General features: G+C 71.4%; 48 protein-coding genes (2 of these 48 cut by a window edge). 32 read left to right on the top strand and 16 right to left on the bottom strand.

The genetic code is table 11. From position 1 onward, the window contains the following. Positions 1–254 carry the end of a dimethylargininase gene (gene ddaH, locus MTE01_RS14225; protein WP_141378126.1) on the top strand. Its footprint begins 631 nt before the window's first position, so 254 of the gene's 885 nt are visible here — the last part of the coding sequence; its start codon lies beyond the left edge, outside the window; its stop codon occupies positions 252–254. Then, a complete protein-coding gene (rocD, locus tag MTE01_RS14220; RefSeq protein WP_141378125.1) occupies positions 251–1468 on the top strand; it encodes an ornithine--oxo-acid transaminase in 1218 nt (405 codons plus the stop codon). The genes ddaH and rocD overlap by 4 nt, the downstream gene beginning before the upstream one ends. A 134-nt stretch (positions 1469–1602) precedes the next feature. Here the strand turns inward: rocD and MTE01_RS14215 are convergent, their stop codons facing one another. Then, the gene (locus tag MTE01_RS14215; protein ID WP_141378124.1) at positions 1603–3141 is read right to left on the bottom strand and encodes a molybdopterin-dependent oxidoreductase; all 1539 of its coding nucleotides are present in this window, start codon (positions 3139–3141) and stop codon (positions 1603–1605) included. Between the two features lie 163 nt (positions 3142–3304). On the opposite strand from MTE01_RS14215, the gene MTE01_RS14210 reads away from it, so the two are divergent. From MTE01_RS14210 to MTE01_RS14175, 8 genes are all read left to right on the top strand, one after another. Further along, the gene (locus tag MTE01_RS14210; RefSeq protein WP_141378123.1) at positions 3305–4333 is read left to right on the top strand and encodes an acyl-CoA dehydrogenase family protein; all 1029 of its coding nucleotides are present in this window, start codon (positions 3305–3307) and stop codon (positions 4331–4333) included. Further along, on the top strand, positions 4327–5694 hold the full coding sequence (locus tag MTE01_RS14205; RefSeq protein ID WP_141378122.1) for a bifunctional PIG-L family deacetylase/class I SAM-dependent methyltransferase: 1368 nt from the start codon (positions 4327–4329) through the stop codon (positions 5692–5694). The genes MTE01_RS14210 and MTE01_RS14205 overlap by 7 nt, the downstream gene beginning before the upstream one ends. After that, positions 5691–6410, top strand: a complete 720-nt coding sequence (locus MTE01_RS14200; RefSeq protein ID WP_141378121.1) for a glycosyltransferase family 2 protein — start codon at positions 5691–5693, stop codon at positions 6408–6410. Before MTE01_RS14205 ends, MTE01_RS14200 begins: the two co-directional genes overlap by 4 nt. Positions 6411–6501: 91 nt before the next feature. Then, positions 6502–7683 (top strand): zinc-dependent alcohol dehydrogenase, encoded by a 1182-nt coding sequence (locus MTE01_RS14195; protein ID WP_103208285.1) that lies wholly within the window; start codon positions 6502–6504, stop codon positions 7681–7683. Between the two features lie 111 nt (positions 7684–7794). Beyond that, on the top strand, positions 7795–9525 hold the full coding sequence (locus MTE01_RS14190) for a circularly permuted type 2 ATP-grasp protein (RefSeq protein ID WP_103208287.1): 1731 nt from the start codon (positions 7795–7797) through the stop codon (positions 9523–9525). Beyond that, a complete protein-coding gene (locus MTE01_RS14185) occupies positions 9519–10451 on the top strand; it encodes an alpha-E domain-containing protein (RefSeq protein ID WP_103208289.1) in 933 nt (310 codons plus the stop codon). The genes MTE01_RS14190 and MTE01_RS14185 overlap by 7 nt, the downstream gene beginning before the upstream one ends. Continuing rightward, positions 10448–11293, top strand: coding sequence for a transglutaminase family protein (locus tag MTE01_RS14180; protein WP_103208291.1), 846 nt, complete (start codon positions 10448–10450; stop codon positions 11291–11293). Before MTE01_RS14185 ends, MTE01_RS14180 begins: the two co-directional genes overlap by 4 nt. Before the next feature lie 357 nt (positions 11294–11650). After that, a complete protein-coding gene (locus MTE01_RS14175; protein WP_141378120.1) occupies positions 11651–12907 on the top strand; it encodes an alpha-hydroxy acid oxidase in 1257 nt (418 codons plus the stop codon). Here the strand turns inward: MTE01_RS14175 and MTE01_RS14170 are convergent, their stop codons facing one another. From MTE01_RS14170 to MTE01_RS14155, 4 genes are all read right to left on the bottom strand, one after another. Beyond that, positions 12908–13915, bottom strand: a complete 1008-nt coding sequence (locus MTE01_RS14170; RefSeq protein WP_141378119.1) for a S24/S26 family peptidase — start codon at positions 13913–13915, stop codon at positions 12908–12910. It abuts the gene before it with no gap. 4 nt (positions 13916–13919) lie between these two features. Further along, the gene (locus MTE01_RS14165; protein ID WP_141378118.1) at positions 13920–14510 is read right to left on the bottom strand and encodes a SipW-dependent-type signal peptide-containing protein; all 591 of its coding nucleotides are present in this window, start codon (positions 14508–14510) and stop codon (positions 13920–13922) included. A gap of 188 nt (positions 14511–14698) precedes the next feature. Next, entirely contained in the window at positions 14699–16072 is a 1374-nt protein-coding gene (locus MTE01_RS14160) for an MFS transporter (protein WP_103208300.1), read from the bottom strand. Continuing rightward, positions 16069–16530 carry a MarR family winged helix-turn-helix transcriptional regulator gene (locus MTE01_RS14155; protein WP_246078316.1) on the bottom strand — a complete coding sequence of 154 codons (462 nt, stop codon included), beginning with the start codon at positions 16528–16530 and terminating at the stop codon, positions 16069–16071. Before MTE01_RS14155 ends, MTE01_RS14160 begins: the two co-directional genes overlap by 4 nt. A gap of 278 nt (positions 16531–16808) precedes the next feature. On the opposite strand from MTE01_RS14155, the gene MTE01_RS14150 reads away from it, so the two are divergent. The 10 genes from MTE01_RS14150 (at position 16809) to MTE01_RS14105 (ending at position 30256) form a co-directional block, all read left to right on the top strand. Continuing rightward, the gene (locus tag MTE01_RS14150) at positions 16809–18593 is read left to right on the top strand and encodes a sigma-70 family RNA polymerase sigma factor (protein ID WP_141378117.1); all 1785 of its coding nucleotides are present in this window, start codon (positions 16809–16811) and stop codon (positions 18591–18593) included. Positions 18594–18804: 211 nt separating this feature from the next. After that, positions 18805–20127 (top strand): hypothetical protein, encoded by a 1323-nt coding sequence (locus tag MTE01_RS14145; protein ID WP_141378116.1) that lies wholly within the window; start codon positions 18805–18807, stop codon positions 20125–20127. Further along, positions 20124–20765, top strand: coding sequence for a class F sortase (locus tag MTE01_RS14140; protein ID WP_141378115.1), 642 nt, complete (start codon positions 20124–20126; stop codon positions 20763–20765). Before MTE01_RS14145 ends, MTE01_RS14140 begins: the two co-directional genes overlap by 4 nt. 34 nt (positions 20766–20799) lie before the next feature. Then, positions 20800–21648: an alpha/beta fold hydrolase gene (locus MTE01_RS14135; protein ID WP_116239427.1), complete on the top strand. Its 849-nt coding sequence runs from the start codon at positions 20800–20802 to the stop codon at positions 21646–21648. A 346-nt stretch (positions 21649–21994) separates the two neighbouring features. Beyond that, positions 21995–22843 (top strand): carbohydrate ABC transporter permease, encoded by an 849-nt coding sequence (locus MTE01_RS14130; RefSeq protein WP_103208315.1) that lies wholly within the window; start codon positions 21995–21997, stop codon positions 22841–22843. Beyond that, a complete protein-coding gene (locus MTE01_RS14125) occupies positions 22840–23769 on the top strand; it encodes a carbohydrate ABC transporter permease (RefSeq protein WP_103208317.1) in 930 nt (309 codons plus the stop codon). Before MTE01_RS14130 ends, MTE01_RS14125 begins: the two co-directional genes overlap by 4 nt. Before the next feature lie 45 nt (positions 23770–23814). Further along, the gene (locus MTE01_RS14120; RefSeq protein ID WP_103208319.1) at positions 23815–25134 is read left to right on the top strand and encodes an extracellular solute-binding protein; all 1320 of its coding nucleotides are present in this window, start codon (positions 23815–23817) and stop codon (positions 25132–25134) included. Between the two features lies 1 nt (position 25135). Beyond that, on the top strand, positions 25136–26956 hold the full coding sequence (locus MTE01_RS14115) for a BNR-4 repeat-containing protein (protein WP_141378114.1): 1821 nt from the start codon (positions 25136–25138) through the stop codon (positions 26954–26956). Between the two features lie 65 nt (positions 26957–27021). Further along, positions 27022–29277, top strand: coding sequence for an FAD-dependent oxidoreductase (locus MTE01_RS14110; RefSeq protein ID WP_141378113.1), 2256 nt, complete (start codon positions 27022–27024; stop codon positions 29275–29277). An 85-nt stretch (positions 29278–29362) separates the two neighbouring features. After that, positions 29363–30256, top strand: a complete 894-nt coding sequence (locus MTE01_RS14105; RefSeq protein ID WP_103208326.1) for a LacI family DNA-binding transcriptional regulator — start codon at positions 29363–29365, stop codon at positions 30254–30256. Between the two features lie 44 nt (positions 30257–30300). Here MTE01_RS14105 and MTE01_RS14100 read toward each other — a convergent pair whose 3' ends face one another. After that, a complete protein-coding gene (locus MTE01_RS14100) occupies positions 30301–31095 on the bottom strand; it encodes a DeoR/GlpR family DNA-binding transcription regulator (RefSeq protein WP_115917053.1) in 795 nt (264 codons plus the stop codon). A gap of 47 nt (positions 31096–31142) precedes the next feature. Between MTE01_RS14100 and MTE01_RS14095 the strand changes: the two genes are divergently transcribed. Together MTE01_RS14095 and MTE01_RS14090 are read left to right on the top strand one after the other, a co-directional pair. Then, positions 31143–32141, top strand: coding sequence for an acetylxylan esterase (locus MTE01_RS14095; protein WP_103208331.1), 999 nt, complete (start codon positions 31143–31145; stop codon positions 32139–32141). Then, positions 32138–33109: an acetylxylan esterase gene (locus tag MTE01_RS14090; protein ID WP_141378112.1), complete on the top strand. Its 972-nt coding sequence runs from the start codon at positions 32138–32140 to the stop codon at positions 33107–33109. Before MTE01_RS14095 ends, MTE01_RS14090 begins: the two co-directional genes overlap by 4 nt. A 94-nt stretch (positions 33110–33203) precedes the next feature. Here MTE01_RS14090 and MTE01_RS14085 read toward each other — a convergent pair whose 3' ends face one another. Next, the gene (locus MTE01_RS14085) at positions 33204–33614 is read right to left on the bottom strand and encodes a hypothetical protein (RefSeq protein WP_141378111.1); all 411 of its coding nucleotides are present in this window, start codon (positions 33612–33614) and stop codon (positions 33204–33206) included. Then, positions 33611–33940 carry a hypothetical protein gene (locus MTE01_RS14080; RefSeq protein ID WP_141378110.1) on the bottom strand — a complete coding sequence of 110 codons (330 nt, stop codon included), beginning with the start codon at positions 33938–33940 and terminating at the stop codon, positions 33611–33613. The genes MTE01_RS14085 and MTE01_RS14080 overlap by 4 nt, the downstream gene beginning before the upstream one ends. A gap of 297 nt (positions 33941–34237) precedes the next feature. Here MTE01_RS14080 and MTE01_RS14075 point away from each other — a divergent pair, with 297 nt between their 5' ends. Genes MTE01_RS14075 through MTE01_RS14050 form a run of 6 tightly spaced genes read left to right on the top strand, consistent with a single transcriptional unit; the run spans position 34238 to position 41347 of the window. Further along, on the top strand, positions 34238–35437 hold the full coding sequence (locus MTE01_RS14075; protein ID WP_116239422.1) for an inositol-3-phosphate synthase: 1200 nt from the start codon (positions 34238–34240) through the stop codon (positions 35435–35437). After that, entirely contained in the window at positions 35434–36300 is an 867-nt protein-coding gene (locus MTE01_RS14070; RefSeq protein ID WP_141378109.1) for an SCO3242 family prenyltransferase, read from the top strand. Before MTE01_RS14075 ends, MTE01_RS14070 begins: the two co-directional genes overlap by 4 nt. Next, complete coding sequence (locus tag MTE01_RS17380; RefSeq protein ID WP_141378108.1) at positions 36297–37916, top strand: EboA domain-containing protein; 1620 nt, start codon at positions 36297–36299, stop codon at positions 37914–37916. Before MTE01_RS14070 ends, MTE01_RS17380 begins: the two co-directional genes overlap by 4 nt. A gap of 1 nt (position 37917) precedes the next feature. Further along, on the top strand, positions 37918–38802 hold the full coding sequence (locus MTE01_RS14060; RefSeq protein WP_141378107.1) for a TatD family hydrolase: 885 nt from the start codon (positions 37918–37920) through the stop codon (positions 38800–38802). Positions 38803–38804: 2 nt separating this feature from the next. Further along, on the top strand, positions 38805–39968 hold the full coding sequence (gene eboE / locus MTE01_RS14055; protein ID WP_141378106.1) for a metabolite traffic protein EboE: 1164 nt from the start codon (positions 38805–38807) through the stop codon (positions 39966–39968). Further along, positions 39965–41347 carry an alkaline phosphatase family protein gene (locus MTE01_RS14050; protein WP_116239419.1) on the top strand — a complete coding sequence of 461 codons (1383 nt, stop codon included), beginning with the start codon at positions 39965–39967 and terminating at the stop codon, positions 41345–41347. The genes eboE and MTE01_RS14050 overlap by 4 nt, the downstream gene beginning before the upstream one ends. 243 nt (positions 41348–41590) lie before the next feature. Here MTE01_RS14050 and MTE01_RS14045 read toward each other — a convergent pair whose 3' ends face one another. From MTE01_RS14045 to MTE01_RS14035, 3 genes are all read right to left on the bottom strand, one after another. Beyond that, entirely contained in the window at positions 41591–42595 is a 1005-nt protein-coding gene (locus MTE01_RS14045; protein WP_103208346.1) for a sugar phosphate isomerase/epimerase family protein, read from the bottom strand. Between the two features lie 38 nt (positions 42596–42633). Continuing rightward, entirely contained in the window at positions 42634–43824 is a 1191-nt protein-coding gene (locus MTE01_RS14040) for a Gfo/Idh/MocA family protein (RefSeq protein ID WP_141378132.1), read from the bottom strand. Positions 43825–43914: 90 nt separating this feature from the next. Further along, on the bottom strand, positions 43915–44964 hold the full coding sequence (locus tag MTE01_RS14035; protein WP_103208348.1) for a substrate-binding domain-containing protein: 1050 nt from the start codon (positions 44962–44964) through the stop codon (positions 43915–43917). Between the two features lie 299 nt (positions 44965–45263). Between MTE01_RS14035 and MTE01_RS14030 the strand changes: the two genes are divergently transcribed. The 3 genes from MTE01_RS14030 (at position 45264) to MTE01_RS14020 (ending at position 49066) form a co-directional block, all read left to right on the top strand. Then, a complete protein-coding gene (locus MTE01_RS14030) occupies positions 45264–46739 on the top strand; it encodes a sugar ABC transporter ATP-binding protein (protein WP_103208351.1) in 1476 nt (491 codons plus the stop codon). Further along, positions 46736–47785: an ABC transporter permease gene (locus MTE01_RS14025; protein ID WP_141378105.1), complete on the top strand. Its 1050-nt coding sequence runs from the start codon at positions 46736–46738 to the stop codon at positions 47783–47785. Before MTE01_RS14030 ends, MTE01_RS14025 begins: the two co-directional genes overlap by 4 nt. 99 nt (positions 47786–47884) lie before the next feature. Beyond that, positions 47885–49066 (top strand): ROK family transcriptional regulator, encoded by a 1182-nt coding sequence (locus MTE01_RS14020; protein ID WP_141378104.1) that lies wholly within the window; start codon positions 47885–47887, stop codon positions 49064–49066. Between the two features lie 286 nt (positions 49067–49352). On the opposite strand, the gene MTE01_RS14015 is transcribed toward MTE01_RS14020, so the two are convergent. The 4 genes from MTE01_RS14015 to MTE01_RS14000 form a co-directional block, all read right to left on the bottom strand. Beyond that, positions 49353–50549, bottom strand: coding sequence for a COG1470 family protein (locus tag MTE01_RS14015; protein ID WP_170210714.1), 1197 nt, complete (start codon positions 50547–50549; stop codon positions 49353–49355). A 75-nt stretch (positions 50550–50624) separates the two neighbouring features. After that, positions 50625–51896: a hypothetical protein gene (locus MTE01_RS14010; RefSeq protein ID WP_141378102.1), complete on the bottom strand. Its 1272-nt coding sequence runs from the start codon at positions 51894–51896 to the stop codon at positions 50625–50627. Positions 51897–51913: 17 nt separating this feature from the next. Further along, positions 51914–52894 carry a sugar phosphate isomerase/epimerase family protein gene (locus MTE01_RS14005; protein ID WP_116239702.1) on the bottom strand — a complete coding sequence of 327 codons (981 nt, stop codon included), beginning with the start codon at positions 52892–52894 and terminating at the stop codon, positions 51914–51916. A gap of 134 nt (positions 52895–53028) precedes the next feature. Continuing rightward, positions 53029–56562, bottom strand: coding sequence for a PQQ-dependent sugar dehydrogenase (locus tag MTE01_RS14000; protein WP_141378101.1), 3534 nt, complete (start codon positions 56560–56562; stop codon positions 53029–53031). Between the two features lie 417 nt (positions 56563–56979). Here MTE01_RS14000 and MTE01_RS13995 point away from each other — a divergent pair, with 417 nt between their 5' ends. Continuing rightward, complete coding sequence (locus MTE01_RS13995) at positions 56980–57219, top strand: Sec-independent protein translocase subunit TatA (protein ID WP_141378100.1); 240 nt, start codon at positions 56980–56982, stop codon at positions 57217–57219. A gap of 73 nt (positions 57220–57292) precedes the next feature. Here MTE01_RS13995 and MTE01_RS13990 read toward each other — a convergent pair whose 3' ends face one another. Beyond that, on the bottom strand, positions 57293–57671 hold the final stretch of the coding sequence (locus tag MTE01_RS13990; RefSeq protein WP_141378099.1) for a LysR family transcriptional regulator. It continues 545 nt past the right edge of the window; the window shows 379 of its 924 coding nt (coding positions 546–924); the start codon falls outside the window, past its right edge; it ends in the stop codon at positions 57293–57295.

Here is a 57671-nt window from a genome sequence, read left to right as displayed (position 1 = left end):
ACGAGCGCAGCCAGGCGATCCTGCGCGAGCGGTACCCGGATGCCATCCGCGTGTCCGACAGCGACGGCGCGGTGTTCGGCCTGAACTCGGCGAGCGACGGCAAGAACGTCATCATCTCGCCGCGCGCGGTGGGCTTCGAGGCGCAGCTGCGCGAGCGCGGGTACACCCCCGTGAAGGTCGACCTGTCCGAGCTGCTGCTCGGCGGCGGCGGGATCAAGTGCTGCACGCTGGAGCTGCGCGGCGGTTCGCGATGAGCACCACCGTCGACGACCTCGGCGCCCGCCTGATCGCCGAAGAGGGCGCACACCTCGCCCACAACTACCACCCGCTGCCCGTCGTCGTCTCGCGTGCCGAGGGCGTGTGGGTCACCGACGTCGAGGGCAAGCGTTACCTCGACCTGCTGTCGGCCTACTCCGCGCTCAACTTTGGGCACGGTCACCCCGCGATCCTCGCGGCCGCCCGGGAGCAGCTCGATCGCCTGACCCTCACCAGTCGCGCGTACCACAACGACCGCCTCGGTCCCTTTGCGACAGCGCTCGCGCAGCTCTGCGGCAAAGACCTCGTGCTGCCGATGAACACCGGCGCCGAGGCCGTCGAGACCGGCATCAAGGTCGCGCGCGCCTGGGGGTACCGCACCAAGGGCATCGCCCCCGACGCCGCGACGATCATCGTCGCGAACGGCAACTTCCACGGCCGCACCACCACGATCGTCGGCTTCAGCGACGACCCCACGGCGCACGACGACTTCGGTCCGTACGCGCCGGGCTTCGTGCACGTGCCCTACGGCGACGCGGATGCCATCGCTGCGGCGATCGACGAGAACACCGCCGCCGTCCTGCTCGAGCCCATCCAGGGCGAGGCCGGGGTCGTCCTCCCGCCCGAGGGGTTCCTGCAGCGGGTCCGCGAGATCTGCACCGCGAACGACGTGCTCTTCATCGCCGATGAGATCCAGTCGGGTCTGGGACGCGTGGGCGAGACGTTCGCGTGCGATCGCGAGGGCGTCGTGCCCGACGTCTATCTGCTCGGCAAGGCGCTCGGCGGCGGCATCCTGCCCCTGTCGGCCGTCGTCGCGAACGAGGACGTGCTCGGCGTCATCCGCGCGGGGGAGCACGGCTCGACCTTCGGCGGCAACCCGCTGGCCGCGGCCGTGGGTCTGCGGGTCGTCGAGATGCTGGCATCTGGAGAGTTCCAGGCGCGCGCGAAGGCGCTGGGGGCGCACCTCGAGGCGTCGCTGCAGTCGCTGATCGGCCACGGCGTCACGACCGTGCGTATCGCGGGTCTGTGGGCCGGCGTCGACATCGACCCCGCCTACGGCACCGGTCGCGAGATCGCCGAGAAGCTGCTCGCCCGCGGCGTGCTCGTGAAGGACACGCACGGCCAGACGATCCGCATCGCGCCGCCGCTGACGATCCGCGCGACCGAGCTGGACTGGGCCGTCGAGCAGGTACGGCACGTGCTGTCGGCCTGAGTGCCGAATGGCCCCGCGCCGCGCCCGCGCCAAGGCGTGCGTGTCCCCCTTCGTGCGGATCCCGTGCGGATTTTCTGCACGAGGGGGGACACGGGCCGTCGCGCCGCGGACAGGCGTCGCGCCTCCGAGCGGGCTCAGGCCACCGACACCGTACGCTGATCCCAGCCGGTCGCGCCGTCGGGTGCCGGGGCGGCCGTGTCGGCGGTCTGCGTCTCGCCCGTGGCCGAGACGGCCCGGCAGCGCAGGGTGTGCGATCCGCTCGTGGCGTTCCACGGCAGGCTCCACTGCACCCAGGTGTCGGCCGAGATCGCGCTGGCGAGCGTCGCTGCCTGCCACGGACCGTCGTCGATCTGCACCTCGACCCCCGAGACGCCCACGTGCGTCTGCCAGGCGACTCCGGCGATGACGGTGTCGCCCGCGCCGACCCGCGCGCCCGACCGGGGCACGTCGATGCGCGACTGCAGCTTCACGGGTCCGCGCTCCGACCAGCCGCGCGAGGTCCAGTACCCCTCGGCGCGGTCGTAGCGGGTGACCTCGAGCTCGCTGACCCACTTCGTCGCCGACACGTAGCCGTAGAGCCCCGGCACGACCATCCGCACGGGGAAGCCGTGCTCGATCGGCAGGGGTTCGCCGTTCATGCCGATGGCCAGCAGGGCGTTGCGGTCGTCGGTGAGGGCTTCGAGGGGGGTGGATGCCGTGAATCCGTCGACCGAGTGCGAGAGCACCATGTCGGCCTCGGTCGTCGGCTTCGCGCGCTCGAGGATGTCGCGAAGGGGCACCCCCAGCCAGCGGGCGGTGCCGATGAGCGATCCGCCCACCTCGTTCGACACGCACACGAGGGTTGCGACGGTCTCCTTCTGGGGGAGGGCGACCAGATCGTCCCACCGCAGCACCACCTCTTGCTCGACCATGCCGTGCACCCGCAGTGTCCAGGTCGCGGGGTCCACCTGCGGCACGACGAGAGCGGTGTCGATGCGGTAGAAGTCCGACGCGGGGGTGATGATCGGCCCGAGCCCGTCGATCCCGAGGTCGGCTCCGGCCGGAACGGGCGTGGTCGTCGCGGGGGACGGCAGTCGCAGGGCGGAGCGCACCGCGCTGACGGCGCGCGCGCCCCCGCTCACCGCGACGGATCCGACGGCGGCGAGGGCGCCGGCCATGACGGCCACCCCCGAGAGGGCGAGGACGCTGCGGCGCGAGACGCCGTCGTCGGTCGGGGCCTTCGTCGACCGTCGCCGGAGCCGGGCGACCAGCAGCCCGGCCACCAGGGCGGCGGCGGCTCCCGCGACCAGCGACGGGAGGGGCGACAGTGTCCCGGCATCCGCCCGCGTCATCGAGACGATCGCGCCGATCACCCCGAGCGCGATGAGCACGACCCGCCCCCACGGGGCCTTGCGCCGTTCGAGAACTCCGGCGACGCCGGCGACGATCAGCAGCAGCACCGCGATCCCCACGAGCAGGGCCGCCTTGTCGCCCGTGCCGAACAGGTCGATCGCCAGGTCTTTCGCCCAGGCCGGGGCGAGGTCGATCATGCCACCGCCGATGACGGCGAACGGGCTCGCGGTGGGCGAGACGATCGCCGCGGCGAGCTCGCCGAGGCCGGCGCCGAACACGGTGGCGGCGATCGACGCGACGATCGCCGCGAGATCTCGGCGGCGGGAAGATGCGGGGGTCACGAAGGGAGCCTAGGGAGCCCCGGGCACCCCGGCGCCGGACGCGCGGTATTCACAGCCAACCGGCATCCGCCGCTCTGCTCTGCCCGAGACGGGCGACGGTGTCAAGGTCCTCGCCGAAACCCGCCGCGGTCCCCACGCTGTCGCGGTGAGACACCGCGGAGCTTTGCCATCCCCCCTCCTCCTCTCCGACGACGCCCCCGACCTCGACGACGTCCGTGAGGCCCTTCGCAGGGCGGATGCCGTCGAGGGGCTCGGCAGCGACGTCGCCGCCACGCTCGCGTGGGCGACGAGCGTGACCCCTCCGCGCTCCCTCGCCGCGACCTGGGAACTCCTCGCGTCCGTGGCCAGGCGAGACGTCGCCGCCGCTCGCGTGCTCGAGCCGCACCTCGACGCGCTCGCGATCCTCGGCGAAGCCGCCCGCGAGGGGATCGACGTCGCTCTCGAGCCCGGCGGGTCGTGGGGCGTCTTCGCGGCGGAGGGCCCCGGCATGCGACTCGAGGCTCGACAGGATGCCGGAACCTGGACGCTGCGCGGAACCAAGCCCTGGTGCTCGCTCGCGGCCCACCTCGACCGTGCCCTCGTGACCGCGTGGGTCGACGACGAACGGCGACAGCTCTTCGCGCTCGACCTGCGCGCCCCGGGCGTCACCTCGCGGACCGGCCCCTGGTACGCCCGCGGACTCGACCGGGTCGTCAGCGCCCCGATCGACGTCGACGGGGCGGTCGCCGTCCCCGTGGGCGAGCCCGGCTGGTACCTGCGTCGATCGGGCTTCGCGCACGGCGGGGTCGGAGTCGCGGCCTGCTGGTGGGGTGGGGCCCTGCCGCTGCGCGATGCGTTGAGCGAGGCCGCCGCGTCCGACCGCGCCGATCAGCTCTCGCGCGTGCATCTCGGGCGTGCCGACACCGCCCTCTGGGCCGCGCGCGCCGTGCTGCGCGAGACGGCGACGGTCTTCGGTGCCGGGGGCTCGGCATCCGCGGGCCTGCGTGCCGCCCGCGCGCGCACCGTGGTCGCCGACGCCGTCGAGACGACCCTCGCCGAGGCCGCGCGCGCGCTCGGACCGCTGCCGCTCGTCGCCGACGAGGCGTACGCGCGTCGCGTCGCCGACCTGCAGGTCTACCTGCGCCAGCATCACGGCGAGCGCGACGTCGCGAGAATCGGCGTCGACGTCGCGACGGGGGCGGGCGCGTGGTGAGCTTCGACCACCGCGATCCCGGGACCGACGAGAGCGTCTGGACGGACGCACTCCGCCGTGACCTGCCCCCGCTCGATCTCGACGTCGACCATCTGATCGTGGTCGCCGCGCACCCCGACGACGAGAGCCTCGGAGCCGCGGGTCTGCTCGCGACCGCGGCCGCGCGCGGCATCCCGATCGATCTTCTCGTCGTGACCGACGGCGAGGGCTCTCACCCCGGTTCGCCCACCCACGGGCCCGCGACCCTCGCGCTCCTGCGCCGCCGCGAGCTTCACGATGCGGCGCGCATCGTGGGCCTGGTCGGCAATCCGATCTTCCTCGGCCTGCCGGATGGCGGGACGGGGGAGTACCGGGATGCCATCACCGCGGCGCTGCGCGAAACGCTCGACGCCGCGACCGGTCGGCGCGTGCTGGTGCTGTCGCCGTGGCGGGGAGACGGGCACCGCGACCACCGGGTCGTCGGCGAGATCGTGGAACAGGTCTGCGCCGCCCGCGGGGTGCGCTCGCGCGCCTTCCCGATCTGGCTCTGGCACTGGGGCGGCCCCGACGACGTGCCGTGGGACCGCGTCGAGCGTCTCGCCCTCGAGCCCCGCTCGCGAGAGGTCAAGACCCGCGCCCTCGACGCGCACCGCAGTCAGCTCGAGCCGCTGTCGGGCGCCCCGGGGGATGAGGCGACGATCCACGCCGGCATGCGCGCGCACGCCGAGCGCGACGCCGAGCTCTTCATCGCCCCGGAGTCGCCCGCGACCCCGGCGGGCAGCGTCGGAAGGCAGTACTTCGACGACATGTACGCCCGCCACGACGATCCCTGGGGCTTCGACTCGCGCTGGTACGAAGAGCGCAAACGTTCCGTGCTCCTGGCCGCCCTCCCGTGGCGCCACTACCGCTCGACCCTCGAGGCGGGGTGCTCGACGGGGGCGCTGACGGTGTATCTGGCCGACCGGAGCGACCGGGTGCTCGCCGTCGACCTCGCCCCCGCGGCCCTCGAGCGCGCGCGGACACGCCTCGCGGGTCGCGAGAACGTCGAGCTCCGCCTCGCGACGCTCCCCGACGCATGGCCCGAGGGGGAGTTCGACCTCGTCGTGCTGTCGGAGGTGGCCTACTACTGGGCCGGCGTCGATCTCGACCGCGGGCTCACCGCGGCCACCGCCTCGCTCAGCGCCGACGGTCGCCTCGTCGCCTGTCACTGGCGGCACCCGGTGGCCGAATACCCCCGCAGCGGCGACGAGGTGCACGCCGCGCTCGCCGCACGTCCCGATCTCGTGCGTCTCGTGCGGCACGAGGAGGAGGACTTCGTGCTCGAGGTGTACGCGCACCCGGGCGCGCGTTCGGTGGCGGCCGAGTCCGGACTCGTCCCGTGAGGGCGGTGGCCGTGGTGATCCCGGCGCACGACGAGGAAGCGCTGATCGGGCGCTGCCTGGCATCGGTCGACCGGGCCGTCTCTCGCGCGAAGAAGCGCACGCCCGAGCTGGCCGTCGCGGTCGTCGTCGTGCTCGATGCGTGCACCGACACCACCGCCGCGCAGGTGCGGCGCTGGCCGGTCGAGACGGTCGAGATCGGCGCTCGCCGCGTGGGCACCGCGCGGCGGGTCGGTGTCGCGCACGCGCTCGGGACGCTCTCGGCGAGCCCGGTCGACACGTGGATCGCGATGACGGATGCCGACACCGTCGTGCCCCCGAACTGGGTGACCCACCAGCTCGATCTCGCCGACACCGGGGTCGACCTCGTGCTCGGAACCGTGCGCCCCGACTTCGCCGACCTCAGCGCCCGCCACGCCGCGTACTGGCGCGCCACGCACCATCGGGGCGCACCGCCCGGGAACGTCCACGGCGCCAACCTCGGCGTGCGCGCGAGCACGTACGGCCGGGCGGGCGGCATCCCGGATCTCGTCGAACACGAGGACGTGGCCCTCGTCCGGGCGGCCCGGGCCCTCGGCGCCCGGGAGCGGGCGAGCGATGCGCACGAGGTCGAGACCTCCGGCCGATTCACGGGGCGCACGCCCGCCGGCTACGCCGCGTTCCTCGCGCGGGTGCACTCCTGGGTCGATGCTCCACCCCTGGCGGCCCCCGGCGCGTGACGCATCGCGCGGGGGCTCGTCAACCACCTCGCCGGTTGCGCGCTCGCGGCGCAGACTGATCGTCCCCCCCCCCGGAACGAGAGGCACCACCATGAAGGCACTGACCTGGCAGGGCACGCGCAACGTGAGCGTCGAGGAGGTCCCCGACCCCGAGATCCTTGAGCCGACCGACGCGATCGTGAAGATCACCTCGACCGCGATCTGCGGCTCCGACCTGCACCTGTACGAACTGTTCGGCCCCTTCATCGACAAGGGCGACGTGCTCGGACACGAGCCGATGGGCGTCGTCGTCGAGGTGGGCTCGGCCGTGACGAATCTCGCCGTCGGCGACCGCATCGTCGTGCCCTTCAACATCTCGTGCGGTCACTGCTTCCTGTGCCGCCGCGGCCTGCAGTCGCAGTGCGAGACGACGCAGGTGCGCGAGTACGGCAGCGGCGCGGCGCTCTTCGGCTACACGAAGCTCTACGGTCAGGTGCCGGGCGGTCAGGCCGAGTACCTGCGCGTCCCGCTGGCCGATTACAACCACATCCGCGTCGGAGACGACCTGCCCGACGATCGCTACCTCTTCCTCAGCGACATCGTGCCCACGGCGTGGCAGGGCGTGCAGTACGCGAACGTCCCCGAGGGCGGCACGCTCGCGGTGATGGGCCTCGGTCCGGTGGGGCAGTTCGCCGCCCGTATCGGCGTGCACCTGGGCTACCGCGTGCTCGCGGTCGAGCCCGAGCCCGAGCGGCGCGCCATGGCCGAGCGGCACGGCATCCTCACCTACGACCTGACCGACACGGTGGTCGACGAACTGGTCGATCTCACCGAGGGGCGCGGGGCCGACGGTGTGGTGGATGCCGTCGGCATGGAGGCCCACGGCAACGGGGGCGTCGAGCTGGCACAGAAGGCCGTGGGCCTTCTCCCCGACGCGCTCGCGCAGAAGCTCATGGACAAGGCCGGGCTCGACCGCTTGGCCGCGGTGTACGCCTCGATCGACCTCGTCCGCCGCGGCGGCACGGTGTCGTTGAGCGGGGTGTACGCCGGAGAGGCCGACGTGCTGCCGATGAAGACGATGTTCGACAAGCAGATCGCCCTCCGGATGGGCCAGTGCAACGTCAAGCGCTGGGTCGACGACCTGCTGCCGCTGGTCGAGGACCCCGCCGACCCGCTCGGTGTGATGGACCTCGTCACGCACCACGCCCCGCTCGATGACGCCCCGGGCCTGTACGAGACGTTCCAGAAGAAGCAGGACGGCTGCATCAAGGTGGTGCTGCGCCCCGGCACCTGAGCCGTTCGGCTGAGCCGTTCGGCGGAGCTGCTCGTGCGCACGCCGTGCTCGGCGGCGCAAGAGCGCGGGTGGGAAACGTGTCCGCAACACGGCGCTGAGTAGAGTCGTCGCATGGGTGACCTGTTCGACGGTTACGGCTCCACGCTGGCGCCGCGCAAGACCGCTTCCGGCATCCCGGCGTTCGACGAGATGTTCGGCGTTCCGGCGAGTCCCGGAGAAGCCGCCCCGTCTCGTGAGGCGTACCGGGAGCTGTACCAGACGCTCGCGCAGATGACGCAGGATGAGCTGCGCGGACGCACCGAGTCGCTCGCCAGTTCGTATCTCGCGCAGGGTGTCACGTTCGACTTCGCGGGCGAGGAGCGGCCTTTCCCCCTGGATGCCGTGCCCCGGGTCATCGCCTACGACGAGTGGTCGCGCATCGAGGCCGGCGTGAAGCAGCGCGTCAAGGCCCTCGAGGCGTTCCTCGACGACGCGTACGGCAATCAGCACTGCGTCCGCGACGGCATCCTGCCCGCGGGTCTCATCTCGTCGTCGCAGTATTTCTACCGTCAGGCGGCCGGCATCCGCAGCGCCAACGGCGTGCGGATCCAGGTGTCGGGCATCGACCTCATCCGCGACGAGCACGGCGAGATGCGCGTGCTCGAAGACAACGTGCGCGTGCCCTCCGGCGTCTCGTACGTGATCTCGAACCGCCGCGTCATGGCGCAGACGCTTCCCGAGCTGTTCGTGTCGATGCGGGTGCGCCCCGTCGGCGACTATCCGAACAAGCTGCTCGCCGCCCTCCGGGCGTCGGCCCCGCCCGGGATCGACGACCCGAACATCGTCGTGCTCACGCCGGGCGTCTACAACTCGGCGTACTTCGAGCACACGCTGCTCGCGCGCCTCATGGGCGTCGAGCTCGTCGAGGGCCGCGACCTGCTGTGCATCGGCGGCAAGGTGTTCATGCGCACCACTCGCGGCCCGCAGCGCGTCGATGTCATCTATCGCCGCGTCGACGACGATTTCCTCGACCCGCTGCAGTTCCGCGCCGACTCGATGCTGGGCGCGCCCGGCCTCATGCTCGCCGCGCGCCTGGGCAACGTCACGATCGCCAACGCCGTGGGCAACGGCGTCGCCGACGACAAGCTGCTCTACACGTATGTGCCGGATCTCATCCGGTACTACCTCGCCGAAGAGCCCATTCTCAAGAACGTCGACACCTGGCGCCTCGAAGACCCGGGCGCCCTCGAAGAGGTGCTCGACCGTCTGCCCGAACTCGTGGTCAAGCCGGTCGACGGCTCGGGGGGCAAGGGGCTGGTCGTGGGGCCCGACGCCTCGCCCGCCGAGCTCGACGCCCTGCGCAAGCGCTTGCTCGCCGACCCGCGCGGATGGATCGCGCAGCCCGTCGTGATGCTCTCGACCATCCCGACCCTCGTCGAAGACGGGATGCGTCCGCGTCACGCCGACCTGCGCCCCTTCGCGGTCAACGACGGAGACGACATCTGGGTGCTCCCCGGTGGCCTGACCCGCGTCGCGCTGCCCGAGGGGCAGCTCGTGGTGAACTCCAGTCAGGGCGGCGGTTCGAAGGACACCTGGATCGTCGGCGGCTCGGCGCCCTCCCACGTCGAGTACGGTCAGGGCAACGGCGTCTCGGGTCTCGTCGCCGACCAGGCCGCGGTGACCGAGGCGATCCCGATCATCTACGACGGCCAACCCGCTCCCGCGACCTCGCCCCGCGACCCCCGTCCGGGTAACGGCCCCTCCGGCAAAGAGCAGCAGGAGCAGCAGCAGCAGGATGCCGCGGTGCAGCACGGTCCGCAGGCCGAGCAGCAGCAGCAGTCGCAGGAGGTGCCGGGGTGCTGAGTCGTATCGCCGAATCGCTGTTCTGGATCGGGCGCTACATCGAGCGCAGCGACGGAACCGCTCGCATCCTCGACGTGCACCTGCAGCTGCTGCTCGAAGATCCATGGATCGACGAAGACACCGCGTGCCGATCGCTCCTGAGCGTCATGGGTTCGGCGTGGCCCGAGAACGTCGACTCCGTGCGACGAGACGATGTCCTCGCCCGTCTCGCGGTCGATCGCATGAACCCCTCGAGCATCGCCTACTCGCTCACCGCGGCGCGCGAGAACGCCCGGCGTGCGCGCGAGATCGTCTCGACCGAGCTGTGGGAGATCCTCAACACCACGAACGCCCGGATGCCGCGACGGCTGCAGACCGAGAAGGTGCACGAGTTCTTCCAGTGGGTGCGCGAGCGCGCGGCCCTGGCGATCGGCATCGTCGACTCCTCGACGAACCGCGACGAAGCCTGGCAGTTCTTCACCCTCGGGCGCAGCATCGAGCGCACCGATATGACCGCGCGCCTGCTGGCGACGCGCTCGCTCACCGAGGTGTCGGGCCCGTCGTGGACGACGATCCTCCGCTCGTGCGGCGCGTACGAGGCGTACCTGCGCACGTACCGGGGGATGCCGAGCGCGCGCAATGCCGCCGAGTTCCTCCTGCTCGACCGTCTCTTCCCGCGCTCGATCATCTACTCGATCCAGCGCGCCGAGGACTGCATGAGCGCGATCGATCCGCGCGCCGACCGCGTCGGCCACTCCAACACGGTTCTCCGGGCCCTCGGACAGATCCGCAACGATCTCGAGTACCGCCCGGTCAGCGACATCCTGGCGGAGCTGCCCGAGCACATGCAGCGCGTGCAGACGGTGACCCGCGAAGCGTCGGAGGCGATCCGGTCGCGCTTCTTCCCGACGCAGGCCGAGCCGAGCTGGATCGGGGAGATCTCATGAAACGCCTTCGCATCGAACACCAGACCGGGTTCGTCTACCCGGGCGACGTCGTCGCGTCGTACAACGAGGCCCGCATGCTCCCGCACTCGACCGACAGCCAGTTCGTGTTGAGCTCGTCGCTCGACATCGAGCCGTCGACCTCGGTCAACCAGTACGTCGACTACTTCGGCACGCGGGTGGCGGCGTTCGATGTGCTGTCGCCGCACGGGGCGCTCACGATCACCGCGCGCTCCCTCGTCGAGGTGCGTCCGCGTCCCATCGAACACGCCGACATCACGTGGGAGCAGCTGGCCGCCGAGGCCTCCCGCTCGATCACGACCGTCGAGCAGTTGACGCAGACCCGTCGCACGACCCCGCACCCCGAGGTGGCGGAGCTCGCCCGCTCGATCGCGGCGCAGCACGACCGGCCGGGCCCCGCGGCGCACGCGATCGCCGAGGCGATCGGCGACGCCATCGACTACATGCAGGGCGTCACCGGCGTGCACTCCACGGCGGTCGACGCGTGGGAGGCGCGAAAAGGCGTCTGCCAGGACATCGCGCACATCGCGATCGGGGCCTTGCGCGAGGTCGGCATCCCGGCCCGCTACGTGTCGGGCTACCTGCACCCGAAGCCCTCCGCCGAGGTCGGCGAAGCGGTGACGGGGGAGTCGCACGCGTGGGTCGAGTGGTTCGCCGGCGACTGGCAGGGTTTCGACCCCACCAACAACATCGAGATCGGCGACCGGCACGTGCTGGTGGGCCGCGGACGCGACTACAACGACGTGCCCCCGCTGCGCGGTGTGTACGCCGGCCCCGGCAAGAGCAACCTGAAGGTCAAGGTCACGATCACGCGCGAGACCTGAGCGCCGAGGCGACGCCGCGGGCTCGGACGCGGGCCGTCATGCGGAGTCCGTGCTCGACACTCCGCCCGGGCGCCGGCATCCTGAACCGGTGTGTCGAACACGACGTCCGCGTGACGGCACGGCACGACGGAACGGATTGCCGCAGGTGATCGCGAATGCCGGCGCGTCTCGCAACGGCTGGGCGTCACAGCACAGGGTGAGCAGGCCGGCGGTCTCGCCGCGGTCGGCGTAGCGCGCCCACTCCTCGCGGGGCGGTGTGCGGTCGAGGGCGTTGAGGCGGTGCTCGCACACGGGCCCTGGTCGGGGGGCTCTCTCGCGCGTAGTGTGGTCTGACCACACCGTACGAGAGGGTCTCCCATGGTCCAGCGACAGCTCCCCAAGGTCAACGAGCTCCTCGAGCTCATGCGGTTCAAGAAGCCCGAACTCGACGCGCGCAAGCGCCGCCTGGACGCGGCGCTGACCATCGCCGACCTCCGGACCATCGCCAAGAGGCGCACCCCCAAGGCCGCCTTCGATTACACCGACGGTGCCGCCGAGGGCGAGTTCTCGCTCGGCCGCGCCCGCCGCGCGTTCGAAGACGTTGAGTTCCACCCCGACATCCTGCGGCCCGCCGCCGACGTCGACACCTCGTGCGAGATCCTCGGCGCCCCCTCCGCGCTGCCCTTCGGCATCGCGCCCACCGGTTTCACGCGTCTCATGCAGACCGAGGGTGAGACGGCGGGCGCGTCTGCGGCGGCCGCCGCCGGCATCCCGTTCACCCTCTCGACCCTCGGCACCACCTCGATCGAAGACGTCAAGGCCGCGAACCCGGTCGGTCGCAACTGGTTCCAGCTGTACGTGATGCGCCAGCGCGAGATCTCGTACGGGCTCGTCGAACGCGCCGCCCGGGCGGGCTTCGACACCCTCATGTTCACCGTCGACACCCCCATCGCCGGGGCGCGCCTGCGCGACAAGCGCAACGGCTTCTCCATTCCGCCGCAGCTGACCGTCGGAACCATCGTCAACGCGATCCCGCGCCCCTGGTGGTGGATCGACTTCCTCACCACCCCGAAGCTCGAATTCGCGTCGCTGAGCACGACGGGCGGAACCGTCGGCGAGCTGCTGAACGCCGCGATGGACCCCACCATCGGCTACGACGACCTCGACATCATCCGCGGGATGTGGCCCGGCAAGATCGTCGTCAAGGGCGTGCAGAACGTCCAGGACGCCGCGCGTCTGGTCGATCTCGGCGTCGACGGCATCGTGCTGTCGAACCACGGCGGCCGTCAGCTCGACCGTGCGCCCATCCCCTTCCACCTGCTGCCGAAGGTCGTGCGCGAGGTCGGCAAGGATGCGACGGTCATGGTCGACACCGGCATCATGAACGGCGCCGACATCGTGGCATCCGTCGCTCTGGGGGCGACCTTCACCCTGATCGGACGGGCGTACCTCTACGGCCTCATGGCCGGCGGGCGTCAGGGGGTCGACCGGACGATCGCGATCCTGCGCAGCGAGATCGAGCGCACGATGACCCTGCTCGGTGTCTCCTCCCTCGCCGAGCTGGAGCCGCGGCACGTGACGCAGCTGACGCGCCTCGTGCCGGTGGGGGGACAGGGGCAGGACGCCCGCGTCTGATCACCGGCAGAAGGGCCGCCCGAAACCGAACAGGACGCCGCCGACGGGCACGCTCTCGCTCGACTCGGCCGACCAGTGCGCGCCGATGTTCGTCCGCACCGTCACCGTGTCGGTGCGGAAGAGGGAGTACGAGCCGTCGTTGGGCACGCGAACGGCTCGGAACCACGGTGGGATGTCATCGACCACGACCCGCCCGTCGACCAGCAGGTCGAAGCTGCGGGGCTCCCACCCGTCGTACGCCCACGTCACCACGGCTCCGCCGTCGTTGTCACAGCCGAGCGACCAGGGGCCGGTCGCGCGCCCGGCCGTGACGGTTCCGGATGCCGCGGCCTCGCCGCTGAACGACGCAGAGGCCGGGGTGCTCACGGCCGCCCCGGTCAGGGCGACGGCGACCGCGAGGCCGAGGGCGCGGCCGAGCCGGCGGGTTCTCGACGAGCGGGCGCGAAGAGCGCGACGCGTGAGCGGTTGCGCGTGCGCGGCGGCGTCTCGCGGCGGACTCGGCTCGTCGGGGTCGTCGTCGGCGCCCCGGCGCAGCGCGACAGCGAGACACAGAGCGAACCCCGCGACACTCACCGCGAGCGGGACGACCTCTCCGGTGCGCAGCCACACGATCGGCAGCCCGATCCCGGGCACCCGCAGCACCCCGATGCCGAGGACGGCATCGGGGTGCAGCGGAGTCGAGTCGGCGTCGGGGTTGGCGTCGCCCTTCGTGACGAGGCCACCGTCGGGGTCGAGCTCGGCGATGCGGTGCAGGCGCAGGCGGTCGGTCCAGTCCGGGTCGATCGCCAGCACGACACGTCCCGGAAGGAGCGCCTCCCGCGGGGCGGGCCGCGACACGACGACATCACCCACCTCGATGGCCGGCGTCATGGACGCCGTCATCACAGTGGTCGGCAGCCACCCCAGGGCCACGGGAGCCGCCGCCCAGAACGCCAACGCCAGCACCAGCGCCACGACCGCCCGCGCCGCCGCCACCCCCGCGACGAGGAGGATGCGACGGGAGCGCACGGACTCAGCTGTTCTGCGCTTCCCAGACGAACGCGGTCGAGGCGGTGCCGCCCTGGACCGCGTTCGGCGCGTCGTCGGCGAGACTCCACGTGATGCGGAAGGTGCGCGTCTCGCTTCCGCCCCCGCCCGGGCTCCACGTGGCTGCTCCCGACCGGTACGAGGTGTGTGCCCCGGTGAAGCCCGAGAGGCGGCCGTCGAAGACGGTGCTCTGCGAGGTGAAGCCGTTGCAGGTGCCGTAACCGCCGCCGGTTCCCTGCTCGACGCGCAGGATCAGGTGGTCGGCCAGGCCCGCGGACCCCGAGGCATCCGCGGCGTAGAGGCGTACCTGCGAGGCCAGGGTTCCGGTCGAGGTGACGGCGATGCAGGTCGTCGCCCCGTCGCCCGGCTTGGCGTTGCCGGCCGTGAACAAGGCGCGGCCGGCGGCGTCGTCGTCGAGCTGGACGGTCCCCGCCCGCCAGCCGTTGCGTTCATTGGAGGTGGTATCGGAGAAGGCGGCGTACGAACTCGTCGACACCAGCAGCCCCGCCGCGACGACAGCCGCGGGAAGGGCGATCGCGGTGGCGATGCGAGAGGAACGGCGTGTGAACTTCGGCATGATGGATCTCCCCACGAGATCGATGTGCGTATTGGACACCCGCACAATAGGGGAGCTGCTGGGTCTCGGACGGGTGCGCCCGGTGGCTTGACAACGCCTGCGTCGTCGTGGCACAAGTTCGACTGAATGGACTCACCCGGTTCGCGCGCCGACGCTCGCCCGTGGGGCGCCGCTGGGGCGAAGCTGTGTCAGCCGCCGTGGCGCGGGCGGGGTGTCGCGCGCGGCGACCGCTCGCCCGGGGGCAGCGGGATCGGCGTCGTGCCGGCGACCTCATCGCTGAAGTCCTCGGGTTCGGGCGCGATGGTCGTGATCGGGCGCGTCTCGTCGAGCGTGAGGCGGAAGCGCTTGGTCTCGTGGCGGTGCAGGCGGCCCGACATCGCCGTCCAGGTCGCTCCGATCCCGCACGCGATGACGGCCACGATCGCGGCCAGGCCGATCGCCACGCGGGGGCCGAACTCCGCCGCCACGGCGCCGACGATCGGTGCCCCCACGGGCGTGCCGCCGAGGAGGATCGCCATGTAGAGCGCCAGCACGCGGCCGCGCAGCACGGGGTCGGTCGTTGTCTGCACGTAGCCGTTCGCGGTCGTCAGCGTCGTGACGACGCAGAAGCCGGTCAGTACGAGCGTGGCCGCATAGGCCCCGTAGCTGGGAGCGAAGACCGAGAGGGCGGATGCCACGGCGAAGCCGCCCGAGCCGAGGACGACCACGCGCATGCGGGCGCGCTCGCGGCGCGCGGCCAGGAGTGCTCCGGCGAGGGAGCCGATGGCGACGAAGGAGCTCAGCAGGCCGAACCCGTCGGCACCGCGGCCGAACTCGAGCGCCATCGTGGACGCGAAGATCGGGAAGTTCATGCCGAACGCCCCGAGCAGGAACACCATGACGAAGATGACCACGAGATCGGGGCGCCGGGCCACGTAGCGGAAGCCGTCGGCCAGACGCGCGGGGCCTCCGCGGCGGTGGCGGGCGACGAGCTCGTGCGGGCGCATGAGGAACAGGGCGCCGAGCATCGCCAGGAAGGTGAAGGCGTTCACGAGGAAGACCCAGCCCGTGCCGACGAGCACGATCATGACGCCGGCGGCGGCCGGGCCGATCAGGCGCGCCATGTTGAACGAGGCGGCGTTGAGGGCGACGGCGTTCGACGCGTTCTCTTGAGAGACGAGGTCGGAGACGAAGGCCTGGCGCGCCGGGTTGTCGAAGGCCGTGACGACTCCGAGCGCGAGCGCGAACCCGAACATCAACGGCAGGGTCATCGCTCCGCTCAGCAGCAGGATGCCCAAGGACACGGCCAGCAGCAGCAGGGCGCTCTGGGTGCACATGATGAGCCTGCGACGGTCGAACCGGTCGGCGACCCACCCGGTGACGCTGACCAGGAGCAGCGGGGGGGCGAACTGCAGGGCCATGGTGACGCCCATGGCGGCGGCGTCGTTGTTCGTGAGCTGCGTCAGCACCACCCAGTTCTGGGCCGTGGACTGCATCCAGGCGCCGACGTTCGAGACGAGGGCTCCGATGAACCAGACGCGGTAGTTGAAGATCGACAGCGACCGGAACATCGACGTGCTCATCTGTCGGCCACCTTCCTCATGATCGTGGTGGCGCGGGCCAGCACTTGTCGTTCTTCGGGGGAGAGCTCGGCGAGAGCCTCCTCGACGAAGGCGTCCCGGCGTCGGACCGTCTCGTCGACGATCCGGCGTCCGAGATCGGTGAGGTCGATGGTGACGCGGCGTCGATCGACCTCGTCGGGAATGCGCGTCAGGTACCCCACCTCCTCGAGCTGCGACACCGTGCGATTCATCGACGGAGCCGTGACGCGCTCGCGGTCGGCCAGCTGGCCGAGCGTGTGCGCTCCGTGCACCGTCAATGCGGCGAGGACGGCGAACTGCCCGTCGCTCATGGTGTCGATTGCTCGCTGCGCCCGGAGGCGTCGCGCGAGGCGGAACGTCGCCATGCGCAGCTCGGATGCTGCGGCGCTGTGGTCGGAATTCTGGTCGGGAAGGGGGGATTCGTCGACGCGATCGTTCATATTCCTTTTCTTAGGGTATCTCATTAGCCTTGCTAAGGGTATGGGGCTGCCGGGAAACGGCGTCGCGCTCGTGGTGCGCATCAGAACGGATCGCTGTCGGCCCTCCCGTCACCCGCGATCCCCCCTTTCGTCGCGCAATTTCACCCTCACATTCACCCATCAGGTGAATTTCGTTATCGTGAACGTCTGGCGGCCGAAAGTCCTCCCGTGCCGGTTCGGAGGGGGGTGACGCTCGACACCGCGGGTGGCTGCCGCGAATCGGTGGCAGGGGGAAGCGCATGTCGGTATCGGAAACGAGCGACCGGGCGCTCATCGCTCGGATCCGCCGGGGAGACGACGAAGCCGTCGCTCTGCTGTGGCGTCGGCACCACAAGCCCGTCACGAAGCTGGCAGCGGTGGTGTCGTCTCCATCGATGGCGGACGACCTCACGTCGGAGGCGTTCGAGCGCACCATGCTCGCGCTGCGTCGGGGCTCCGGGCCCGAAGAGCTCATGCGGCCCTATCTGTACACGGTCGTGCGCAACCTCGCATCGCGGGAGCATCGTCGCGGACAACGCTTCGCCGATGCCGTGGAGCTCGACTCCATCGACGAAGCGACGATCGAGAACGACCCCGCGGCGATGTTCGCGACCCGCCTCGGTGAGTCGCTGCTCGGGCGGGCGTTTCGCGCCTTGCCGGAGCGCTGGCAGACAGTGCTCTGGTACGTCGACGTCGAGCGCCTCCCGCCGCGCCGGGTCGCTCCTCTGCTCGGGCTCTCGCCGCACGCGACGTCGGCCCTGGCCTACCGGGCGCGGCGCTCGTTGCGCGCGGCCTGGATGCAAGCCCACCTCGAACTCGAGGGACGCCCCGACAACTGCCGCCGCGCACTCGCCGTCTTCGGTGCCGTCGAAGAGGGAACCGCCTCGGCCCGGGACCGTCGGTCGTTCGAGGATCATGTGTCCACGTGCCCCTGGTGCCCGCCGCTCGTCGAGGAGGTGCGCTCGGTCGCGCGCGTGCTGCCGGCTCTGCTTCTCCTCATCGGGGGACTGTCCGCCACGGCTGCGGTCGGGTGGGGCGCGCGTCCTGTGCCCGAAGCGAAGACAGTTCCCGGGGAGCGGAGAACGACCCCGGGCCGGTCGCTCGTCGTTGCCGCGTCGATCGTCGCCCTGGTCGGGGCGGGTGCGGGTGCGGGGGTTGCCGTGACGGCGTCCTTCGGCTCGTCGGCGAGCTCCGTCGTCGACGACGGCGTGACCACGGAGGGGGCGAACCCCACGGACGTTCCACCGGTCATCCTCGACGACGCATCGATCCCGGAGAACGTCGTCGGGCCGGCCACCGACCCGGAGGACACCGTCGTGATCGCCGAGCCCGATCAGCCTCTCCCCGTTCCGTCGCCGGCGGCACCGGAACCATCGGCCCCCGTCGCGCCGCTCGCTCCGCAGCAAGACGGACAATCGACCGTGGAGTCCTCGTCAGAGGAAGCTTCCCCCTCGGACGCATCCGAGACGGAGGCCGCCCTCGCGCCCGAGGCTCCGACGCTGAATGACGAGTGGGATCCCGCGGCGACCGTCGCGCCGCTCATCGAGGGGCGTGCAGCACCGGGGGCGCGCGTGCGCATCTGGCCCGAGGGCCGCCCTGAGGCCGCTGTCGAGACGGAGGTGCCGGCATCCGGAGCATGGTCGATGCGGATCGAGGATCTGCGCCCCACGGATGCCGCAGTGGCGGCCGTCGCGATCGATCCGCAGGGGAGGCGTTCGCCGACTGTGTCGTCTGCGCCCTTCGCGTTCGTTCCTCTCGTCGAGGCGCCCACGGAGGGGACAGCGTCGGGGGTCGATCCCGTCGCCCTCCGCGTTCGCGGGTGGGCCTCGAGCAGGCTCGTGGTCCGTCTCGATGGTCGGGAACTGGCGCGCGGCCTGGAGATTCCGGCATCCGGAGTTCTCGATCGACGGATCGGGCGGTCGACGGCGTCGGGGCTCATCGGTCTCGCCCCGGGGATTCACGAGCTCGAGGTCGCCTACCAGCGGCTCGACGCAAGCGCCGCGGGTACGACGCGGGTGACGTTCACGGTCTCGCCCGTCGGCTGAGCGACACCGTCAGGCGCGTATGGTGCGCGACCCCGTCTGCAGGCACCGTGCGATGACGGGGCGCTGTCGCGGAGCGATGACGCGGTGACGGGCCGTCTCGAAAATCTTCGGTCGTATCGCGTGATGAAACACGTCGGGCCGTCTCTCTCAGGGGAAGCCGTACCGTTCGAGACGGTGCGGGAGTTGAGACCAGTCCTGCATTGGAGTCATCGTGACCTCATTCCCCTTGCCCGTGAGACCGCGCACCTGGGCGCGCGTGTCGTTGGCCGCATTGGCCGCTCTCGGCATCGTCGGTGCCTCGTTCACCTTGCCGGCCCCCGCGTCGGGAGCCGCGGTCGAGCGAGCCACCACGGCATCGATCGACTCTCTGGACTTCACCAGTGAGACAGTGGCGTCGGGATCGTCGGCCGAGATCCGCGGTACCTGGTCGTTGCCCGACCACCCGACCGTTCCCGCGGGCTTCACGCTGGCCCTGCCCCCGGAGCTCGCCGGCCGGTCGGACGGATTCCCGCTGCTCGATCCTCAGGGGGCGGTCATGGGGCGATGCGTCGTCGACGCGTCGACCCTGGAGTGCACGTTCGCCGCGGACTACCTGACGGCGCACCCCGAGAACCTGCACGGCACGTTCTATTTCTGGGTGACGGTGCGCAACGAGCCCGGCGGGGGAGGGCTCGTCACCTACGACGTCGGCGGCCATACCCTCGTCATCGATGTGCAGCCGTCGCCCGATCCGGGTACGGGCACCGGCCCCGGGGTGTGCACCGAGAACTGCGCCTTCCCCGGGCGCGGCGCGGGGAAGTGGGGTATGTACGACGCCGCCGCCGGCACCATCGTCTGGGTCGTACAGATCGGTTCGGGTCGTGACGGGTTGTCGGGGGGAGAGGTCGTCACCGTGACCGACGTGCTCGCCGAGAACCAAGAACTCCTCGCCGAGTTGAACGGCGTGCGCTACGCCGAGCTCTGGTCGTCTCCTCGCCTGGTCACCGGTGCCGACGGTCGGGAATCACCCGGCGCCTGGGCACCCGTCGACCGTTCGACGTACGCCGCGACCGATCGCACCGTGACGTTCACGGCGCAGGCCGGGCATTACTACGACGTGCGCTTCGCCGCTCGGGTCACCGATCAGGGAGTCGCGGGACGCTACGAGAACCGCGCCGAGATCAGCATCGCGGGCGCGAGCGACACCGCCGTGACCGGTCAGGTCGTGCGCCACGGGGGCGGGGGGACGGGCGGAGGGCAGGCACCTGCGCCGAGTGCATCGCCCACGCCGGTGCCGAGCGCGACGCCGGTGTCGAGCGCGACGCCGGTGCCGAGCGCGACGCCCACGCCGATCCCTGCACCCACGCCGATCGCCACGCCGACCCCGTCGGTGGTTGCGGCGCCCGCTCCCCTCGGCCTCTCGGCCCACACCGGAGGCACCGTGAGCACGGAGTCGCGGCTGATGGGTCTGCTGGTGTTCGCCGGCCTGACCGCGCTGTTGGCCGCGATCGGTCTCGCCGTCCTGCTCACGTTCCGGTCGCGGGCACGCCGGTGAAGCCGCGTCGCCGAGGTCATCGGTGGGCAGTCGTCGGCATCCTCGCGTGCGCGGGCGTCGTCGCCGTCGTCGCCGGGAGCCTCGTCGGCTCCGGGACCGATGCGTCGGCGACGCCGCGCGATCTCGAGGGAGCCGCGGTCGCGTTCGAGCCGGGGGCGAGCCCACCCCCGGCATCGCGGTCGCGGGCCGTCGATGACGAGGGGATGCGGCTGCGCGCGGCTTCGCACGGACTCGACGTCGCCCTCGGGTCGCTGGACTCGGTCGACGGCGAGGTCACTCCGCCGGGATTCACCTCGGCGTACGTCGTGCGCGATCGAAGCGTGGCGTTGGATGACGCGTCGACCGGCACCGTGGTGGTGGCCATGCACGCACTGTCGGGCGGATCCGCCCCGGGGAACGCGTTCATCGACCCGACCACCGGCACGACGATGGTCGGGGCCGGCGACCTCATCGACGTCGCGACCACGAGGTACACGGTGACGCAGGTGCGCCGTGTCCCGAAACCCGATCTGGCCTTCGACGAGTACCTGTGGATCCCTGCGGCTGGGCGGCTCATCGTGATCACGTGCGTCCCGCGCGAGGGGACCGCGGCGCGGGACAACCTCGTGGTCATCGCGCAGGCGACGCCGACGCCCTAGCGTCACCGGAGCGGCACCGCCCTAGACTCCCCCCATGCCCGAGTTCGTCGACGCCTATGGCATCCCGATCGTCTACGACGTGCACGAAGCGACCGGGCCGCGGGCGGTGGTGCAGCTGTTGCATGGTGTGGGGGAGCACGCGGGGCGGTACGGCGCTCTGATCGAGGCGCTCGTCGACGCGGGGTACACGGTCTACGCGGACGATCACCGGGGTCACGGCCGGACGGGTCTGCGCCAATGGGACGATGACCACCGCAAGCTCGGCCGGCTCGGGCCCGGCGGGCTCGGAGCCGCCCGAGACGCCGTCTGGACGCTGACGCAGCGCATCCGCGAGGAGCACCCGGCGCTTCCCCTGGTGCTGCTCGGTCACTCCTGGGGCTCGTTCCTCGCGCAGATGCTGCTGGATCGGCATCCGCAGGCCTTCGACGCCGTCGTGATGACCGGCTCGGCCCTGCGGGTCCCCGGCTCGCTGAACGCCGGCGACCTGAACGCCCCGTGGAAGCACCTGCGCGGCTCGGGCATGGAGTGGCTGTCGAGCGACGAGCAGGTGGGGCTCGATTTCGTCGCCGATCCGCTCACGACCTCCACGCCGCTTGCGCGGCTGTTCGGGCCCATCGAGACGGTGAAGCTTCTCGGTCGACCGCGACGCGACCTCGAGCGCGATGTGCCCCTGTTGCTCATGGTCGGTCGCGATGACACCGTCGGTGGGCCGCGCAGCGTGCACAAGCTCGCGGACGCCTACACGCGTCGTTCCGGGTTGACGGACGTCACGACGCTCGTGTACCCGGGTGCCCGGCACGAGATCTTCGCCGAGACGTGCCAGGCCGAGGTGCGGGCCGACCTGCTGGCCTGGCTCGATGAACGGATGCCATCGCGCCGCTGACCCGGATGGCGCACGCCGCTCTTCGTCGCGGGGTCGCTGTGTTCGTGCGCGGTCCATCGCGTGTGCTATTTCACACGCGGATAACATGTACAAACATTTACGAACACGCCGTGATTCAAGCGTTACCTCTCACGAATTGACCCCGCGGCCGTGAGCGGCCAAGCTGAAGCGGTCGATGACGGCGCGAGGCGCCGCAAACGGGCCCCTGGGTCCCTCAATGCTGAGGAAAGCGCACACGGACGTGACGATGACGAACTCACAAGTAGTAACAGAACCAAACAAACTCAACAGATCGCCGAGGCGGGTTCAGGCTCGGGCTTCGCGCCCGGAGCGGCTCGGCAACGGCATGTTCGCCGTCCTGTTGGTGGTGCCGGGCATGGCGCTCATGGCCGTCGTCGTGGCGTATCCCCTCGTCTCGGCCTTGGTGACCGCCTTCTTCAGGCAGAGCCTGGTGCTGCCCGGTCGCGAGTTCGTCGGGTTCCAGAACATCGTCGACGTGCTGCAGGACGACTTCCTTCGCCTGCTGTGGCAGACGCTGGTCTTCACGCTCGGCACCACGATCGCCCCGTTCGTCATCGGCTTCGCGCTGGCGCTGGCCCTGAACACGCAGATTCGCGGGTCGAAGGTCTTCCGCGGGCTCATGCTCATCCCCTGGCTCGTTCCGGGGGTCGTCGTCTCGTTCCTGTGGATGTGGATCTTCAACGCCAACTACGGCGTGATGAACGCGATCCTCGAGCCGCTCGGGGTCAGTCCGCAGGCGTGGCTCGCCCAGCCCGGGACCGCGATGTTCGCCGTGATCGTGGCCAAGACCTGGCAGTCGTTCCCCTGGATGATGGTCATGCTCCTGGCCGGCCTGCAGACGGTACCGAAGGAGCTGCACGAGGCCGCCGAGATGGACGGGGCCGGTACCGTGCGCCGATTCTTCTCGATCACCGTCCCGCAGATCGGCGGGATCATCGGCCTCGTGCTGCTGCTGGAGTTCATCTGGAACTTCCAGCACTTCGACATCATCTACGTGCTCACCGGCGGAGGTCCGGCCGGATCCACCGAGACCTTCGCGACCTCGGTGTACGAGACGGCCTTCCACGGCTTCGATCTCGGTCACGCCGGTGCGCTCGGCCTGCTCTGGCTCATCCTGCTCATGGCGCTCGTCGTCGTCTACGTCCGATTCTCCGAGAGGGGCGAGAAGCGATGACCAGCACCGCACTGCCCACCGTCACCCCCGCCCCCGACGTGCCGCCCGTGGTCGCTCCGGCGCCCGAGCGTCGTCGTCGCCCGAGCTCGGGGCTGCGCTCCGACCGCCCGGGTGTCCGACTCGCCTCGTGGGCCGCCCTGATCGTCTGCGGCGGCTTCGCCCTGCTTCCGGTCTACTGGCTGCTCGCCACCTCGTTGACCCCGCGGGACCAGGTCTTCTCGTACCCGCCGAAGCTGTTCCCCACCGAGATCACTTTCGACGCCTACACCTCGCTGACCTCCAACCCGCAGCTGTTCACCTACCTGCAGAACAGCGTGATCGTCTCGGTCATCACCGCTCTGCTGTCGGTGATCGTCTCGGCCTACATGGGGTACTCGTTCTCGAAGTTCCGGTACCGCGGGCGCCGCCAGCTGATGTACTTCGTGCTGGCCTCGCAGATGTTCCCGCAGGCCCTGCTGCTCGTCACCCTCTACAGCGTGTTCAGCGCCTACGGTCTGCTCAACACCTACACGGCGCTGGTGCTGTCGTTCACGACCTTCACGCTGCCGCTGTGCGTCTGGATGCTGAAGGGCTTCTTCGACACCATCCCCGACGAGCTGATCGAGGCGGCCCGGGTCGACGGCGCTTCGCGCCTGCGCACGATCCACTCGATCGTGCTCCCGCTGGCGGCCCCCGGTCTGGTCGCCGCGGGCCTGTTCGCCTTCGTCCGCGGTTGGAACGACTTCATCTTCGCCCTGACCCTCGCCGGCCCCGACAAGCAGACGCTGCCCCCGGGCCTCGTCAACACCTATGTCGGCGAAGCGGCAACGGCGTGGCCCGAGCTCATGGCCGCCTCGCTCGTGGTGTCGCTGCCCGTGGCGATCGCCTTCATGCTGCTGCAGCGCTTCCTCGTCAGCGGTATGACGGCCGGCGCCGTCAAGGGCTGACCGCTCCACTCCCTTTCTTCTGCTCACCTGTCAAGGAGGACACCTATGTCAGCTTCATCGCTTCCCCACCCGTTGATCACCCGCCGTCGCGCTCTGCAGATGTTCGGCATCGGTGCCGCCGCCGCGGCCCTGGCCGGATGCGTACCCACCGGCAGCGCCGGGCCCGCCGCGGGCGCGGCCGGCCTGAACGGCGCCGATCCCACCGACTTCGCGTTCTCGTCGTGGTCGCTCACCGAGGAGTCGGCGAAGCCGGCGCTCGAGGGCACCCTCGCGGCGTACGAGAAGGCTCGAGGCATCGCGATCAAGCGCACGGCGTTCCCGTACAACGAGTACATCAACCAGCTCATGCTGCAGGTCACGGGCGGTCAGTTCACCGGCGCCGCGCACGTCGACGTCGCCTGGCTCGGAAGCCTCGCGGCCACCGGCAAGCTGCAGGACGTCTCGGCCCTGGCATCCGGTCGCGGCTACACCTCTTCGGCCCTGCAGGCGGCCACCTTCGACGGCGTTCAGTACGCCCTGCCGTGGACCATCGGCGCGATCGGCCTCGTCGCCAACTCCGAGACGCTCGGCAAGGTCGGCGTCGCCCCCGATGCGTTCCCGACGACGGTGGACGAGTTCGAGAAGACCCTGGTCGCGCTCAAGGGCCTCGGAAACGGCCTCATCCCGTACGCCGCCTCGACCAAGGCCGCGCAGCTGAAGGACATCCTCATCTGGATGCAGACCTTCGGCAGCCCGCTGGTCGACGGCGACACCGTCACGATCGGCGACGACGCCAGCATCGAAGCGGTCACCTGGTACAAGGGGCTCTACGACCAGGGCCTGATCGCCGCCGACGTCGATCGCTTCGACGCGCGGAGCCTGTTCGCACAGGGGCGCGCCGCGATGTACGACGACGCCCCCGTGGGCCGCGCCGCGGTGACGAAGGAATCGCCCGACGCGAGTCTCGCGAGCAAGCTCGCCCCCGTGTCGCGCCCGGTGCTGAAGGCGGGTGACACGCCGCGCGCGCTCGTCTGGGGCGGCGCGATCGCCGTGGTCAACGGAACGGGTGCGGCCACCGCGGGCGACTTCGCCCAGTACGCCACGTCCGACCTCGACGCGATCCTGGCCGACTACGCCCTGCGCGGTCTGCCGCCGGCGACCACCGAGGCGCTCTCGTCGTCGGAGGTCGCCGCCGACACCTTCGGCGCGCAGTTCAGCGAGCGCATCACGGCCACGGCCAGCTCGAACCCGCTGTGGAAGTTCACCGCGTACTCGCAGATCGAGTCGGCGATCGCCGACAACGTCCAGGCCGTGCTGATCGGATCCGCTTCGCCGGCGGACGCGATGAAGCGGGCCGGCGAGGCCGCGCAGAAGCTGGTCGGCTGACGTGCGGTTTCTGCGCGGAGGGAGTGCGGCGGCGATCGCCGCGCTGACCCTCGGGCTCGTCGTCGCGCCGTCGGCACACGCCGTCGGTGGGGTGCCGACGGTCGAAGAGCTCCCGTTCGCGGTCGACTCGTCGAACCAGGCGGCGTGGTGGAACCCCCTCGATGTCGTGGGGGACGTGACCTACTTCGCCTTCAACGCCCCCGCGGCCCAGGCCGCGCGGCACGAGGTGCATCTCGCCTCGCGTGCGGCCGACGGCACGTGGGCCGAGGGGTGCCTGCGCACCTCCCCGGGAGCGGCGTGCGTCACCTTCGTCGACGACAACGGTCACAACCAGCCCTCCATCGTCGTCGACGGTGACGGGGTCATCCATGCCTTCGTCTCGATGCACAACGAGCAGTGGAACTATTTCCGCTCCGACACCGCGGGCGACGTGAGCACGATGGTGGATCGCACCTCGACCATGCCCGATCTCGACGTCGACATCACCTACCCCGTGACCGCCCGCGGAGCCGACGGCGACGCGTGGGTGCTGGTGCGGACCGGGACGGATGCCGACGGTGCGCGCGAGGGCGTGCTCTACCACTACGACCGGAATGCCGGCTCATGGGGGCGCGAGACGACCATCGCCGCGGCGAAGGGCTACTCCTTCTACCCCGACGACCTCGAGGTCTCGCCCGACGGTCGCGTGCACGTGCTGTGGGAGTGGGGTCCGTTCCCCGCCGACCCCGCGCGCCACCTCGGCTCGTACGCCGTCTACGATCCGGCGACGGGGTCGCTCGCGGACGCTGCCGGCGCCACGGTCCCCGGCCCGATTACCCCCGCCTCGATGGGCGCGATCGTCTGGCGACCGTTCCTCACCGGCGAGACGATCCGCAGCTACACCCCGGCGGTGCAGTCCGCGAAGCTCGCCCTCGACGGCTCCGCTCTCGCGGGCATCGGTTACCGCTTCGTCGAGAAGGACCGCACGGCCTACGACGCCCGCTTCGTGCGGTGGGACGGATCGTCCTGGATCGACGAGAAGGTCGTGGACTCCGCGGCCCTCGGCGACGGCGTCGCCACGTCGGCTGCCGTCGACCTCACCCGCGCCGGGTCGACGACGCGCCTCTACACCGTCGTCACCGCCCAGGTCTGCGGCGAGGTGCGCAGCCGCGCAATCGTCGCCGAGCGCGCCGACGCGGCCGCCGCGTGGACCTATGCCGCTGTCGGTGAGTCCCGTCTGGGTCAGCAGCGCCTGCGGGCGCAGACGCGATCGACCGATGACGCCGACGTCGTCTACCTCTCCGCTCCTGCGGCGGCCCCCGCCCGTCTCGCCCGCGCCGTCGTTCCTCGAGACGCGGCCGTCGGTCCCGCCACCTCGCTGTCGACCCTCGTCTCGGACCTCCGCGACGACCCGGGCGGCGTGAACGTCGCGCTGGGCGCGACGGCCACCGCCTCGTCGAGCCTGCGCGCCGACACCGGCCCCGCACTCGCCGTCGACGGCGTCTGCAGCGACGCCAGCCGGTGGATCTCGGCGGTCGGTGACACCGCTCCGTGGATCTCGCTGAGCCTGACCGCGCCGGCGACGCTCGACGAGGTGCGCGTGCGCAGCGGTTACAGCGCCGACTCGGGCTCCGCCGCCGTCCTGCGCTCCTTCGAGGTGCAGGTGCACACCCCCACGGGCTGGACGAGTCTCGGCTCCGTCACCGCGAACACGCAGCGCCTCGTGACCGTTCCGGCCGGCGGCGTCGTCGCGGACGGCGTGCGGCTGCTCATCAGCGACCCGTCGGCATCCACCACCGACGTCGCCCGGGTCTTCGAGATCGAGGCGATCGCCGTGGACTGAGCCCGTCGACCTCTCCCCGCATCACATTCGGACGCCCCCGCGTCCCCAGGAAGGACACCCGCAGAATGCGTTCACACACGGCCGACTACGACGTGGTCGTCGTCGGCGGAGGACTCGCCGGAGTCGCCGCCGCCATCGCCGCCGCCCGGCTCGACCGGCGCGTCGCCCTCATCAACAACCGACCGGTCCTGGGCGGGAACTCCTCGTCGGAGGTCCGTGTCTGGGTGTGCGGGGCGACCGCGCACGGCAATCAGCGGTGGGCGCGCGAGAACGGCATCATCGGCGAGCTGTACCTCGAGAACCAGTACCGCAACCCCGACGGCAATCCCATCCACTGGGACGACGTGGTGCTGGATGCCGTGCGTGCCGAGCCGAACATCTCGCTGTACCTCAACACCGACGTGCGCGACGTGGCCGCCACCGGCCCCGAGGGTGCGCGCCGCATCGAGTCGGTGACGGGATGGACCATGGGAGCCGAGACCGAGACGCGCTTCGTCGCCCCGGTCTTCCTCGACTGCACCGGTGACGGACTCGTCGGCCACCTCTCCGGGGCGAGGGCGCGGCTCGGCAAGGAGTCGCGGGTGGAGTTCGACGAGGACTGGGCGCCGGAAGAGGCCGAGCGCACCTTCCTCGGCTCGACGCTGTTGTTCTACACGAAGGACGTGGGGCATCCGGTGCGTTTCGTCGCACCCGATTCGGCGAAGTCGATCCTCGAGACCCCGATCCCGTCGTCGCGCATCATCCGAAGCGGTGACAGCGGAGCGCACTACTGGTGGATCGAGTGGGGCGGCGAGCTCGACATCGTGCACGACAACGAGCGCATCCGCGACGAACTGCGCTCGGTGATCCTGGGCATCTGGGACCACATCAAGAACTCGGGCGAGTTCGACGCCGACAACCTCGACCTGGAGTGGATCGGCAACGTCCCCGGCAAGCGCGAGTACCGCCGCCTCGTCGGCGACTACACGCTGCACCAGCGCGACATCATCGAGCAGACGCGCTTCGACGACGGCGTGGCCTTCGGGGGCTGGTCGATCGACCTGCACCCCAAAGAAGGGATGTACTCGACCGGTGCGGGCGCCGTGCAGCGCTTCTCGAACGGCGTCTTCGAGATCCCGTTCCGCTCCCTCTACTCCGCCGACGTCGAGAACCTCTTCATGGCGGGGCGCGACGTCTCGGCCACCCACATCGCGTTCGGCGCCGCGCGCGTCATGGCCACGTGCGCCGCGATGGGCGAGGCGGCGGGGACCGCGGCATCCCTCGCCCTCGCTCATCACACGAGCCCCCGCGGGCTCTACGAGAATCACCGTGAAGAACTCCGGCAGCTGCTGTTGCGACAGGACGCCCCGCTCATCGGCGTGGCCGACACCGACCCGCAGAACCTCGCCGCCTCGGCGCGGGTGACGGCCTCGGGCGTGCGCGCGGGTCTCGGACCGAGCGAGGCGGCTTCGGTCCGGCCCCATCCGCTCGAGCACGACCTCGGCATCGTCGTGCCCGTGCACCCGCGTCTCGATGGCTTCGACCTGCGGGTCACCGCCGAGCACGACGTCGATCTCGAGGTCGAGGTGTGGTCGACGGGGCTCCCGCAGAACGTCGTCCCCGAGCACCTCGAGCACGCGGTCACCGTCGCCGTGACCGCGGGCCAGGCGCAGTGGGTGCACGCCCCGGTGCGGTGGGAGCCGCAGGCCCCGGCCAACGCGGTCGTCGTCGTGCGCGCCCGACCCGGCGTGAGCGTGTTCGTGGCGGACGAGCTTCCTCCCGGCATCCTGACCCTCGTCCACACCTCGGATGCCGACGACCAGAACGTCCAGGTGAGCCTCGACGAGCTGCTCGTGCAATGGCCGACCAAGCCGTTGCGGGGGCGGTCGGTGCAGTTCCGTGTGCCCACGCCGTCAGAGGCGCTGGCGCCCGAGCGGGCGGTCGGCGGCTACCAGCGCCCCTTCGGCGGTCCGAACCTCTGGGCCTCGGCTCCTCTGGCCGAGGGCGACGCATGGCTCCGTCTCGACTGGGAGCAGCCGGTCGTCGCGCGCGAGGTCGTGCTGGTCTTCGACGACGACCCCGATGTCGAGCTCAACACCCTCCACCACCATCGCGATCCCCACCTCGTGATGCCCTCGCTCGTCGAGGCCTACCGGGTCGAGGCGCAGACGGCCGGGGCGCAGGAATGGGTCGAGGTCGCGGTGGTGACGCAGAACAGACGTCGCCGCCGCCGGCACCCGCTCCCCGAGGGGCTCGGCGCGATCAGCGCCGCGCGAGTGGTGGTGACGGCGACCCACGGCGCGCCGGAGGCCCGCATCGTGGCCTTTCGTGTTCAGGAGTGACATGCCGCGCGATACCGTAGCCCCCAGAACAGACCGCCCCGCGGCGCGCGCGAGCGCCGCCCGGTCCTCGACGAGGAGCCCCGCCATGACCGACACGCCCTCGGCGACGCGGCGGATCTCCCCCCTGTCGCGTCGCGAGCGCACGGGAATCGTCGCGCTGGCGGTGCCGAATCTCGAAGAGCCGTACTTCGCCGAGCTGACGACCCTGCTGGCACGCGGCGCCGAGGCGCGCGGGCTGTCGATCCTCATCCAGCAGACCGAGGGCGACCACCAGCGAGAGATCGATGTCGCGAACGGGGTGGGGCTCCCGGCGACCGACGGCCTGATCCACATCCCTCGGTCCTTGACCGTCGGAGACCTGACGCGGCGCACCGACCCGGGCCCCCTCGTCCTGCTCGGCGAGCACATCGCCGTGAGCCCCTTCACCCACGTCTCGATCGACAACCGTCGCACGGCGGACCTGGCGACGGCGCACCTCGCCTCCTCCGGGTGCGGTCGGGTCGCCTTCCTGGGTCCTCGCGTGTCCCGTCCCTCGGATGCCGCGGACCAACGCTTCGCCGGCTACCGCGACGCCGTGTCGCGCCTGGGCTTGGCCGACGAGCCCGGCCTGATCGTGCCGGTCGACGCCTTCACCTCGGAAGAGGGTGCGGAGGCGCTGCGGCGTCTGCACGACTCCGGCATCGCCTTCGACGGCGTGGTGTGCTCGAACGATTCCGTGGCCTTCGGCGTGCTGGCGGCGCTGCACGAGCGCGGGCTCGCGGTGCCCGGCGATGTCGCGGTGATCGGTATCGACAACGTGCACGCGGCGCAGTTCTCGGTGCCGGCGCTGTCGTCGGTCGCCCCCGACGACCACGGCATCGTCGAGGCGGCGTTCGCCGAGCTCGAGCGTCAGATGGCGGCTCGCCCGGGCGCCGACGTCCCGGTCCGGCACATCGTGGTCGACGCCACGGTCATCGCGCGAGCGAGCACGGCGCGGTGAGCGCGGCTGTCGCCGCCCGGTCTTCTCGAGGACGCGGGCGCGTCTCAGTCGTCGCCGTCGGCGGCCACCCACAGCTCGGCGACGTGCGCGCGCAGCGTCTCTTCGGCTTCGGGGGAGAGCCCCGCGTCGGTGACGACGAGGTCGACCTCGTTCAGGTCGACGATCGTGGTGAGTCCTACCGCCCCCCACTTCGTGTGGTCGGCGAGCACGACCGCCCGGGCCCCCGCAGCGACCAGCGCGCGGTTCGTCTCGGCCTCGAGCAGGTTCGAGGTCGTCAACCCCGCGGTGAGGTCGATCCCACGGACGCCGAGGAAGACGATGTCGCAATGGAGGTGCTCGAGCGAAGCGACCGCGACCGGACCGACGAGCGCGTCGGCCGGGGTGCGGACGCCGCCGGTGAGCACGACGGTCTGGGTGTAGGGCTCGTCCGCCCGGTCGGGGCGGGCGAAGACGTCGGCGACGGGCAGCGAGTTCGTGACGATCGTGAGGTCGTCGATTCCGCGCAGCTCGCGGGCGAGCGCCCAGGTCGTGGATCCGCCGCCCAGACCCACCGACATGCCCGCTTCGACGAGTTCGGCGGCGCGGCGGGCGATGGCACGCTTGCCGTCGCCGTTGCGGCGGGCCTGCGTGGCGAGGTCGCGAGAGCCGCCGATTCCGGGCTGCGGGCTGCGGGCTCCGCCGCGCACCTTGTCGACGCGGCCGTCGGCCGCCAGCACGTCGAGATCGCGCCGGACGGTCATCTCGCTGACGCCGAGGGTCACGGCCAGGTCGGGGACCGCGGCGGCGCCCTGGCGGCGGACCTCGGCCAGGAGGCGGGATCGGCGTTCGGCGGCGAGCACGATCGCTCCTCTCGTTCGGGCCTCCAGTCTTCCACGGCGGTCCGCTCGTGAACGGCGTCATCGCCGATCCCGCGGGCGATGGAGCCTACGGCTTCGAGCTGCCGGCCCTGCGCGCGGTGCCACCGGTCGCTCCGCCCGTCGGGTTCGCCGAGCGCTGGCGGGCCTGGGCGGCGGAGGCGATGCGGGTCGACCCCGACCCCCGCATGAGCCCCCTGGGGCGGGTCGCCGGCCGTGCCCTGTTCCTGGTCGAGCACACCGTCGCCGACGGCCTGCGCCTGCGCGGGTGGTTCGCCACGACCGTCGACGGGGTGCCGCCCCGCGTGGGCATCGTGCACGGCCACGGCTACGGCGGTCGAGAGGCGCCCGACGTCGACCGCGTCCCGGACGATGCGGCGGTGTTCTTCCCCGTCGCCCGGGGGCAAGGGGTGCTCAACGCCGGTCTCGGGGCGCCGACGCCCGCCGAGGGGCATGTGCTCCACGGCATCCACTCGATCGAGGAGTACGTCCTCGGCAGGTGCGCCGTCGACCTCTGGCACGCCGGGTCGGCGCTGCGGGCGCTCGCCGGGTCCGTTCCCCTGTATTACGTGGGCGAGAGCTTCGGGGGCGGGATCGGCGCGCTGGCCCTGCCGTGGGACGACAGATTCGTCGGCGCGACGCTGATCGTGCCGAGCTTCGGTCAGTACGACCTGCGATTGCGCCTGCCGTGCGAGGGCAGCGGGGAGCGGGTGCGCGCCCACGTCGCCACCCACCCCGAGGCGCGCGAGGTGTTGCGCTTCTTCGACGCTTCGACGGCGGCGACCTTCCTGCGCGTGCCGGTTCGCGTGGAGTGCGCGCTGCGCGACCGCCACGTTCCCCCGCCCGGCCAGTTCGCGGTCGCGAATGCGATCGACGAGGCGCCGGGGGCCGAGCTCGAGCTCGACGTGCAGCCCTACGGCCATCGCGAGTACGCCGGTCTCGACGAGGTCCGGATACGGGCTTTCGCCGCCACGCGCGCTCACATCGACGGGGTGCTCTCGCGCCTCGTCGGGGAGAAGGAGAACCCGTGACCCAGTTCGATCTGCCCCTGGCCGAGCTCGAGGCGTTCTGCCCGGAGCGCGAGGAGCCCGTCGACTTCGACCGGTTCTGGACCGAGACGCTCGCCGAGGCGCGCGCGGCGGCATGGCCCGCGCGGTTCACCCCGGTCGACGCCGCCGACAGCGGTGTGATCGGCGTCGAGGTCGACGACGTCGTCTTCGCGGGGTTCGCGGGACACGAGGTGCGGGCGTGGCTGCTGCGCCCGCGCGGGGCCTCCGGCCCCCTGCCGTGCGTCGTTCAGTACATCGGCTACAACTCGGGCCGCGGCCTCGCGCACCAGCACACGCTCCTGCCCTCCGCCGGCTTCGCGGTGATGGTCATGGACACGCGAGGCCAGACCAGCGGGGCGCTCCCCGGTGCGACCGCCGACCCCGTGGGCGGCGCTCCGCACGTCGCCGGTCGCGTCACCGAGGGCCTCGACGACCCCGCCCGGTCGTACTACCGGCGCGTGTTCTGCGACGCGGTGCTCGCGATCGACGCCGTGCGCTCGCACCCGGCCATCGACGCGACGCGCGTGAGCGTGTGGGGCGGCAGCCAGGGTGGGGGCATCGCCCTCGCCGCGACGGCGCTGAGCGAGGGGCTGCGGTTCGCCGCGATCGACTTCCCGTTCCTGAGCGCCATGCGTCGGGCCGTCGCGATCACCGACGCCGCGCCCTACAGCGAGATCGTCACCTACCTGCAGACCCGGCGCGGGCAGGAAGAGGAGGTCTTCCGCACGCTCTCCTACTTCGACGGCGTGAACTTCGCCGCGAGGGCGAATGTCACCGCGCTGTTCTCGGTCGGACTTCGGGATGCCGTGTGCCCGCCGTCGACCGTGTATGCGGCGTACAACCACTACGCGGGTGAGAAGAGCATCCGCGTCTACCCGTGGAACGGCCACGAGGGTGGCGGTCCGGTGCACCAGCTCGAGGTGCTGCGCGCGCTCGCCGTGCACGGCTGATGCGGCGCCCCGGAGCGCTGCGACGGCGCGGAGTCAACAGTGACGCGGGACGAGAGTCGGGTTCGAGACCAGCGGGCGTGACCGGCGCCGCCGCTCAGGACACCGTCGCCTCGACGGCTCGACGGAAAGAGCGCAGCGCTGCTCCCCAATAGCGCCGCACGGGGAGGCCGCACGCGCGCAGAGCGGATCCGTGGTCGATGGCCACGACGGTCGCCGCTCCGACGCCGACCACCCACCACAGGAGCAGGACGAGCGCCCGCACGGGTGTCGCGAGGGAGGAGAGCCCTCCCCGGAGCTGAGCGATCTGAAAAGCGAGGTGATGCTCTTCGTCCCGCGCGATGCGCGTGCCGATTCCGCGGATCACGGGGTCGGGCCCGGAACGCGCAAGGACGACGAAGTAGGGCATGGCGACGGCTTCAGCCGTCAGGAACAGGGCCAGCTCGGTGCGCAGCCCGAGCGCGCGCCGAAGTCGCGTGAAGACGAGGTCGGACCAATGAGCGGTCAACGTGCCGGCCCGAGGTGCCGAAGGCCGCGTCGGAACAGCGCCGAGTGTTCCTGCTCCTCCGCCACCAGGAGCCTCAGGGCCTCCCGTTGGGCGGGACTACAGCCCTCTGCCTTGCGGAGCAGATGGAGCCCGTCGCCACCCTCACCCAGCTCGAACCTCTGAAACGACCGCACGAGGGCGGCCTGGACTTCGCTCGGTAGGCGAGCGGGAGTCTCCCCGTCGATCTCCGCCTCGATCGCGTCGTGCCGTCGACGGTTCGAGGTGAAGTGCGTCACCCACTTCTCGAACTCGGTGTCGGGCGCTGTCGTGTCGTCGCGAGCCGTCATGAGAGCAGTGTCGCAGGCGAGGCTCGCGGGTCCACCTCGACATGCGCCCCGCGGCCGGCGTCGAATTGGCTCCGAATATTGCGCCCCGATGCGACAACTTTTGGTTGCCTTTCTGCAAAAGCCTCACTACTGTCGGAAGGACCAGGACACCTCGACGACGAGTCCCCCCTCGATCACCCCCGGGCCGCCCCCATCCCCCCCCACGGGAGCGTCCCACCCGAACACCTCCCACCCGCGGAGTCGCGCCGTCGCGCGTGCCCGGCAATCGACGTCCCTCAACGAAGAACGGACCCCCACGTGAACACTTCGGACACCCGCCGCACCGCCGACGTCGGCGCCTGGTTCATCGGTGCGCGAGGCTCCCTCGCCACGACCGCGACCCTCGGCATCCACGCCCTCGCCACGGGGGCCGCCACCCCCGTGGGCCTCACGACCGAGACCGACGCGGTGCGCGTCGACGAGTTCCCCGCGATCGCCGACATCGTCGTCGGCGGACACGACATCGCGACCACCCCGCTCGAAGAGCGTGCGCGGCAGCTCGCCGCCGGGGGCATGTTCCCCGCGGCACTCGTCGATCGGGTCGTCGAGCGCCTGCGCGAGACCGAGCAGAACCTCCGCCCCGTCCCCACGATGACGGCGACCCAGCAGGAGGAGATCGACCTCCTCGCGGCCGACATCATCGACTTCCGCGAGCGCTACGAGTTGCGCGAGGTCGTCGTGATCGACGTCTCGTCCACCGAGCCCCTGCCGCCCTACCACCCGGGATTCGAGGACGAGGAGCTGCTGCAGACGGCTCTCACGACGCCGGGCGTGCGGGTCCTGCCGCCCAGCTCGCGCGCCGCCCTCGCCGCGATCGCGGCCGGAGCCGCCTACGCGGCCTTCACCCCCTCGGCATCCCTCAACCTCCCCGTCCTGCGCGACCGCGCCGAACGCGCGGGCATCGCCTACGCCGGTCAGGACGGCAAGACCGGCGAGACGCTGCTGCGCACGGTGCTGGCCCCGATGTTCACGGCCCGCGGGTTCCGCGTGCAGTCCTGGGCCGGCACGAACCTGCTCGGCGGCGGCGACGGCGCGACCCTGGCCGATCCCGAGGCGGTGCGCTCCAAGCTCGTGTCGAAGAACCGCGGCCTGCACGCCCTGGTCGGCGACGACGTCGTGACCCCGCTGCACATCGACAACGTGCCCGACCTCGGCGACGTCAAGACCGCGTGGGACCACGTCAGCGCGACCGGTTTCCTCGGCAGCCGCGTGACGCTGCAGACCACGTGGAGCGCGTACGACTCCGCTCTCGCCGCGCCCCTGGTCATCGACCTCGTCCGCGCGTTGTCGCTCGCGACCCGCGCCGGCCACGCCGGTGTCGTCACCGCCCTCGGCTGCTTCTTCAAAGACCCGTGGGGCAGCGACGTCCACGGCTTCGGCGAGCAGACCGCCCGCTTCGTCTCGTGGGTGCACGAGACCGCCGCCGCCGTCGCGGCAGCTCGGGTCGCCGCACCGTGACCCGGGCCGCGGACTACCTCGACCTCGTCCGCGCCCCCGCCTCGCTCACCGTCCTCGGCGACGCTCTCGTCGGGGCGCTGAGTGCGCGCGGGCCGGGTGCGGCCGCCCCCCTGCGGATCAGTGCCCTCGCGGCATCGTCGGTCTGCCTGTACAGCGCCGGCATGGCCCTGAACGACTGGGCGGATGCCGACCTCGACGCGCTCGAACGCCCGGAACGCCCCATTCCCTCGGGGCGGATCAGCCGTGACCGCGCCCTCGCGGTCGGTGCGGGACTCACCGTTCTGGGCGTCGGCTCGGCCTTCGTCGCCGGTCGCTCCTCGGGCCTGGTCGCGATCGCTCTCGCCGGGGCACTGTGGGCGTACGACACCCTGTTCAAGCCCACCGCGGCGGGCCCCGTGGTCATGGCCGCGTGCCGGGGGCTCGACGTGATGATGGGCGCCGCGGGCCCGGGGTGGCGCTCGGCGCTGGTTCCCGTGGGCGCCGTCGCCGCCCACACCGTCGCCGTCACCGCGATCTCGCGGGGCGAGGTCGACGGATCGACCGTGACCACCGGGCGCGCCGCCGTGGCCGTGAGCGTCGCCGTCGCGGCATCCGGTCTGCTCGGTCGGGGAAACCGCCCCGCCGCCCTCCTCGGGGCGGCTCGCTACCTCGCCGCGGTCCTGCCCGGGCAGCTGCGCGTGGCCCGCCGGCCCGGAGCCGCCGAAGCGCGAGACGCGACCCGCGCCGGCATCCGCTCGGTCGTTCCCCTGCAGTCGGCCCTCGCCGCCCGCGCGGGCTCGCCGCTCGCCACCGCCGCCCTGCTGGGCGTCGAGACCCTCGGCCGCGTGCTCGGCCGCCGCCGATCGACGGGAGACATCACATGAGCTGGACCTGGGGATACGGCACCAACGGCTTCACCGACCACCCGCTGCCCGCCGCTCTCGACGTGCTGCAGCATCACGGCTACGGCGCCGTGGCCCTCACGCTCGGTCACCCGCACCTCGACCCCTTCGCCGCCGACTGGCGCGCGCAGACCCAGGCGCTCGCCGCCGACCTGCGTCGCCGCGGCCTGCGTGTGGTCGTCGAGACGGGGGCCCGCTACCTTCTCGACCCGCTGCGCAAACACCGGCCGACCCTGGTCGACCGCGAGGCCGGGTCGCGGATGGCCTTCCTACGCCGCGCCGTCGAGATCGCCGCGGTCCTCGATGCCGACTGCGTGTCGCTGTGGAGCGGAGTCGTGCCCGACGACGTCTCGGTCGATCAGGCCCGCGTGCTGCTCGAGGAGCGTCTGCTCGAGCTCACCGCGTTCGCCGCCGACGCGAGCGTCACCCTCGCCCTCGAGCCCGAACCCGGCATGCTCGTCGAGACCGTGGCCGATGCTCTCGCGCTCCGCGCCCGCCTCGGCCACCCCGCGAACCTGGGCCTGACCGTCGACCTCGGGCACTGCGTGGTCGTCGAGCCGGCGGGAGTGGTCGGGGCCCTGCGCGCCGCGGGCGGGCTGCTGCGCAACGTCCAAGCCGACGACATGCTGCCCGCCGCGCACGAGCACCTGCCTTTCGGCGAGGGTGAGCTCGACCTGGATGCCGCCCTCTCGACGCTGCGCGAGATCGACTACGCCGGAGTGATCGCGGTCGAGCTGCCGCGGCACGCGCACGCGGCGCCCGAACTGGCCCGCGCGAGCATGGCGGCGCTGGTCGCGGCGGCGGAGCGAACGGCCACCGCGGGGGCTGCGGGGGGAGGAGATTCGGCCGGGGGAGGGCCCCGGGCCTCCGCAGAGTCCTCCGCTGCCCGAATCTCCTCCGCTCCGGGGGCGGGTCCCGCGGGGGCTGTGGGGGGAGGAGATTCGGCCGGGGGAGGGCCCCGGGCCTTCGCAGAGTCCTCCGCTCCCGGAATCTCCTCCGCTCCCGGCCCCGCGGCCCCGCCGGCACACCCCTGGACCACCCGCGCCATCGAGCAGATACGGACGGATGCCACCCGCGCCCCGCGCCTGTTCGCCTCGGCGGGGCGCGAGGTGGGGCGCGACCCCCTCTCCGCCGAGCCCTTCGCGCCGACCGCCGACGATGCCGCGCGCGCCGCGATCATCGCGACCCTGGCCGACAGCGGCGCCGACCCCGCCGTGGCGGTCGCGCTGTACCGACGCGGAGACGACGCCGAACGCCGCGGCGTGCTGCGCGGACTCGACGCGCTCGCCGCACCCGCCGCCGCGTGGCGCGAAGCCGGTCTCGAGCTGGTCGTCGACGCCCTCCGTGCCAACGACACCCGGCTCGTCGCCGCCGCGCTCGGGACCTTCGCCGCGGAGCACCTCGACGATCACGCGTGGCGCCACGGCGTGCTGAAGTGCGTATTCCTCGGCATCCCCCTCTCCGTCGTCTCGGGCCTGGAGGTCCGCGCCGACGACGAACTCGCCGCGATGGCCGAGCGCTTCGCGGCCGAGCGTCGCGCCGCGGGCCGGCCCGTGCCCGACGACCTGCTCCTCCTGCGTGCTCGCGAAAGGGCCTGACATGCGCATCTTCGACCCCCACATCCACATGTCCGCCCGCACGACCGACGACTACGAGGCGATGTACGACGCGGGCGTGCGCGCCCTGGTGGAACCGGCGTTCTGGCTCGGTCAACCGCGCACGAGCGTGGGGTCGTTCCTCGACTACTTCGACGCCCTGATCGGGTGGGAGAGGTTCCGCGCCGCGCAGTTCGGCATCCGCCACCACTGCACGATCGCGTTGAACCCCAAAGAGGCGAACGACGCGCGCTGCCGCGAGGTGATGGCCGAGCTGCCGACCTACCTCGCCAAGGACGGGGTCGTCGCCGTCGGTGAGACCGGGTACGACTCGATGACCCCCGAAGAAGACGAGATCCTCCGTCAGCACCTCGCCCTCGGCATCGAGTTCGCCCTCCCCGTCCTCGTGCACACCCCGCACCGCGACAAGACCGTCGGCACGCAGCGCACGCTCGACGTGGTCGCCGAGTCGGGCATCGCGATGGAGCGTGTGCTCGTCGACCATCTCAACGAGACCTGCGTCGACGCGGTCGCCGACAGCGGCGCCTGGATGGGCTTCTCGATCTACCCCGACACGAAGATGGACGAACAGCGCGTGGTCGCGATCATGCGGCGCATCGGCCTGGACCGGGTGATCGTCAACTCCGCGGCCGACTGGGGCCGCTCCGACCCGCTCAAGACCGCGAAGACGGGCCTCGCCATGCTCGACGCCGGCTTCAACGACGACGACGTCGACCGCGTCCTGTGGCGCAACCCCCGTGACTTCTACGCGCAGAGCGGCCGTGTGAACACCGACCCGATCGAGGGCTTCGCCCCCGCGAACCAGGGCCCCGAGCTGTTCGAGGGCAATTCGGTGCTGCGCGGCATGGCGTCGCGCCAGGGGGCCTGAGGGTGGAGCTGTCGTACTGCACCAACGTCCACCCCGCCGAAGACCTCCCGGGCATCGTCCGCCAGCTCGACGAGCACGCGGGCCCGATCCGGCGGGCGGCGGGCCTCGACCGCCTCGGCGTCGGACTGTGGATGCCGGTGGGCGTGGCATCCGCCCTCTCCGGCGACCCGCAGGCACGGGCGGTTCTCGCCGACGCCCTCGAGCGCAACGGTCTGGAGCTGCGGACCGTGAACGCCTTCCCGTACCGCGGATTCCACGATGATGTCGTCAAGCTCGCGGTCTACCGCCCCGACTGGACCACGCCCGAGCGGCTGCGGTACACGCTGGACTGCGCGCGCGCCCTCGCGGCCCTGCTCCCCGACGGGGGCGAGGGGAGCATCTCGACGCTCCCGCTCGGGTGGAGAGCAGGGTGGGATGCCGCGGCCGACCGCGCCGCGCACGACAACCTGGAGCGGCTGGTCGAGGGCCTCGGCGCCCTCGAACGCGAGACCGGCCGCACCGTGCGCGTCGCGATCGAGCCCGAGCCCGGCTGCATCCTCGACGACGTCGCCGACGTGATCGCGTGGCTCGACGCGCGCCCGCACCTCACGCACGAGGGGCGCCTCGGGCTGTGCCTCGACACCTGCCACCTCGCCGTCTCGTTCGCCGACCCCGCCGGAGCGGTCGCCGCGGCCACCGCCGCCGGCATCCGGATCGTCAAGGTGCAGGCCTCGGTCGCCCTCGAGGTGCCCGACCCCGCCGACCCCCGCACCACCGAGGCGCTGCGGCCCTTCGCCGAGGAACGCTACGTGCACCAGGTGCGCGAGGCCACGGGCACGCGGCGGGCCGACGACCTGCCCGAGGTGCTCGACGCCACCGATCCGTGGCCGACCGACCGCGCGTGGCGCGTGCACGTTCACATCCCCCTGCACGCCCGGCCCGCGCCGCCGCTTCGCGCCACGACCGAGGTGCTTCTCGCGGCCGTCGATGCGGTCCTCGCGGCGCCCCACGGCGACGCGGCGCACCTCGACGTCGAGACCTACACCTGGTCGGTACTGCCCGACGACCTGCAGCCCGAGACGCTCGTCAGCGGCATCGCCGCCGAACTGCGGTGGGTGCACGCGCACCTGCCGCGCGCCGTCGCCGGGGTCCCGGCATCCGGAACCGACGAAAGGAGCCGCGCATGAGCAAGGTTCTGCTGCTGGACATCGTGGGGCTCACGCCGCGCGCGCTCGCCGCGATGCCCCGGCTCACCGCCCTCGGTCGCGCGGGCGGCCACCTCGGACTCGACACGATCCTCCCGGCCGTCACGTGCAGCGTGCAATCGACGATGCTCACCGGCACCATGCCGCGCGAGCACGGGATTGTCGGCAACGGCTGGCACTTCCGCGGTCTCGGCGACCCGCTGCTGTGGCGCCAGCACAACAAGCTCGTCGCGGGCGAGAAGGTGTGGGAGACCGCCCGCCGCTCGCGCCCCGAGCTGACGACCGCCAACCTCGGCTGGTGGTTCGCGATGGGGGCGACGACCGACATCACCGTGACGCCGCGCCCGATCTACCACGCCGACGGGCGGAAGAGCCCCGACGCCTACGTGCGACCGGCGGCCCTGCACGACCAGCTCGTGGGGGCGCTGGGGGAGTTCCCGCTGTTCCAGTACTGGGGGCCGACCGCGACCATCCAGAGCAGCGCGTGGCTCGCCGAGGCGACGCGCGGCGTCATCACCGAGCGGTGGGGTCCGGCGCCCGACCTGGCGATGGCGTACCTGCCGCACCTCGACTACGACCTGCAGCGCTTCGGGCCGAACGGCGCCGAAGCCGCCCGCGCGGCCCGCGAACTCGACGACGCGATCGCCCCGCTGCTCGACGACGCGGCCGAGCGCGGCTACACGGTCGTCGCGGTGTCGGAGTACGGCATCGAGCAGGCGTCCCGACCGGTCGACATCAACCGCGCCCTCCGCCGCGACGGGCTGCTCGAGGTCTACGTGCAGGACGGTCGCGAGCAGCTCGACCCCTGGACCTCACGGGCGTTCGCCGTCGCCGACCATCAGGTCGCTCACGTGTACGTTCCGGATGCCGCCGACCTCCCGCGCGTCACGGCACTGTTGCGCGGGCTCGAGGGCGTCGATGAGGTGCTCGATCGCGAGGCGCAGGCGCGGTACGGCCTCGACCACGAGCGGTCGGGCGAACTGGTCGTCGTGGCCGAGCCCGGGGCGTGGTTCACCTACTACTTCTGGCTCGACGACGACCGCGCGCCCGAGTACGCCCGGGGCGTCGACATCCACCGCAAGCCGGGATACGACCCCGCCGAGCTGTTCTTCGACCCGGCCGACCGGCTCGCGAAGGCCAAGGCCGGGGCGAACCTCGTGAAGAAGAGGCTGGGCTTGCGCTACGCGATGAGCACGGTGCCGCTCGATCCGTCGTGCGTCCGGGGGACGCACGGGCGCTTGTCGTCGTCGCGCCGCGACGGGCCGATGCTCGTCACGAGCGACGCCGGCCTGCTGCCCGACACCGAGGCGCTGCCCGCCGCGGGCGTGCGCGACCTGGTGCTGCGCGGGCTGGGCGTCTGACGCGGGGGTTGCCTGCGGCGCGGGCGGTGCATCGAGAACAGGGATGCGCCGAGAACCGGTCGTTCGGGGCGGATGCGTCCTGCTCCGGTGGCATCCCGCTGTTCCGGTGGCGCGCGACCCTGCCGCCCCGCGGGTCGCGCGATCCGCGCGTCCGCCTCGACGAAGGGGACGGCCCGCACATGCGGAGGGGCCGGATGCCATGGCATCCGGCCCCTCGTTTCGCTTCCGACCGATCCCCCCGGGTCAGCGCTGGCTGAACGCCGCGTCGAACGCCGCCCCCGACGGCTCGTACGACGACAGCTTCCGCACGAAGCCGAGCGCCTCGGGCGCTCCGACCAGGCGGTCCATGCCCGCGTCCTCCCACTCGACCGACAGCGGACCGTCGTAGCCGATCGCGTTCAGCATGCGGAACGCGTCTTCCCAGGGCACGTCGCCGTGCCCGGTCGAGATGAAGTCCCACCCGCGGCGCGGGTCGGCCCACGGCAGGTGCGACGACAGGCGTCCGTTGCGGCCGTTGCCGAGACGCTTCTTCGTGTCCTTGCAGTGCACGTGGAAGATCTTGTCCTGGAAGTCCCACAGGAACGCGACCGGGTCGATGTCCTGCCACACCATGTGCGAGGGGTCCCAGTTCAGCCCGAACGCCGCGCGGTGGCCGATGGCTTCGAGCGCGCGCTTCGTCGTCCAGTAGTCGTACGCGATCTCCGAGGGGTGCACCTCGTGGGCGAATCGGACGCCGACCTCGTCGAACACGTCGAGGATCGGGTTCCACCGGTCCGCGAAGTCCTGATAGCCGGCATCCACCATCGCTTCGGTGGCGGGCGGGAACATCGCGACGTACTTCCAGATGCTCGATCCGGTGAAGCCCGTGACCGTTTTCACCCCGAGCTTGGCGGCGAGGCGCGCGGTGTTCTTCAGCTCCTCGGCGGCGCGCTGGCGTACGCCCTCGGGGTCGCCGTCGCCCCACACGCGGTCCGAGACGATGTCGCGGTGTCGCTGGTCGATGGGATCGTCGCAGACCACCTGTCCTTTGAGATGGTTCGAGATGGTCCAGACCTTCAGGCCGTTGCGCTCGAGGACGGCGAGCTTCTCCTGCACGTAGGCCTCGTCGTCCCAGCGCCAGGGGTCGAGGTGGTCTCCCCAGCAGGCGATCTCGAGGCCGTCGTAGCCCCATTCGCCGGCGAGACGGGCCACCTCCTCGAAGGGCAGATCGGCCCACTGGCCGGTGAAGAGAGTGATCGGTCGCGTCATCGCGTCGTCCTTTCGTCGGTGCGGGTGCGGGATCGGGTTCAGGATGCCGCGAACGCGCGGTCCGCGGCACGGGCGGCGGCGAGATCGGCGTCGACCCCGGTCCACACGCCCTCGCTCTCGGAGCTGCGTGCGACGGCGTCGAGGACCTCCTGCACGTGCAGGCCGTCGGCGAACGACGGGGTCGCTGCGGTGCCCGCGGCGACAGCCTCGACGAAGTCCTTCGCCTGGTGCGAGAAGCCGTGCTCGTAGCCGAGCATGTGGCCGGTGGGCCACCACGCCGCGACGTAGGGGTGCTCGGGTTCGGTGACGAGGATTCGACGGAAGCCCTGCTCGGTGGACGGTGCGGTGGCGTCGTAGAACTGCAGTTCGTTCGGGCTCTCGAGGTCGAACGACAGGGAGCCGAGCGAACCCGCGATCTCGATGCGCAGGGCGTTCTTGCGGCCCAGGCGGAAGCGCGAGGCCTCGAACGAGGCGAGGGCGCCGCTCTCGAGGCGGCCGGTGAAGAGGGCGAGGTCGTCGACGGTGACGGATCCGCGCTCGGTGCCCGCCGACCCCGAGAGGCCGGACGAGGAGGCGAGGACGGGACGCTCGGCGACGATCGTCTCGAGGATGCCGGCGACGCGGGTCACCCGCTGCCCGGTCATGAACTCGGTGAGGTCGACGGCGTGGGCGCCGATGTCGCCGAGGGCACCGGAGCCGGCGCGGTCCTTCTGCAGGCGCCACGTGAGCGGGGCCTCGGCGTCGCTCAGCCAGTCCTGCAGGTACTCGGCGCGCACCTGGCGGATGTCGCCGAGGCGCCCGGCGGCGACGAGGTCGCGAGCGAAGGTGGTGGCCGGAAGCCGCCGATAGGTGAAGCCGACCATGGAACGGATGCCGCTGGCGGACGCGGCCGCGGCGGCTTCGGCCATGCGGCGGGCTTCGTCGACGGTGTTGGCGAGGGGCTTCTCGCAGATGACGTGCTTGCCGGCGGCGAGGGCGGCGATGGCGATCTCGGCGTGCGAGTCGCCGGGCGTCACGATGTCGACGACGTCGATGTCGGAGCGGTGGATGACCTCGCGCCAGTCGGTCGCACTCTCGAGCCAGCCCCAGGTGTCGGCGGCCGCCCGTGTGCGGGCGATGTCGCGCCCGACGAGCACGCTCATCTCGGGGGCGAGGGGGAGGTCGAAGAAACGAGGGGCGACGCGCCATCCCTGGGAATGCGCGGCGCCCATGAATCCCGCACCGATCATGGCGATGCGAAGGGGCTGGGTCACGATGAGGTCTTTCTCTGGGGGACGAGGGACGGGGCGCCCGCGATGAACGCGGACGCCCCGGATCGGTCAGGACTGGAACGCGAGGTCGATGAAGGACGCGACGTTGTCCTTCGTCACCACGGGGGCGTCCAACACGATGCGGTTGGGAACGCTGGGCGTGATGAGGTCTCCCGCGGTCTTGCCCTGGGCGATGAGGCGTGCCAGCGCGATACCGTCGGCGGCCTGCGTCGACGGGTAGATGACCGTCGCCTTCAGCACACTGTCGTCGGCCTGGATGGACTCCATCGCGTTCCGGCTGCCCGCGCCGCCCACCATGAGGAACTCGTCGCGACCGGCCGCCGTGATGGCGGCGAGCACGCCGATGCCCTGGTCGTCGTCGTGGTTCCACAGAGCGTCGATCTTCGGGTTGGCCGACAGCAGCTGCGAGGTCGAGGCCTCGCCGCCCTGCACGGTGAAGTCCGCGGCGACGCGCGGCCCGACCTTGAGGCCGCAGTCCGACAGAGCGTCGGCGAAGCCCGCGGAGCGGTCCTGGGTGAGGGGCAGCGAGTCGATGCCCGCGATCTCGCCGACGATGGCGTTGCTGTTGCCCTCGAGCTGCTCGCAGATGTAGGTGCCGGCGCTGACGCCCATGCCGTAGTTGTCGCCGAGGATCGTCGAACGAGCGGCGAAGGGGCTCGAGAACTCGCGGTCGACGTTGATGACCGGGATGCCCGCGTTCATCGCCTTGATCGCGACCTCGGTGAGCGCGGCGCCGTCGCTCGGCAGGAGCACGATGGCGTCCACGCCGTCGTTGATGAACGTCTCGACAGCGGCGATCTGCGCGTTGACGTCGTTCGTGCCCTCGGCGACCTTCAGGTCGACGTCGGGGAAGCTCTCGGCGGCGGCGAGCGCACCGGAGTTGATGGCGCCGAGCCAACCGTGGTCGGCGGCGGGGCCGGAGAAGCCGATGGTGACGGTGTCGCCCGTGGCGGCGTTCTCCTCGGTCGTGGTGCCCTGGCCGACGATGCTGTCGTTGTCGCCGCCCGAACCGGTGCAACCGGCGAGCAGGCCGACCGAGGCGACGACGGCGATGCCGGTCAGGACGAGTCGCGAACGCGACTTCCACTGTGAGCGCATGTTTCCTCCTTGAAATGTGATGCAGCTGGGGTCATCGCGGCCCCGGGTCATTCCGGAAGGAAGGGTCCACTCTGACGCGGCTCACGCTAGCAGAAGTGTCGTCCAGGTGAGCATCTTTTGTTTTCTAATCTGCATAAGTCCGGCCACAACGTCTTTCCGCGGGGAAGTGGATCGCGTGCACGCGGGAGGCCGGCGAGAGCTCGCGGGCCTGATTCGGGTCGCGCGACGACGAGGCGGCGTGTTATGTTCGCCGCGTGATCAAAGTTGACCATCAGTCGTCATTACTCACCGTCCGAGGCGTGACCAAGTCCTTCGCCGGCGTCCGCGCCCTGCGCGGTGTCGATCTCGACATCGTCGCCGGAGAGGTGCACTGCGTGCTGGGCCAGAACGGCGCGGGCAAGTCGACTCTCATCAAGACGCTCGCGGGAGTGCACCGCCCCGACGAGGGCGAGATCGTCTGGCTCGGTGAGAGCGTCGAGATCGCCGACCCCGACGCGGCCATCGAGCTCGGCATCGCGACGATGTACCAGGAACTCGACGTCGTCGACGGCCTCACCATCGCCGAGAACATCTTCCTGGGCCACGAACTCGCCCGCGGCGGCTTCACGCAGCGCGCCGAGGCCGCCCGCCAGACGAAGGAGCTGCTGCGACGCCTCGGCCACGCCACGCTCTCACCGAACACCGAGGTGGGCTCGCTCAGCGCCGCGAACAAGCAGATCGTGAGCATGGCCCGCGCCCTGTCGCACGACATCAAGCTCATCATCATGGACGAGCCCTCGGCCGTGCTCGACACCGAAGAGGTCAAGAACCTCTTCGCGGTCGTGCGCGAACTGACCGCCGCCGGCATCGCCGTGGTCTACATCACGCATCGCCTCGAAGAGATCCGCGAGATCGGCGACCGCATCACCGTCCTGAAAGACGGACGCACCACCGCGGTCGGCCTCTCCGCCGCCGACACCCCCAAGGCGGAGCTCATTCGGCTCATGACCGGGCGCGAGGTCGCCAACGTCTTCCCGGAGCGCGTGCCCGTGGCATCCGATGCTCCGGTCGTGCTCGACGTGCAGGGCCTGGGCCTGGACGGGGTCTTCTCCGACGTGTCGTTCTCGGTGCGCGCCGGCGAGGTCGTGGGGCTGGCGGGACTGGTCGGCTCGGGTCGATCCGAGATCCTCGAGACCGTCTACGGGGCCCGACGCGCGACCGCGGGTACCGTGCGCGTGCGCGAGAAGACACTGTCGCGCGGATCGGTGCGAGCCGCCGTGCACGCCGGCATCGGTCTGTCCCCCGAGGAGCGCAAGAGTCAGGGCCTCGTCCTCGACGAGCCGATCTTCGTCAACATCGCCCTCGCCTCGATGAAGCGCTTCGCCAAGGGCGGCTTCCTCGACGACCGCGCCGCCCGCAAGATCGCCCGGGAGCAGATCGACGCCTTCGAACTGCGTCCCGCCGACCCCGATCGTCCCGCCCGCACCCTGTCCGGCGGCAACCAGCAGAAGATCCTCCTCGCGCGCTGGCTCGTGCACGGCACCGAGGTGCTGCTGCTCGACGAACCCACCCGCGGCGTCGACGTCGGCGCTCGCGCCGAGATCTACGCCCTCATCCGCGATCTCGCCGCCGCGGGCAACGCCGTCGTCGTCGTCTCCAGCGAGATCGAAGAGGTGCTCGGCCTCGCCGACGTCGTCCTCGTCGTCGCCGACGGCCGCATCCTGAGCACCCTCCCCTCCCACCAGATCGACGAGCACGGCGTGCTCGATCTCGTCATGAAAGGATCCGCCGCGTGAGCGAGCAGACCACCCCGACCCGTGCGCGCACGGTCCTCACAGAGACCGGGGCTGTCGCGGCTCCGGCTCCCGCGCCGGCCTGGCGCCGGTTCCTCTCCGGCTCGGCCGGTCGCAACATCGGCCTCGTCGTCGCGCTGCTCGTGATCGTGATCGTCGGCGCCGTCACCGCTCCCGGATCGTTCACCAGCGTCGACAACCTGCTCGTCATCCTCCGCCAGGCCTCGATCATCGGCGTCATCAGCATCGGCATGACCCTCGTGATCATCGCGGGCGGCATCGACCTGTCGGTCGGCTCCGTCATGGGCCTCGCCTCGGTCGTCGCGACCCTCGCCGCGGTCCAGGATCTCGCCGACAACCTGCACTGGAGCGTCATGGTCGTCATCGCGCTCGCGGTGGGGGTCGGTGCGGGCCTCATCAACGGCATCGTCATCGCCTACGGGAACGTCGTGGCGTTCATGGCCACCCTCGCGATGCTCGTTGGTGCCCGAGGCCTGGCCGAGATCCTCGCCGAGCGTCGCACGCTCGTCGTGCAGGACCGCGGCTTCATCACCTTCATGAACGCCGACATCCTCGGCGTCGACATCCTCATCTGGATCTTCGCGATCGTCGCGGCCCTCGGCTGGGTGCTCTTGAACCGCACGACCTTCGGTCGGCGCACCGTGGCCGTCGGCGGCAATCGCGAGGCCGCGCGCCTCGCCGGCATCGACGTGCGCCGCCACACGATGTGGCTCTACGCCATCACGGGTCTGTGCGCGGGAATCGCGGCCGTCATGATCCTCGGCCGCACCACGGCCGGCACGTCCACGCACGGTCAGCTCTACGAGTTGGATGCCATCGCGGCGGTCGTCGTGGGCGGCACGCTGCTCGTCGGCGGCCGGGGCACGATCACCGGTACGGTGTTCGGCGTCCTCATCTTCGCGACGTTGTCGAACGTGTTCATCCAGAACAATCTCTCGTCTTCCGTCCAGGCGGTGGCGAAAGGTGTCATCATCGTGGTCGCGGTGCTCCTGCAGCAGCGCTTCTCCCGTCCCCCGGGACGGGGCTGACGACACTTATGCCGACGGCGGCTGCGTGATTCGCGTAGTCGCCGTCGGCATGTGGATGGAATGCATTGCTACTAATGGTGTACTGAGGGCGTGAAGAGGATGACGACAGATTCCGTGCAGTCGGTCAATGGCGTGAGCCAGTTGTTCCAGCTGCTGCGAGACGGCGTACCGCGTACGCGAGCGGAGTTGGCCAAGTCGACCGGCCTCGCCCGATCGACCGTCGCCGTCCGCGTCGACGAGCTCATGCGGATGGGCCTCATCACCCCCGTCGCCGACGCGGTGTCCACCGGCGGCCGACCCCCGTCGCAGTTCGCCATCAACCCCGCGGCCAAGGTCGTCGTCGCCGTCGACCTCGGTGCGTCGCACGCGACCGTCGCGATCGCCGACCTCACCGGCAAGGTGCTCAGCGAGCGCACCGGCGAGATCGACATCGCCACCGGCCCCGAGCCCGTGTTGACCTGGCTCGTCGAGACGGCGAGCGCACTGCTGACCGAGTCCGGTCGCTCGGCCTCCGACGTCGCCGCGATGGGCATCGGCGTTCCGGGGCCCGTCGAGCACTCCACCGGCCAGCCGGTGAACCCCCCGATCATGCCCGGCTGGGATCGCTTCGACATTCCGGGCTGGATCTACCAGCACATGCCCGTCCCGGTCCTCGTCGACAACGACGTCAACATCATGGCCCTGGGCGAACGCAGCATCGCCTGGCCCGCGGTCGACCACTTCATGTTCGTGAAGGTGGCCACCGGTATCGGCACCGGCATCATCTCCGACGGCCACCTGCAGCGCGGCGCCCAGGGAATCGCCGGCGACATCGGCCACGTCCAGGTCGCGCGCGGCGCCGACATCCCGTGCCAGTGCGGCAATCGCGGGTGCCTCGAGGCCCTGGCATCCGGCCCCGCCATCGCCCGTGCCCTGCGCGCGCAGGGGATCGAGGCCCACACCGGCTCCGACGTGGTCGACCTCGTCAAGCGCGGCAACATCGACGCGATCCAGGCCGTGCGTCAGGCGGGCCGCGACATCGGCGAGGTGCTCACCACCTGCGTGAGCCTCATGAACCCCTCGGTCATCGCCATCGGCGGCTCCATGGCCCGCGTCGGCGAGCACCTCATCGCGGGAGTCCGCGAGGTCGTCTACACCCGCTCCACGCCCCTCGCCACCGAATACCTGTCGATCGTGCAGTCGGTCGCCGCCGAGAAGGCCGCCGTCATCGGCGCGAGCATGCTCGCCGTCGAGCACGCCCTGGCGCCCGAGTCGCTGAACGCCGCGTTCCTGCGCGCCTGACCCGCGCGGGCGGGGCGCCGCGGATCGCGGTGGAGTCCGCTGTCGAGCGCGCCGCGCTCGCCGCGGGTCGCGACGGTCCGTGGGCCGGTGCCCCGTACCCAGCGGCGGAGCGTTCCCCTGACACGTCGGTTCCGGATGCCGGCGACCCGGCGTATCGCGTGGAGTCCGCTGTCGTGCGCGCGGCACGCGGGCCCGCGGCACGAACAACGCCCACCGTGCCGCAGCACGACGGGCGTCGTGGGTCGCTCGCGGCGCGGAGTGTCCCTCTCCACGCCGCGAGCGGGTCTCAGGGCGACCGGCGCGAGGCGCGGGTCGCGGGGCCGACGTCGTCGTTCGATGAACCGGGTTCGGCGACGGCACCCGCGGGCACCGTCTCGCGACCGGCGTCCGCGTCCGCGTCGGCATCCGTCCCCGCGGCATCCGTCCCCGCGGCATCCGCCCGCGCGGCGGCTACCGCGGCGGCGATCTCGCGCGCGTGAGCGGCCCTGCGGCGCCGGGCCGCGACGATGCGCCAGGCGACGAGCAGGACGATGACGGCGAGGATCGCGAGCGCGGTCCACGGCACGGCGGCGGTGGCGGCGGCGCCCTGCGAGACGAGGGGGTCGAGGGTGGAGGGCTCGGCGCCGGCGAGCGTGCGCGAGACCACCTGCGAGGTCGCCGTCACATCGGCCGAGAGCAGCACGAGGGGCACGACCCCGGCGACCTCGACGGTGCGCTCTAGCGAGCTGCCGGGGAGCAGCTCGGGGGCGTCGTCGGCGGCGGTCACGCGCGCCCAGCCGAAGGGACCGCCCAGGGCGACCTCGACGTTCGGGTCGAGGCGGGTGTTGCCGGTGTTGGTCAGGGTGTAGGTGACGGTGGCGGAGCCGGCCTCGGCGGGGTTCGCGGTGCCGTGGTAGTCGACGGCCACCTCGCCCACGGCGAGAGAGGGGGCGAGGTCGCCCTGCACGCGCAGGTGCACGCGCGAGCCGAGACGGCGTTCGGTGACGGTGCCGTTGTCGGCGGTGACGAGCATGGATGCCACGATGCCGGCGGCGTAGTCGCCGGGAGCTGCGTCGGCGGGGACGGCGACGGTGAAGGGCACCTCGGCGCTCGCGCCACTGTCGAGGGTGAGCTCGGACGATTCGATCGAGACCCAGCTGCCGAGGTCGGTGGACTCCGCGCCTCCGGCGAGGATGTCGAGGGCTCCGTCTTCGGTGAGGAAGCCGTCCGCGGCGTAGACGCGCAGGGTGATCGGCTGGGGGCTGCGGTTGGCGACGTACAGGGCGTCGCCGACCGTGCCCCCGGGCAGCAGGTCGTACGCGTAGTTGGGCCGGTCGCGCCCTTGCGCGGTGTCGGCGGGCTTGACGCTCCACGTCACCGTGGTCTCGGCGGAAGGAGCGGCGGCCGCGGAGGCGCCGACGGGGGTTCCCAGCAGCAGCGCGAAGCCGGCGAGGAACGACACAAGAATACGGAGGGAACGGGGGGAGGTCTTCGCCGGGGACATGGGCGTGGCTTTCGTGTGGAAGGGGTCCCGCCGGGGCCGCGTTCTCGGGGAGCGCGACCCCGGCAGGAGGGGGGATCAGCTGAGGGCGGTCAGCGTCACGGTCGCGTTGTAGGTACCGCGGGGGGTCTCGAGCGGGAGCTTGAGATCCAGGTCGGCGCCCACGAGCGAGGAGCCGCGCTCGTGGCCGTCGTTCGCCTGAGCGAGGGTGCGGGCGACCGACAGGCCCTGGCCGCTGTCGAAGCCGGAGGGCACGGGAGCGCCGGCGACGGCACCGCCCTGCGTCTCGAGGACCTCGGGCGTCCAGCCGAGGTACTTGCTCGACACTTCCTGGCCGCCGGCGGTGAAGTTCGACACCTGAGCGGTCAGCGACCACCCGGGGTTGCCGGCCCGCGTGTCCTGCACGCGGATCGGCACGATCTCACCGGAGGCGGCGTAGTGGTCGAGGTTCTCGGTCGCAACCCCCAGGTCGACCAGGCGCGAGGTGCCCTCGATCGACCACGTGAGCTCGCCCGAGCCCTGGTCGGGAACCGTCACCGCGATGGCCTGGTCACCGGCAGGAGGCGCGGTCGGCGCCTCACCCGTGTAGTCGCCCGTGGTCGAACCGGCGCGGACGCCCGCACCGAACGCGGCGGCGGGGGAGTTGCCGTCGAGTGCGAGAGCCCCGTACACCGTGGTGTTCGCCACGCGCAGGTTCGCGGTGTTCCCGGTGAGCGAGAGATTCCCGCCGATCGAGTTGGCGAACGCGTCGGAGCCGCCGTCGGCGGTGGCGCCGATCAGCACGTCGCGCGAGCTGCCGCTCACGGTGACGTCGCCCTTGACGACGGCTCCCGTCATCGACAGACCCCAGCCCGAGCCGTCGACCGACACATCGGCGCCGACCGAGGAGCGCACGACGTCGACGTAGTTCGCCCGCTGGGTGAGAAGCGAGCCCGAGATCGCGCTGTCGACGACCTCCACGTCGATGCCGCCGGCCTCCACCGAGCCCCCGACCTTCAGGTCGTTGACGTAGAGGAAGCCCACCGTGGTGTCGGCGGAGTAGGCGCTGATGTCGCCGGCGACGCTCGTGCCGTCGAGCGAGACGCCGTACGCGTCGGTGGCGACGACGTCTCCGGTGACGGTGACCGAGGTGGCATCCAGCCACCCGCCCGCCTCGACGACGATGTCGCCCTCGACGGTCGCTCCGCCCAGGACGCAGTCCGCTCCGCCGGGGACGATCAGGTTTCCCGAGACGGTCTGGCTGCCCAGGTCGTCGGTGCAGGTGAGGTCGGCCGCGTACGCGGGGACGGCGACGACGCTGCCCCCGATGACGAGGAGTCCGACGGTGGTGAGTTTCGTGATTCTGTTCATCGGTTCTTCCTCGTCGCTCAGCCGCGCAGGGCTGCGATGTTGTCGTAGCTGCGGTCGGCGTTGGCGAGCGAGTCACCGGGGTTGACCGGCACCGTGGAGGCGTTGTCCTGTTCGAACATGCCGAAGCGCTGGCCGCGGTCGCGCAGCTGCGACAGGAACGCCGTGTAATCGATGTTCCCGGCGCCGAACTCGACGATGTCGTACCCGTTGGCGCTGCTCGGGTTGAGCTTGCCGTCCTTCAGATGGAGGATCGGGAAGCGGCGGGGGTCGCGCTTGATGTAGTCGATCGGCTCGAACCCGGGGTACAGGTGCTTCCCGACGTGCGCCCAGTAGACGTCCATCTCGAAGAACACCGTCTCGGGGTTGAGGTTGGCCCAGTACAGGTCGTAGATGCGCTCGTTCGTGTCGGTCGTGAAACCCCATTCCTGCGCGTGGTTGTGCAGGTAGAGCTTGATTCCCGCCGCGCGACCCTTCTCGCCCATCTGGTTCCACGTGCCGATGGCCTGCATCCAGGCGTCCTTGGCGAGGGGTCCGCCGTACCCGCCGGCGATCGGCCCGCCCTGGCCCAGGTGCGGCATGCCCAGCACGTGCGCGATCTCGAGCTGCTGGTCGATGTTGGCCGGGGTGAGGTTGACGTGGGCACCTGTCGCGCGCAGGCCGTTGTCGTCGAGCAGCTGGCGGATCTCCTGCGGGGTGATGGCGCCGACGCCTCCCTGCGTGTAGCCCGCGAACTCGATCTCCGAGTAGCCGATGCGAGCCAGCTCCTCGAACACCGCACGGAAGCCCAGCGAGCTGACCTTGTCTCGGACGGTGTAGAGCTGGATGCCGATGCGGTTGACGGGGACGAGGCGCTTGCCCGCGCTCACCGGGGGAGCGGCCGCCGCGGCGCGGGCGCCGAGAGCGGTGGATGCCGAGGCGGCGGCGGGCATGGCGGCGGCGCCGATGCCGATGGCGACGGACGATGCCGCCAGGGCCTTGAGCAGGGTGCGCCGGCTCATGGGCCGATCCGGCACCGTGGGGTGCGCGTGGTCGTGGTGGTGACTCATGACTCTCCTTCGAGGTGGGTCCGCCCCGGGGCCGGGGACGACCGTGGGGGTGGTGGGGGCCACGGTGCGCGACCCCCACCGGGGTGTTACTTCTTGACGGTCAGGGTCGCGCTGCCGCTGCTCTTCGCGATCCCGGTCGAACCGGTGTAAGAGGCCTGCACCTGGTAGGTGCCCTCCGTGCTGAGCTTGGGCAGGGTCACCTGGACGGTGCCGTCCGTGCCGAGCGTGCCGGTGAGGGTGGTGACGACCGCGTTGTTGCGGCGGATCGTCACCGTGGCGTCACCGGTCGGGACGATGCCCGTCGACGAGGCCACCTGGACCGTGGCGGTGGCGGCCACGGCGGGCTTGACCGGTGTCGGCGAGACGGCGACCGAGGTCGTCGACTTCGCCTGCGAGACCGTGAGGCGACCGATGCCGGCCGATCCCTTGAAGGTCTCGTCGGCCCCGTAGGTGGCCCGCAGGGTGTGCGTGCCGACCGGGAGGTCCGCCGGGAGGGCGACGACGGCGTTGCCGTCGGCGTCCAGCGTCGCGCGACCGAGTTCGGTCTCGCCGACCGTGAGCACGACCTCGCCCGTGGGGGCGCCGCCCTCTCCGCGCACCGACACCGTCACGTCGCCGGGGGCGCCGTAGGTGACGCGCGGGGAGCCGAGCGAGACGAGCGTGCGGGTGTCGACGGTCGGCTCATCGGGAGCGTCGAGGTCGATCGTGAACGAGACCGAACCGAGCTCCGAGACGTTGCCGCCGGTGTCGGTGGCGCGGTAGCGGATGTCGTAGGCGCCGTCCTGGTCGAACGTGACCCCGTACTGCTGGTTCGCCGCGAGGGTCACCCAGGTCGCGCCGTTGTCGCGGGAGTACTCGACGCTCGCGAGCGTGCCGTTGTCGGCGGCCTGCACCGAGAAGCGGACCGGTTCGTTGAACACGCCGCCGACACCCGTGGGGGTGGCGGGGGCCAGCGTGTGCGCGACCGTCGGGGGTGTGACGTCTCCGACGCCGTCGCCGACCATCGTCAGCGCATCGACGGCGAGTTCGTCGGCCGAGGTGACGTAGAGCGCTCCGGTGCCCTCGGGGGCGCCGAGGGCGATCTCGACGTCCTGCCAGCCGTTCCCCGCGGGGATGGTGGCGGTCGCGAAGGGCTCGGCGTCGGCCGCTCCCCAGCGCAGTTGCACCTCTCCCGCACCGCTCGCGCGGACCACGGCGCCGTCGATCCCGGCGAAGTTCACCGGGTCGAAGGCGAGGAAGTCGCCCGCTCCGAGGCCGCGGACGGCGTTTCCGCCCGAGGCGCCGGCGTCGGCGTACGTGGTGACGCCCTCGCGACGGATCGCGTGCTCGGCCTGCTGCAGCTTGGGGTTCAGGCGAACGGTCGCCTCGCCCGTGGCCGCCGGCAGTCCGTTGGCGCCCGCGTCGGTGTAGGTGACCACGACCGCGCCGTAGAGCAGGGCGCCGGGGCCGTGCTCGGGCGAGTTCGGGTCGGTGCGGAAGACGCCGGTGCAGCCCGTGCCCGAGACCTCGGGGTGGGCGTGCTCGTCGTGGCCGAGACCGTAGGTCCACGTCACGCGCGAGCAGTCCGTGGCGTCGCCGTCCTCGGCATCCGTCGTCGTCACCTGGAAGGGGATCGCCTGACCCCAGTCGAAGAACGCGCCGTTGCCGGGGAAGGCCACGGTCACCTCGGGGGCCTGGTTGCCCACCGAGATGGTGCGCGAGGTCAGGCCGAAGCGTCCACCCGGGTCGGACACGCGCAGGCGAGCGCTGTAGTTGCCCAGCTCGGTGTACGTGTACGACGCGGTGACGCCGGTGGCGTCGTAGTCCCCGTCGCCGTCGAAGTCCCACTCGTAGGTGAGTGTGTCTCCGTCGGGGTCGGTCGAGGTCGACGCGTCGAACTCGACGGTCAGGGGCGCCTGCGACGACGAGGTGGGGGTCGCTATGAAGCGGGCCTGGGGCGACTTGTTCCCGGCGACGTAGTCGATGCGGTACAGACCGGCATCGGGGTTCGCGCGGAAGAAGCCGTCGCCGTAGTCGAGCACGTACATCGAGCCGTCGGGCCCGATCTCCATGTCCATGGGGTTGTCGTGCGGCGGCTGACCGAGGGTGCTCAGAGCGGCGTTGGGCAGGAAGTCCTCGATCGCGCTGACCTCGAAGGTGTCCCAGTCGAGCGTGAACGCGGCGATGTAGTCCTGCGAGAACTCGCCCATGAACGCCTTGCGGTCCCAGTGCTGGGGGAGCTTCGTGGGCGAGGGGTTGTTCTCGTCGTAGTGGTAGACGGGGCCGCCCATGGGCCCCTGGCCGTTACCGGCTCCGAAGTTCACCAGCTCGTCCCACGGCTGGTCGCCGGGGTTGTCGCCGTACCAGAGGGTCGCGGGCTGCGCGGGGGGAAGATCGGTGAGACCGGTGTTCCACCGCGACTCGTTCTTGAGGTTGTCCGGGTCGAAGAACGCACCCGGCGTCGCCGTGGCGAAGTCCCAGTCGTTGTACGCCTGGTTGTCGGCGTGCACGTAGGGCCAGCCGGCGTTCTGCGGCTCGTCGAGGCTGATGGCGTTCCACTCCACCAGGCCCATGGGGCCGCGGCCCGCGGTCTCGGCGACGGCCTTCGTCGCGTCGGGGCCGTAGTCGCCCCACGACAGCGAGTTGGTCTCGATGTCGACCTCGATGCGGAAGGGGTTGCGCACGCCCATCACGAAGATCTCGGGGCGGGTGAGCTCGGTTCCGGGGGCGAAGAGGTTGCCCTCGGGGATCGTGTACGAGCCGTCGTCCTCGACGTGGATGCGCAGGATCTTGCCGCGCAGGTCGTTGGTGTTGCCGGCGCCGCGGCGCGAGTCGAAGCCGGGGTTGTAACCGGGGGCGTCGTTGTTGGGCGCGAAGCCGTTGGCTCCCGGGGTGGATGCCGGAGTGTTGTCGCCCGTGCTCAGGTAGAGGTTGCCGTCGCCGTCGAAGCCGATGTCGGCACCGACGTGGCAGCACTGCCCGCGCTGGACCTCGACGTCGAGGACGACCTGCTCGCTCGCGAGGTCGAGGGCGTCTCCGTTCCACTGGAAGCGGGCGAGACGGTTCACGCCGACCCACTGGTCCCAGTACGACTCGTCGGCGCCCGCGGGGAGCGTGTTGGGGGAGTTGCCCGCCGGGGTGTCGGCCACGCCGTCGCCGTCCGCGTCGCGCGGGGAGTACACGAGGTACACCCAGTTGTTCTCGGCGAAGTTCGGGTCGAGGGCGACCGTCTGCAGGCCGTCCTCGGAGTTGGCGTAGACGTCGAGCGTGTTGGTGACCCGCGTGACACCGGTCGCCGGGTCGGTCAGGCGCACGTCGCCGTTGCGGGCGGTGTGCAGCACGCGCTTGTCGGGCAGGACCGCGAGGTCGATGGGCTCGCCCACGTCCTTGGTCAGCAGCACGCGCTCGTAGTTGCTCCAGTCCAGAGTGCCGCCGTTCTCGCCGGTGTCGCCGGGGTCGGGGGTGCCGGGGTCGGTGGGGTCGCCGTGGTCGCCCCCGGGGTCGGTCGTGCCGTGGTCGTGCCCGTCGTGCGCGAAGGCGGGGACGGGCGCTGCGGCGATGGCGCCCAGGCCCAGCGCGGTGGCCGCGAGGACCGCCGTCAACCGGGACCGGACGACCGGATGCCGAGAAGTAGAGTTCATCGTGAAACAGCTCCTGTGAATGCGTTCGAGTTGTTTTCACCGGGTCGCCACTCAGTCGGTCTCAACGGCTGGTCGTGGCGGCCCGGGCTCTTCATGCGGTGGCGGTCGGCCACACGCGGTGCGTGCTCCTTACTCTTCGTCGAGTGGGAGGGGTCGCCGATCATCGCCTCTCAGGGCGGTTCGCGCGGCGAGCCTCGGGGGGATGAGGCGTCCTGCGGTGCGGGACGTCGCTCGTCGTCATCTTGACGGATGTTTTTCCATAGGTCAATCAAAAGATGCGTAATGTGCACACAACAAAAGAACGGCTAACGCGAGTCTTGTGGTCTGCCTTCGTCGCGGGCTAGCATCGCCGAACGGTGCGACGAGCGCCGATCCCCCACCCGTCGGCAGAGCGGCCGACACGGCCGAGGAGGCCCCATGCTCCATGGACTGACCGGATGGCATCTGCTGATCGTTCTCGCGGTGATCGTCCTCTTGTTCGGCGCGGCCAAGCTGCCGGCCCTCGCCCAGAGTGTCGGCAGATCGGCCCGGCTGTTCAAGGGCGAGCTGAAGGCGATGAAGGACGACGACGAGGTTCCGCTCGACCCCGGGGTCGCGCCGGCGCACCCCGCCCCCCGGCCCGCAGCAGCCGTCGCGGATCCGCCGCCGACGCGCTGAGCGCTCCGGGACGCGGGGGTTCCCGTCGCCGCGCCGCCGTGAAGCCGCCCGACGTCGCGCCGCGCCCCGCGGGTCAGTCGGAGTCGGCGCCTGCGACGCGTGCCGACGCCCGCGCCGACACGGTACGCAGCGCCGAGAGCACGCGCCGCACCGCGGCGTAGGCCAGTGCGTCGGGTCGCGCCAGCGCGTCCACGTGGCGGACCAGGGCGACATCGGCGAGCGGTCGCAGCACCAGTCCATCGACGGCGAGGGGTGTCGTCGTGGTGCGCGGCATGACGGCGATCGCCGCCCCGGCGCGCACGACCTCGGCCGTCACCGAGAACTCGTTGATGCGGTGGGCGACCTCGAGAGGGCGCCCCACGTGGGCGGCGAGATGATCGAGCACCCCGGCGAGCGGGAATCCGGGGTGCACCGACACCCACCTCTCGGCGACGAGGTCGGTCGCGCGCAGC

The organism is Microbacterium testaceum (assembly GCF_006539145.1).
Classification (GTDB): domain Bacteria; phylum Actinomycetota; class Actinomycetes; order Actinomycetales; family Microbacteriaceae; genus Microbacterium; species Microbacterium testaceum.
Note: the sequence above shows the minus strand (reverse complement) of the source record. Positions and strands in the feature narration are given on the sequence as shown.

Bases quoted from the DNA above. Each gene is read 5' to 3' on its own strand.
- rocD (WP_141378125.1), top strand. From the start codon at position 251: ATGAGCACCACCGTCGACGACCTCGGCGCCCGCCTGATCGCCGAAGAG.
- MTE01_RS14195 (WP_103208285.1), top strand. From the start codon at position 6,502: ATGAAGGCACTGACCTGGCAGGGCACGCGCAACGTGAGCGTCGAGGAG.
- MTE01_RS14190 (WP_103208287.1), top strand. From the start codon at position 7,795: ATGGGTGACCTGTTCGACGGTTACGGCTCCACGCTGGCGCCGCGCAAG.
- MTE01_RS14180 (WP_103208291.1), top strand. From the start codon at position 10,448: ATGAAACGCCTTCGCATCGAACACCAGACCGGGTTCGTCTACCCGGGC.
- MTE01_RS14175 (WP_141378120.1), top strand. From the start codon at position 11,651: ATGGTCCAGCGACAGCTCCCCAAGGTCAACGAGCTCCTCGAGCTCATG.
- MTE01_RS14165 (WP_141378118.1), bottom strand. From the start codon at position 14,510: ATGCCGAAGTTCACACGCCGTTCCTCTCGCATCGCCACCGCGATCGCC.
- MTE01_RS14160 (WP_103208300.1), bottom strand. From the start codon at position 16,072: ATGAGCACGTCGATGTTCCGGTCGCTGTCGATCTTCAACTACCGCGTC.
- MTE01_RS14155 (WP_246078316.1), bottom strand. From the start codon at position 16,530: ATGAACGATCGCGTCGACGAATCCCCCCTTCCCGACCAGAATTCCGAC.
- MTE01_RS14150 (WP_141378117.1), top strand. From the start codon at position 16,809: ATGTCGGTATCGGAAACGAGCGACCGGGCGCTCATCGCTCGGATCCGC.
- MTE01_RS14135 (WP_116239427.1), top strand. From the start codon at position 20,800: ATGCCCGAGTTCGTCGACGCCTATGGCATCCCGATCGTCTACGACGTG.
- MTE01_RS14130 (WP_103208315.1), top strand. From the start codon at position 21,995: ATGTTCGCCGTCCTGTTGGTGGTGCCGGGCATGGCGCTCATGGCCGTC.
- MTE01_RS14125 (WP_103208317.1), top strand. From the start codon at position 22,840: ATGACCAGCACCGCACTGCCCACCGTCACCCCCGCCCCCGACGTGCCG.
- MTE01_RS14120 (WP_103208319.1), top strand. From the start codon at position 23,815: ATGTCAGCTTCATCGCTTCCCCACCCGTTGATCACCCGCCGTCGCGCT.
- MTE01_RS14110 (WP_141378113.1), top strand. From the start codon at position 27,022: ATGCGTTCACACACGGCCGACTACGACGTGGTCGTCGTCGGCGGAGGA.
- MTE01_RS14105 (WP_103208326.1), top strand. From the start codon at position 29,363: ATGACCGACACGCCCTCGGCGACGCGGCGGATCTCCCCCCTGTCGCGT.
- MTE01_RS14080 (WP_141378110.1), bottom strand. From the start codon at position 33,940: ATGACGGCTCGCGACGACACGACAGCGCCCGACACCGAGTTCGAGAAG.
- MTE01_RS17380 (WP_141378108.1), top strand. From the start codon at position 36,297: ATGAGCTGGACCTGGGGATACGGCACCAACGGCTTCACCGACCACCCG.
- MTE01_RS14060 (WP_141378107.1), top strand. From the start codon at position 37,918: ATGCGCATCTTCGACCCCCACATCCACATGTCCGCCCGCACGACCGAC.
- MTE01_RS14050 (WP_116239419.1), top strand. From the start codon at position 39,965: ATGAGCAAGGTTCTGCTGCTGGACATCGTGGGGCTCACGCCGCGCGCG.
- MTE01_RS14045 (WP_103208346.1), bottom strand. From the start codon at position 42,595: ATGACGCGACCGATCACTCTCTTCACCGGCCAGTGGGCCGATCTGCCC.
- MTE01_RS14040 (WP_141378132.1), bottom strand. From the start codon at position 43,824: ATGATCGGTGCGGGATTCATGGGCGCCGCGCATTCCCAGGGATGGCGC.
- MTE01_RS14035 (WP_103208348.1), bottom strand. From the start codon at position 44,964: ATGCGCTCACAGTGGAAGTCGCGTTCGCGACTCGTCCTGACCGGCATC.
- MTE01_RS14020 (WP_141378104.1), top strand. From the start codon at position 47,885: ATGACGACAGATTCCGTGCAGTCGGTCAATGGCGTGAGCCAGTTGTTC.
- MTE01_RS14015 (WP_170210714.1), bottom strand. From the start codon at position 50,549: ATGTCCCCGGCGAAGACCTCCCCCCGTTCCCTCCGTATTCTTGTGTCG.
- MTE01_RS14010 (WP_141378102.1), bottom strand. From the start codon at position 51,896: ATGAACAGAATCACGAAACTCACCACCGTCGGACTCCTCGTCATCGGG.
- MTE01_RS14005 (WP_116239702.1), bottom strand. From the start codon at position 52,894: ATGAGCCGGCGCACCCTGCTCAAGGCCCTGGCGGCATCGTCCGTCGCC.
- MTE01_RS14000 (WP_141378101.1), bottom strand. From the start codon at position 56,562: ATGAACTCTACTTCTCGGCATCCGGTCGTCCGGTCCCGGTTGACGGCG.
- MTE01_RS13995 (WP_141378100.1), top strand. From the start codon at position 56,980: ATGCTCCATGGACTGACCGGATGGCATCTGCTGATCGTTCTCGCGGTG.